The organism is Methylobacterium aquaticum (assembly GCF_016804325.1).
GTDB classification, from domain to species: Bacteria; Pseudomonadota; Alphaproteobacteria; order Rhizobiales; family Beijerinckiaceae; genus Methylobacterium; species Methylobacterium aquaticum_C.
The window spans coordinates 1,370,400-1,420,000 of record NZ_CP043627.1 but is presented as its reverse complement, the minus strand read 5'-3'; the positions used below and the strand labels follow the sequence as shown (position 1 = coordinate 1,420,000).

45 protein-coding genes, 1 tRNA gene, 2 pseudogenes and 1 CRISPR repeat array (2 of these 49 cut by a window edge) are annotated in these 49,601 nt (G+C 70.4%); of the genes and pseudogenes, 18 read left to right on the top strand and 30 right to left on the bottom strand.

Going from position 1 to position 49,601, the window contains the following annotated elements; translation table 11 throughout:
* Positions 1-146, top strand: partial view of an FAD-dependent monooxygenase gene (locus tag F1D61_RS06240; RefSeq protein WP_246775748.1) — the end only. Its footprint begins 841 nt before the window's first position; the window shows 146 of its 987 coding nt (coding positions 842-987); its start codon lies off the left edge, out of view; the stop codon is at positions 144-146.
* A 63-nt stretch (positions 147-209) separates the two neighbouring features.
* On the opposite strand, the gene F1D61_RS06235 is transcribed toward F1D61_RS06240, so the two are convergent.
* Positions 210-1,829: an acyl-CoA synthetase gene (locus tag F1D61_RS06235; RefSeq protein WP_203156956.1), complete on the bottom strand. Its 1,620-nt coding sequence runs from the start codon at positions 1,827-1,829 to the stop codon at positions 210-212.
* A 97-nt stretch (positions 1,830-1,926) separates the two neighbouring features.
* Positions 1,927-2,541 (bottom strand): transposase family protein, encoded by a 615-nt coding sequence (locus F1D61_RS35280; protein ID WP_432443292.1) that lies wholly within the window; start codon positions 2,539-2,541, stop codon positions 1,927-1,929.
* On the opposite strand from F1D61_RS35280, the gene F1D61_RS33960 reads away from it, so the two are divergent.
* Positions 2,497-2,691 (top strand): hypothetical protein, encoded by a 195-nt coding sequence (locus F1D61_RS33960; protein WP_246775747.1) that lies wholly within the window; start codon positions 2,497-2,499, stop codon positions 2,689-2,691. The two genes, F1D61_RS35280 and F1D61_RS33960, sit on opposite strands and share 45 nt — an antisense overlap.
* A gap of 425 nt (positions 2,692-3,116) precedes the next feature.
* On the opposite strand, the gene F1D61_RS06225 is transcribed toward F1D61_RS33960, so the two are convergent.
* Positions 3,117-3,193, bottom strand: a tRNA-Arg gene (locus F1D61_RS06225).
* Positions 3,194-3,460: 267 nt separating this feature from the next.
* Here F1D61_RS06225 and F1D61_RS06220 point away from each other — a divergent pair.
* Positions 3,461-5,734, top strand: coding sequence for a CRISPR-associated endonuclease Cas3'' (locus F1D61_RS06220; protein WP_203156954.1), 2,274 nt, complete (start codon positions 3,461-3,463; stop codon positions 5,732-5,734).
* Positions 5,735-5,979: 245 nt separating this feature from the next.
* A CRISPR array of direct repeats spans positions 5,980-6,793; the repeat unit is 31 nt; unit sequence GTTTCGATCCGCGCCCCCGTGAGAGGGCGAC.
* A gap of 184 nt (positions 6,794-6,977) precedes the next feature.
* On the opposite strand, the gene cas2 is transcribed toward F1D61_RS06220, so the two are convergent.
* The 5 genes and pseudogenes from cas2 to cas5c all read right to left on the bottom strand — a co-directional run bounded on the left by cas2 (position 6,978) and on the right by cas5c (position 11,709).
* On the bottom strand, positions 6,978-7,268 hold the full coding sequence (gene cas2 / locus F1D61_RS06215) for a CRISPR-associated endonuclease Cas2 (protein WP_203156953.1): 291 nt from the start codon (positions 7,266-7,268) through the stop codon (positions 6,978-6,980).
* A 9-nt stretch (positions 7,269-7,277) separates the two neighbouring features.
* Complete coding sequence (cas1c, locus tag F1D61_RS06210; RefSeq protein ID WP_246775746.1) at positions 7,278-8,123, bottom strand: type I-C CRISPR-associated endonuclease Cas1c; 846 nt, start codon at positions 8,121-8,123, stop codon at positions 7,278-7,280.
* Between the two features lie 175 nt (positions 8,124-8,298).
* The gene (cas7c, locus tag F1D61_RS06200) at positions 8,299-9,222 is read right to left on the bottom strand and encodes a type I-C CRISPR-associated protein Cas7/Csd2 (protein ID WP_203156952.1); all 924 of its coding nucleotides are present in this window, start codon (positions 9,220-9,222) and stop codon (positions 8,299-8,301) included.
* Positions 9,212-11,038: pseudogene (gene cas8c / locus F1D61_RS33955) on the bottom strand (type I-C CRISPR-associated protein Cas8c/Csd1). Before cas8c ends, cas7c begins: the two are co-directional and overlap by 11 nt.
* Positions 11,035-11,709 carry a type I-C CRISPR-associated protein Cas5c gene (cas5c, locus tag F1D61_RS06185; protein WP_203156950.1) on the bottom strand — a complete coding sequence of 225 codons (675 nt, stop codon included), beginning with the start codon at positions 11,707-11,709 and terminating at the stop codon, positions 11,035-11,037. Before cas5c ends, cas8c begins: the two are co-directional and overlap by 4 nt.
* 340 nt (positions 11,710-12,049) lie before the next feature.
* On the opposite strand from cas5c, the gene F1D61_RS06180 reads away from it, so the two are divergent.
* The 3 genes from F1D61_RS06180 to F1D61_RS33950 all read left to right on the top strand — a co-directional run bounded on the left by F1D61_RS06180 (position 12,050) and on the right by F1D61_RS33950 (position 14,925).
* Positions 12,050-12,448, top strand: coding sequence for a hypothetical protein (locus tag F1D61_RS06180; protein ID WP_203156949.1), 399 nt, complete (start codon positions 12,050-12,052; stop codon positions 12,446-12,448).
* 159 nt (positions 12,449-12,607) lie between these two features.
* Positions 12,608-13,735, top strand: coding sequence for a polysaccharide deacetylase family protein (locus F1D61_RS06175; RefSeq protein ID WP_203156948.1), 1,128 nt, complete (start codon positions 12,608-12,610; stop codon positions 13,733-13,735).
* Positions 13,736-13,794: 59 nt separating this feature from the next.
* Positions 13,795-14,925 carry a L,D-transpeptidase gene (locus F1D61_RS33950; RefSeq protein ID WP_246775744.1) on the top strand — a complete coding sequence of 377 codons (1,131 nt, stop codon included), beginning with the start codon at positions 13,795-13,797 and terminating at the stop codon, positions 14,923-14,925.
* A 488-nt stretch (positions 14,926-15,413) separates the two neighbouring features.
* Here the strand turns inward: F1D61_RS33950 and F1D61_RS06165 are convergent, their stop codons facing one another.
* Together F1D61_RS06165 and F1D61_RS06160 are read right to left on the bottom strand one after the other, a co-directional pair.
* Positions 15,414-15,866, bottom strand: coding sequence for a helix-turn-helix transcriptional regulator (locus tag F1D61_RS06165; RefSeq protein WP_203156947.1), 453 nt, complete (start codon positions 15,864-15,866; stop codon positions 15,414-15,416).
* Positions 15,863-16,402: a hypothetical protein gene (locus tag F1D61_RS06160; protein WP_203156946.1), complete on the bottom strand. Its 540-nt coding sequence runs from the start codon at positions 16,400-16,402 to the stop codon at positions 15,863-15,865. The genes F1D61_RS06165 and F1D61_RS06160 overlap by 4 nt, the downstream gene beginning before the upstream one ends.
* Before the next feature lie 206 nt (positions 16,403-16,608).
* Here F1D61_RS06160 and F1D61_RS06155 point away from each other — a divergent pair, with 206 nt between their 5' ends.
* Positions 16,609-18,012: an amidase gene (locus F1D61_RS06155; protein ID WP_203156945.1), complete on the top strand. Its 1,404-nt coding sequence runs from the start codon at positions 16,609-16,611 to the stop codon at positions 18,010-18,012.
* A gap of 28 nt (positions 18,013-18,040) precedes the next feature.
* Here F1D61_RS06155 and F1D61_RS06150 read toward each other — a convergent pair whose 3' ends face one another.
* The 9 genes from F1D61_RS06150 to F1D61_RS06110 form a co-directional block, all read right to left on the bottom strand.
* A complete protein-coding gene (locus F1D61_RS06150; RefSeq protein WP_246775743.1) occupies positions 18,041-19,036 on the bottom strand; it encodes a hypothetical protein in 996 nt (331 codons plus the stop codon).
* Positions 19,037-19,237: 201 nt separating this feature from the next.
* Complete coding sequence (locus F1D61_RS06145) at positions 19,238-20,821, bottom strand: GMC family oxidoreductase (RefSeq protein WP_203156943.1); 1,584 nt, start codon at positions 20,819-20,821, stop codon at positions 19,238-19,240.
* On the bottom strand, positions 20,818-21,114 hold the full coding sequence (locus F1D61_RS06140; protein WP_203156942.1) for a putative quinol monooxygenase: 297 nt from the start codon (positions 21,112-21,114) through the stop codon (positions 20,818-20,820). Before F1D61_RS06140 ends, F1D61_RS06145 begins: the two co-directional genes overlap by 4 nt.
* Entirely contained in the window at positions 21,114-22,628 is a 1,515-nt protein-coding gene (locus tag F1D61_RS06135; RefSeq protein WP_203156941.1) for an amidase, read from the bottom strand. The genes F1D61_RS06140 and F1D61_RS06135 overlap by 1 nt, the downstream gene beginning before the upstream one ends.
* A 616-nt stretch (positions 22,629-23,244) precedes the next feature.
* A complete protein-coding gene (locus F1D61_RS06130; protein WP_203156940.1) occupies positions 23,245-23,946 on the bottom strand; it encodes an ABC transporter ATP-binding protein in 702 nt (233 codons plus the stop codon).
* Positions 23,943-24,671 carry an ATP-binding cassette domain-containing protein gene (locus F1D61_RS06125; protein ID WP_203156939.1) on the bottom strand — a complete coding sequence of 243 codons (729 nt, stop codon included), beginning with the start codon at positions 24,669-24,671 and terminating at the stop codon, positions 23,943-23,945. The genes F1D61_RS06130 and F1D61_RS06125 overlap by 4 nt, the downstream gene beginning before the upstream one ends.
* A gap of 49 nt (positions 24,672-24,720) precedes the next feature.
* Entirely contained in the window at positions 24,721-25,767 is a 1,047-nt protein-coding gene (locus tag F1D61_RS06120) for an ABC transporter permease subunit (RefSeq protein WP_203156938.1), read from the bottom strand.
* Positions 25,768-26,634, bottom strand: a complete 867-nt coding sequence (locus tag F1D61_RS06115) for a branched-chain amino acid ABC transporter permease (RefSeq protein ID WP_203156937.1) — start codon at positions 26,632-26,634, stop codon at positions 25,768-25,770.
* A 245-nt stretch (positions 26,635-26,879) separates the two neighbouring features.
* Positions 26,880-28,121 carry an urea ABC transporter substrate-binding protein gene (locus F1D61_RS06110; protein WP_203156936.1) on the bottom strand — a complete coding sequence of 414 codons (1,242 nt, stop codon included), beginning with the start codon at positions 28,119-28,121 and terminating at the stop codon, positions 26,880-26,882.
* A gap of 286 nt (positions 28,122-28,407) precedes the next feature.
* Between F1D61_RS06110 and F1D61_RS06105 the strand changes: the two genes are divergently transcribed.
* The 3 genes from F1D61_RS06105 to F1D61_RS06095 are packed head-to-tail and all read left to right on the top strand — an operon-like array spanning position 28,408 to position 30,984.
* On the top strand, positions 28,408-29,457 hold the full coding sequence (locus tag F1D61_RS06105) for an ABC transporter substrate-binding protein (protein WP_203156935.1): 1,050 nt from the start codon (positions 28,408-28,410) through the stop codon (positions 29,455-29,457).
* A 10-nt stretch (positions 29,458-29,467) separates the two neighbouring features.
* The gene (locus F1D61_RS06100) at positions 29,468-30,223 is read left to right on the top strand and encodes an ABC transporter permease (RefSeq protein ID WP_203156934.1); all 756 of its coding nucleotides are present in this window, start codon (positions 29,468-29,470) and stop codon (positions 30,221-30,223) included.
* Positions 30,211-30,984, top strand: coding sequence for an ABC transporter ATP-binding protein (locus F1D61_RS06095; protein WP_203156933.1), 774 nt, complete (start codon positions 30,211-30,213; stop codon positions 30,982-30,984). The genes F1D61_RS06100 and F1D61_RS06095 overlap by 13 nt, the downstream gene beginning before the upstream one ends.
* 253 nt (positions 30,985-31,237) lie before the next feature.
* Here the strand turns inward: F1D61_RS06095 and F1D61_RS06090 are convergent, their stop codons facing one another.
* On the bottom strand, positions 31,238-32,596 hold the full coding sequence (locus F1D61_RS06090) for a pentapeptide repeat-containing protein (protein WP_203156932.1): 1,359 nt from the start codon (positions 32,594-32,596) through the stop codon (positions 31,238-31,240).
* A 2-nt stretch (positions 32,597-32,598) separates the two neighbouring features.
* Positions 32,599-33,252 (bottom strand): GntR family transcriptional regulator, encoded by a 654-nt coding sequence (locus F1D61_RS06085; protein WP_203156931.1) that lies wholly within the window; start codon positions 33,250-33,252, stop codon positions 32,599-32,601.
* A 113-nt stretch (positions 33,253-33,365) separates the two neighbouring features.
* On the opposite strand from F1D61_RS06085, the gene tcuA reads away from it, so the two are divergent.
* Positions 33,366-34,847 carry an FAD-dependent tricarballylate dehydrogenase TcuA gene (gene tcuA / locus F1D61_RS06080; protein WP_203156930.1) on the top strand — a complete coding sequence of 494 codons (1,482 nt, stop codon included), beginning with the start codon at positions 33,366-33,368 and terminating at the stop codon, positions 34,845-34,847.
* A gap of 27 nt (positions 34,848-34,874) precedes the next feature.
* Here tcuA and F1D61_RS06075 read toward each other — a convergent pair whose 3' ends face one another.
* Positions 34,875-35,765 carry a dihydrodipicolinate synthase family protein gene (locus F1D61_RS06075; RefSeq protein WP_203156929.1) on the bottom strand — a complete coding sequence of 297 codons (891 nt, stop codon included), beginning with the start codon at positions 35,763-35,765 and terminating at the stop codon, positions 34,875-34,877.
* A 24-nt stretch (positions 35,766-35,789) separates the two neighbouring features.
* A complete protein-coding gene (locus tag F1D61_RS06070; protein WP_203156928.1) occupies positions 35,790-36,434 on the bottom strand; it encodes a LysE family translocator in 645 nt (214 codons plus the stop codon).
* A gap of 320 nt (positions 36,435-36,754) precedes the next feature.
* On the opposite strand from F1D61_RS06070, the gene F1D61_RS06065 reads away from it, so the two are divergent.
* The 3 genes from F1D61_RS06065 to F1D61_RS06055 all read left to right on the top strand — a co-directional run bounded on the left by F1D61_RS06065 (position 36,755) and on the right by F1D61_RS06055 (position 40,424).
* A complete protein-coding gene (locus F1D61_RS06065; protein WP_203156927.1) occupies positions 36,755-38,914 on the top strand; it encodes a marine proteobacterial sortase target protein in 2,160 nt (719 codons plus the stop codon).
* A complete protein-coding gene (locus F1D61_RS06060) occupies positions 38,911-39,474 on the top strand; it encodes a class GN sortase (RefSeq protein ID WP_203156926.1) in 564 nt (187 codons plus the stop codon). Before F1D61_RS06065 ends, F1D61_RS06060 begins: the two co-directional genes overlap by 4 nt.
* A 155-nt stretch (positions 39,475-39,629) precedes the next feature.
* Positions 39,630-40,424, top strand: coding sequence for a helix-turn-helix domain-containing protein (locus F1D61_RS06055; RefSeq protein ID WP_203156925.1), 795 nt, complete (start codon positions 39,630-39,632; stop codon positions 40,422-40,424).
* Positions 40,425-40,870: 446 nt separating this feature from the next.
* Here the strand turns inward: F1D61_RS06055 and F1D61_RS06050 are convergent, their stop codons facing one another.
* A complete protein-coding gene (locus tag F1D61_RS06050) occupies positions 40,871-41,161 on the bottom strand; it encodes a hypothetical protein (RefSeq protein ID WP_203156924.1) in 291 nt (96 codons plus the stop codon).
* Here F1D61_RS06050 and F1D61_RS06045 point away from each other — a divergent pair.
* The 3 genes from F1D61_RS06045 (at position 41,160) to F1D61_RS06035 (ending at position 44,186) form a co-directional block, all read left to right on the top strand.
* Positions 41,160-42,278 carry a quaternary amine ABC transporter ATP-binding protein gene (locus F1D61_RS06045; protein ID WP_246775742.1) on the top strand — a complete coding sequence of 373 codons (1,119 nt, stop codon included), beginning with the start codon at positions 41,160-41,162 and terminating at the stop codon, positions 42,276-42,278. The genes F1D61_RS06050 and F1D61_RS06045 overlap by 2 nt on opposite strands.
* 103 nt (positions 42,279-42,381) lie before the next feature.
* A complete protein-coding gene (locus F1D61_RS06040) occupies positions 42,382-43,233 on the top strand; it encodes an ABC transporter permease (protein WP_203156923.1) in 852 nt (283 codons plus the stop codon).
* A gap of 116 nt (positions 43,234-43,349) precedes the next feature.
* Positions 43,350-44,186: a glycine betaine ABC transporter substrate-binding protein gene (locus F1D61_RS06035; RefSeq protein ID WP_203156922.1), complete on the top strand. Its 837-nt coding sequence runs from the start codon at positions 43,350-43,352 to the stop codon at positions 44,184-44,186.
* 259 nt (positions 44,187-44,445) lie between these two features.
* Here F1D61_RS06035 and F1D61_RS06030 read toward each other — a convergent pair whose 3' ends face one another.
* The 4 genes from F1D61_RS06030 to F1D61_RS06015 are packed head-to-tail and all read right to left on the bottom strand — an operon-like array spanning position 44,446 to position 47,540.
* Positions 44,446-45,228: an ABC transporter ATP-binding protein gene (locus F1D61_RS06030; RefSeq protein WP_203156921.1), complete on the bottom strand. Its 783-nt coding sequence runs from the start codon at positions 45,226-45,228 to the stop codon at positions 44,446-44,448.
* A 14-nt stretch (positions 45,229-45,242) separates the two neighbouring features.
* Positions 45,243-45,953 (bottom strand): ABC transporter permease, encoded by a 711-nt coding sequence (locus F1D61_RS06025; protein WP_203156920.1) that lies wholly within the window; start codon positions 45,951-45,953, stop codon positions 45,243-45,245.
* Positions 45,950-46,654, bottom strand: coding sequence for an ABC transporter permease (locus F1D61_RS06020; RefSeq protein WP_203156919.1), 705 nt, complete (start codon positions 46,652-46,654; stop codon positions 45,950-45,952). The genes F1D61_RS06025 and F1D61_RS06020 overlap by 4 nt, the downstream gene beginning before the upstream one ends.
* 31 nt (positions 46,655-46,685) lie before the next feature.
* The gene (locus tag F1D61_RS06015) at positions 46,686-47,540 is read right to left on the bottom strand and encodes a transporter substrate-binding domain-containing protein (protein ID WP_203156918.1); all 855 of its coding nucleotides are present in this window, start codon (positions 47,538-47,540) and stop codon (positions 46,686-46,688) included.
* Positions 47,541-47,865: 325 nt separating this feature from the next.
* Between F1D61_RS06015 and F1D61_RS06010 the strand changes: the two are divergent.
* Positions 47,866-48,365 (top strand): annotated as a pseudogene (locus tag F1D61_RS06010) (GNAT family N-acetyltransferase).
* Positions 48,366-48,371: 6 nt separating this feature from the next.
* Here the strand turns inward: F1D61_RS06010 and F1D61_RS06005 are convergent.
* Both F1D61_RS06005 and F1D61_RS06000 read right to left on the bottom strand, forming a co-directional pair.
* Positions 48,372-49,019 (bottom strand): pyridoxamine 5'-phosphate oxidase family protein, encoded by a 648-nt coding sequence (locus tag F1D61_RS06005; protein WP_203156917.1) that lies wholly within the window; start codon positions 49,017-49,019, stop codon positions 48,372-48,374.
* Positions 49,020-49,562: 543 nt separating this feature from the next.
* On the bottom strand, positions 49,563-49,601 hold the 3' portion of the coding sequence (locus F1D61_RS06000) for a hypothetical protein (protein ID WP_203156916.1). 207 nt of this gene lie beyond the right edge of the window; the window shows 39 of its 246 coding nt (coding positions 208-246); the start codon falls outside the window, past its right edge; it ends in the stop codon at positions 49,563-49,565.

The following is a 49,601-nucleotide window of genomic DNA, read 5'->3' as shown; positions in this document are numbered from 1 at the left end:
GGGTCGCCCATGTCCAGGCCATGACCGATCGCCTGTCGCGTACGGCGACGATGCCGGATTGGGCCCGGAACCTGCTGCTCCCTCTGATCGGGCCGCGCAGCTACCGGGCGACCTATGCGCCGCTCCGGATAGCGGTCACGACCTGACCCGAGACGGCTGACGGGCCGGCCTTGCGTCTCCCCGGGAGGACGTCCGCAGGCCCGGTCCACTCACGCCGCGCCTTGCGCCTCGTCGCCCGGCCAGGCGAGCGTCCCGTACTGCGCCCGTAATTCCCGCTTGAGCAGCTTGCCGGCGGTGTTGCGGGGCAGATCCTCCTGGAACAGGATGCGCTTTGGAACCTTGAACGGCGCCAGCCCGGTGCGGCAATGGGCGATCAGTTCCTCGGCCCCGGCGCTGGTCCCCGGCCGCAGCACGACGATTGCCGTCACCGCCTCGATCCAGCGCGGATGGGGCAGGGCGATCACCGCCACCTCCGACACGCTCGGATGGGTGAACAGCACCTCCTCGACCTCGCGGCTCGCCACGATGGTACCGCCGGTCTTGATCACGTCCTTCACTCGGTCGACCACCGTGATGTAGCCGGCCTCGTCCATGATCCCGACGTCGCCCGAATGGAACCAGCCGCCGCGAAACGCCTCTTCGGTCTCCTCCGGCTTGTCCCAGTACCCGGCCATCAGCTGGGCCGAGCGGTGCACGATCTCGCCGCGCTCGCCCGGGGCCACGTCCTGGAGGGCGTCGTCGACCACCCGGGTCTCGACATTGAACACCGGGCGGCCGCAGGAGGCCGGGCGGGCATCGTGCTCCTCGGGCCGCAGAACCGTGGCGAGCGGGGCGATCTCGCTCTGGCCGTAGCAATTGTAGGGCCTTGCGCCGGGCAGGCGGGTGCGCAACTCCTCCAGCACGGGCACCGGCATGATCGAGGCGCCGTAATACACGTGGCGCAGGGAGGAGAGGTCCCGCCGGGCGAAGTCGGGCGAGCGCAGCAGGCTGATCCAGACCGTCGGCGGCGCGAAGAACGAGGTGAGGCGATGCTCCTCGATCAGGCGCAGGCAGGTCTCCGGGGCAGGGGCCTCGATCAGCACCGTCTCGGCCCCGGCGAGCAGCTGGGGCATGGTGAAGGCGTGCATCTGCGCCGTGTGGTAGAGCGGCAGGGCGGCCAGCGCCCGGTCGCCGGGGCCGAAATCGAGGGCGATGATGCAGCTGAGGTATTCGGCCAGCAGGCACCGGCTCGTCATCATGGCGCCCTTCGGCGCCGCGGTGGTGCCGGAGGTGTAGAGAAGCTGCACCACATCGTCGTCGGCGATCCGGACGTCGACCGGCTCCGGATCGCCGTCGCCTTGCGCGAGACGCAGCACGTCGAAGCCGGTGCCGCCGCCGAACAGGGTGCCGAACCACGGGCCGTTCGCCGCGTCCAGGGTCTCGCGGGCAGTCCCCGCGAGCGCCGGATCGACGATCAGGGCCCGGGCGCCGGACTGCTCGACGATGTAGCGCAACTCGCGCCCGGTCAGCGCGTAGTTGACCGGGACGTGGATCAGCCCGGCGCGGGCGCAGGCGAGCCACAGGATCAGGTAGGCATCCGAGTTGCGCCCCAGCGCCCCGAGCCGGTCGCCCCGGATCAGGCCGGTCTCCAGCAGGCCGCGGGCGACCCGGTCGACGGCGCGGTCGAGGCCGGCGAAGCTCCAGCGCCGGTCGCCGAAGGACAGGGCGTTGCGGTCGCGATAGCGTCGCGCCGTGCGCCGCAGGGCGTCGGAGATCGTGTCGCGCCGTGCGCGCGCGGCCTCGTGCCCCGCATGCGTGTCCCGCCCGGCGAGCGTTTCGTCGGATCCCATGGCGGCTCCTCCCTCAAGGCTCCGTCGTACCCCGACTTTGGTCATGGGGCCGCGTTGCTCGTCGCCTTTTGTATCGGCAAGTCGAGGCGGCCTGCCCTTAGACGAACGGCTTAGGATCTGCCTGAGACCGAATCCGCCCCTCGGCGGCCTGACCCAAGCCAACCAGACTCCGAAAAACCCGGAGCGGTTCAGTTGCCGGGCGGGACGAGCGGTCGAGCCAGCCGGCTACCGTGGGTGCCGTACAATCCGGGAGGAGATCGATGACGCGGCGACGGTCGAGGTCGACGACGATCGTGCCGTAGCGGCGGCCCTTCCTGATCCCCAGTCGTCGATGCCGACCCGGATGGGAGCCGGCGGGTCGGGCATCGGCATGCGGGTGACGAGCCGCAGCACGGTCGCGCGGCTTGCCGGCATATGGAAGTGCGCGATAAGACGCGCGCCGCCCGCACCGCCGCAGGCGAGGCCGGGCCTGTGCCGCGCCGAGCCGCCGCGTGCGCCGGGCGCGCGGTGCGAGGAGGTCCACAGGCGTCTTCGCGAAGGTCCGGCGTCGGCAGGTCGGGTTGAGGCAGTAGAACCGCCGCACCTCGACGCGGAGCTTGGTCTGCGATGTTGACAACGGCAGATCGGAGGGGTGGCGGTGGTAGCGGCTATGGACGGACCGGCTCGCATGCCCGCATTCTGGGCAGCAGCCTGTGGCTGCGTCCAGTCGCACCGGGACGACGAGGTGATCGTCGTGTCGTTCGACGAGATGCGCAACACGGCATTCGGGGATGGCGAAGAGAAGGTTCATGCCTCCCACGATGGGGAGGGCGGATCAGACCATCATCGGCCCGAGGCGATCCACCGCCATCACGCAAAGTGAGCAAGAACTACAAAAACGGGGCAATCCCAGTTCTACTTCGAGCCGCATCAGAGACTCCCATACAGGCTCGAAACCAGGGGAGACCGACATCTGCTGACTGGGACAATGGCTCCGGCCGTCCATTGCCTCTCTCGCGCGTTTTGCGCCCAACATGTTGGGCGTTGGACAGCAGCCAAGCTTGGATGGGCGCGGCGTGGGACACAAGGCACTGAAACGCGCGAGGTCGCCGGAGACAGGGACGTGACAAGGGCCTGTTGCGTCCGAACATCGGCGAAAACGTGGGATGGAAAGTGAACACCAGAACGTGCCCACCCTACCGCCACGAGCCGCCTGCAATGCGCAGGGGTCGAAACTCCCCCTGTAGACCAGCGATATCCCCGGTCCTTAACAGGAGCATACAAAACTTATTAAAGCATTAAGAAGAGTGGCGCACCCGACACGATTCGAACGTGTGACCTTTGCCTTCGGAGGGCAACGCTCTATCCAGCTGAGCTACGGGTGCTGACCGCGAAGCCTCTGTAGCCCGGCTCGGGGCGGAGCGCAACAGGGAAAGGGCCTGCGCGTCCGCTCAAAGGGATCCGAGCCGAGGCTCCGCAGGCAAAGGTCATACGGTCGAAGTGCGTCGGGAGCGCCGGGGAAGGGGAGGGGCCGGCGGTACGGATGGTTTGCGGCGCGGCCGACGCCGTGTGCCGCTGGTGCGCCGGCTGCGCCTGTGCTGGTCTAACGTCGCCGTCGCGGCGGTCCCTGCGACGTGAGGAGCTCAGCGGGCATGAACGGGGTCTATGCTCACTCGGTGCCGGGCCAGGCGACCACGCAGTGGGAACCCCTGGCCGATCATCTCGCCCGGGTCGGCGACACGGCGGCGCGCTTCGCCGACGTCTTCGGCTGGGGTGAGCTGGCGCGACTGGCCGGCACGCTGCACGACGTCGGCAAGGCGTCGGAAGCGTTCCAGTCCTACCTGCGCGGCCTTGCCTCCAGCTGCGATCACTCGACGGCGGGCGCCCGGGTGGCGGTGGCCGAGTATCCCGGTGCGGTCGGGCGGATGCTCGCCACCATCGTCGCCGGCCACCACGCGGGCCTTGACGACGGCGACAAGATCGATGCCCGGCTCGATGCGCGCCAGACCGGGATCCCCGCCTTCGAGGGCTGGCAGAGCCATGCCGCGGCGCTCCCGCCGATGAGGGGGGTGGGACCGACGCGGCGCTTCGCCCGGAGCGGACTGCCGGGCTTCACCGATGCGTTCCTCACGCGGATGCTCTTTTCCTGCCTGGTCGACGCCGACTTCCTGGAGACCGAGCGCTTCTACGCCGGCGCCCGGCCGGTCCCCCGCGGAGGCTACCCCGCGATCGCCGTTCTCCAGGCACGGCTCCGCGCCCATATGGACGGGCTGTCGGCACAGGCCCGCCCCGGCCTGGTCAACTCCGTGCGGGCCGAGGTGCTGGCGGCCGTTCGCGAGCGGGCGGCCATGACACCGGGCCTCTTCACCCTCACGGTGCCGACGGGCGGCGGGAAGACGCTGGCCTCCCTCACCTTCGCCCTCGATCACGCGGCGCGGCACGGCCTGCGCCGGGTCGTCCACGTGGCGCCGTTCACCGCGATCATCGAGCAGACCGCCGCCGTGTTCCGCTCCGCCCTCGGAGAGGAAGCGGGCATCCTCGAGCACCACGCCACCTTCGACTGGCAGGACGCGGCGGACCGGGCCCTGGACGGGGGAATCGGCCTCGATCCGGTCTCGCGTCTGCGCCGTGCGGCCGAGAACTGGGACGCACCCGTGGTCGTCACCACGGCGGTGCAGCTCTTCGAGAGCCTGTTCGCGAACCGCACCTCGCGCTGCCGCAAGCTGCACAACCTCGCCCGGAGCGTCATCGTGCTCGACGAGGCGCAGGCGCTGCCCCTGCCGTTGATCCGGCCGTGCCTGGCCGCGATCGAGGAGTTGAGCCGCAATTACGGCGCCAGCATCGTGCTCTGCACGGCGACGCAGCCCGCCCTGCGCCAGGTCGACGGCTTCAAGGCGGGGCTGCCGGTCGACGACACCCGCGAACTCGCCCCCGATCCGCCTCGGCTCTCCCGTGCGCTGCGACGGGTCGCGGTCGAGCGGCTCGCCGGTCCGACCCCCGACGAGACGGTGGCGCGGCGCTTCGGCGAGGTTCCGCAGATGCTCTGCATCGTCAACAGCCGCCGGCACGCCAAGATCCTGTTCGATCGCATCGCGCACCTGCCGGGCGCCGTCCATCTCAGCACCCTCCTGTGCCCGCGCCATCGCCGGGCCGTGCTCGACGGCGCCCGGGCCGCCTTGCGCGACGGCGGCCCGATGAGGATCGTCAGCACCTCGCTGATCGAGGCGGGCGTCGACATCGACCTGCCGGAGGTCTGGCGCGCCACGGCCGGCCTCGACGCCGTGGCCCAGGCCGCGGGACGGTGCAATCGCGAGGGCATGCGGGACGGCCCCGGCCGGGTGGTCGTGTTCGAGCCGGCCGACGCGCCGCCGCCCCGTGCGCTCGACGCGGTCCGGCGTGCCGCCGAAGCGGTCCTCGGAACGGGACGCGACCCGCTCGCGCCCGATGCCATCCGAGCCTACTTTACGGAACTCTACTGGCGCAAAGGTGAGGACGCCTTCGATGCGCCTCGCCTCGACGGGGAGATCTGGCCGATCCTGCCCGCCATCGCCGAGCGGGCGAAGACGCAGGCCTTCCCGTTCGCCAGCATCGCCCGAGCCTTTCGCGTCATCGACGACACGATGGAGCCGGTCATCGTTCCGTGGCGGTCCGGTCCCGACGACGACCGGGCGGACGTCCTGCTCGACCGGATCGCCGCCATGGACCGTCCCCTCGGCGATGATCTGCGCCGCCTCCAGGCCTACCTCGTTCCCATTCCGCCCAAGCTGCGCGCGCGATGGCTGGCTCTCGGCCGCCTGCGGCCCATCCATGCTGCGCTCGAAGGCACTCTGCTGCGGCTCGACGACTTGGCGTTCTACGATCCGCAGACCGGCCTGAGACTGGAGGACGATGCCGACCGCGCACCGGAAGACAACATCATCGCGTGAAGCCGCACCTGCGTCGGCTGTGCGGGCGGCGATAGTGTTCCGATCCAAGCCTTCGTGGGAGGGCGACATGCTTGGCATGGGCGCGGCCCGACAACCCGGCCGAGTTTCGATCCGCGCCCCCCGTGAGAGGGCGACCGGCGAAACCGAGCGGATGATCGAGCGGGACGGTGTTTCGATCCGCGCCCCCCGTGAGAGGGCGACGTGTCGCCGTTGCGCCGGAGCGAGAAGCTGATCGACATGCCCCCGTTTCGATCCGCGCACCCGTGAGAGGGCGACCAGTGCGACGGCACCGCGGTCGTCGGCCTCGACATGTTTCGATCCGCGCCCCCGTGAGAGGGCGACCATTGGCTGGCGTCCAGGTGATGAGCGGCATCAGTTTCGATCCGCGCCCCCGTGAGAGGGCGACCCCGTCAGCCGGTCGCGGATGCCGCCGTAGGCCGTGTTTCGATCCGCGCCCCCGTGAGAGGGCGACATGTGCTCGCCGTCGCGGCGATGGATGCAGTAGTTTCGATCCGCGCCCCCGTGAGAGGGCGACCAGCCCTCCGCCACCAGTACCTTGCACGTATCCGGGTTTCGATCCGCGCCCCCGTGAGAGGGCGACCAGCTCACCCTGGACGATCGGCGCCACCGTCGTGTTTCGATCCGCGCCCCCGTGAGAGGGCGACAGGTAGGCCTGCGCCGGCCGGCGCCGCCGGAACAGTTTCGATCCGCGCCCCCGTGAGAGGGCGACTATCGGGCGGCCAGAGCAGGGCGGGCACGATCAGGTTTCGATCCGCGCCCCCGTGAGAGGGCGACGACCTGAGCCGGCCGTTCGAGGTCACGTTTTTCGTGTTTCGATCCGCGCCCCCGTGAGAGGGCGACCCATCCGTTCCAAAGTGCCTACGGCCTCTGGGCCGAGTTTCGATCCGCGCCCCCGTGAGAGGGCGACAATCAAGCCGCGGATCGGGGCTGCTCCCGTCCTGGTTTCGATCCGCGCCCCCGTGAGAGGGCGACCTGGCGCCTCTCGGGCGGGTCTCGAACGGCCAGGTGTTTCGATCCGCGCCCCCGTGAGAGGGCGACCCCGGCACTCTAACCACTTGTGCAACAAACGATAGTTGACGCGCGTGCGCGAACGTTCGCGGGCGCAGTCGTTCCGCGATGCGACGGGATTCGGCACGGCATCGAAAAGCGTATCATCGCAACAGGTTGTGCGTGGCGCGAAGGCCTGAAGCGAATGCCGTCCGCTTGGGGTTCGCGCATGCGGCTAGAAGAGCAGCGGTCCGTCCAGATCGAGGATCGGCTTGGCGCCGACGTGCTCGATCCGCCCGCGCGCGTCGGCGCCCAGGCGGTAGAAGCGGAGCGAGTCGTGCTGCGGATCGATCTCGCCGACGAGGCGAGCGCGCAAAGCCGTCCATTGCGCAGGCTCGACCTCGCACTCGAACACCGAGTTCTGCACCCGCTGGCCGTCATCGAGGCAGGCCCGGGCGACGCGGCGCAGGCGGCGCCGTCCGGCTGCGGATTCAGTGTTCACGTCGTAGGCCACGAGCATCAGCATGGTGCCGCCTCACTTCCAGACGAAGGCCGGGTAGCCGTCGAGGTCGCCGCGCAGGTGCCGGGCCAACATCTGCGCCTGGGCATGGCAGACGAGGCCGAGCGGCATCGTCTCGTCGAGGAAGGGGTGGCGCAACTCCTCGCGCTTGCGCTCCTGCCAGGCGACGAGGACGCGCTTGCGGCCTGCCTCGGTGAGCCGCACGCCGCCCGCCTCCTCGACGGTGAAGTCCTCCGCGCCGAGCTGCCGCCGGTTGACGAGGCTGAGGGCGAGCCTGTCGGCCTGGACGGGGCGCAGTTCCTCCATCAGGTCGAGGGCGAGGCTGGCGCGGCCCGGGCGGTCGGCGTGCAGATATCCGACCTGCGGGTCGAGGCCGTGCGCCTCCAGTGCCGACCGGCAATCGTGGCCGAGCAGCGCGTAGAGAAACGACAAGAGGGCGTTGATCCGGTCGAGGGGCGGCCGGCGGGAACGCCCGCCGAACACGAAGGCGGTATCCTCGACGCGGATCAGGTGCCGGAAGACCCCGAAATAATGCGCGGCCGCCTCGCCCTCGAGGCCGCGCAAGCCGTCGACCGCGTCGACGGTGAGGGCACGCCGCGCGATGTCGGTCAGGCGGGCTTCCGCCGCCGACAGGCCCGCGGCGGCCTCCGGGTCCAGACGCTCGCCGTGGTCGCGCAGGGCTCGCCGCAGGACGGCCCGCTGGTTCGCGGTGACGATGCCGCGCACGACGACGGCGGCGCGCGGTGCGTCGTCGGCGACGCGATACTGGGCGCGGCGCAGCAGCACGTTGCCGCTGCGCGGCCCCTCGACCCGGGCGAGGAAGCGGCCGGCCCTCGCCCTCGCCGGCATCGACGCGCTCATGCAGGAGGCGCCCCTCCGCCGTCGCCGCGTCCTCGGCCCAGAGCCGCTCGACGTGGATGAGCGCATTCTGGCGCGGGCAGAACAGGTGGTGCTGGAGCGCCGAGAGCGGGATCAGCCCGTCCTCGGCGTCCCCGGGGGCAGGGGCGACGGCATCGCCGCCGCGCTTAACGCTCGATCACCTCGACCCCTCCGGCAGCCCCTCCCGGTCCACCGTGATGCGGTAATCCGAGAAGCTGCGGGCCGGAGGCCAGTTGTCGGTGGCGTCGGCGCCGATCTCGTGCGCCTCGCCCTTGTGCACCCGCAGGGTCCGCACCCGGTCGAACAGCGCGTGGGCGGGCGCGTTGCCGAGCGCCGTGGCGTGGCGGAAGATCACGAGCTTGCGGGTCGCCATCTCGCCGCGGGCGGCCGAGCGGTCGTGGTCGAACATCTGCCCGAGCGCCTCGAACAGCAGCGCGAGGTCGTCGTCCGAGAAGCCGGTGCCCTTCACCGGGTGCGAGGCGAGCGGCGCCGAGACGAAGCCGTGGGCGCGGTAGAGGCCGTAGGGCACGATGTGCTTGCGGCCCATGGTGCGCCCGCCCTTGGCCTCGGCGTCTTTTTCCGTGGTGGCGGCCAGCCGCGTGATGGCGATCTCGAGCGGCAGGACCGGCTCGACCGAGCGGGCGAAGGCGAGCTGCACCGGCCCGCGCACCTGGCCGGCATTGACGCCGGTGGTCATCACCGCCCCGAAAGCCCGGATGTCCCAGAAATTGGCGCACATCCAGCGCGTCAGCGCCCGCGCCTTGGCCTCCTTCGGCAGTTTCCCCTGGTCCTCGGGCTTGGCCTCCGGCATCACGGCGGTCCAGGCCCGCCGGTGCTCGGTGTTCAGGGTCGCGCCGTCGCGCATGTAGATCTCGTGGCCCGGCGCGTCGGGGCGGGCGAGCGCGACGTAGTTGCGGATCTTGCGCTTGAGGGCGACGTCCGAGACGAGGCCCTGGTTGGTCTCGGGATCGAGCCGCGGCAGGTTGCCGGCGTCCGGGTCCCCGTTGGGGTTGCCGTTCTGCACGTCGAAGAACAGCACGAACTCGTGGCGGCGGGTCACGCCGGCGGCCTCAGACGTCATCCTGGCGGTCCTCGCTCTGGCTGTCCTGGGTGTTCTCCGCCTCGACGGACGCGGCGAGGGCCGGCCGTCCGGCGAACTGCGCCTGGCGCTGGTGGTAGTAGCCGATGGCGAAACGCCCCTGCGCCTCGAGGCGGAGCGTGCGGGGCAGCGCGGAGGGGAGCCGCTCGACGATCTCGCCGATCTCGCGCTCGATCCAGTAATCCTTGCCGTCCTTGCGCAGGCGCCCGACGTGGTTCTGCGCACCCCGCAGGAGCACCGGGAAGACGGTAGCCGGCGTCGCCGAGGCGGCGCCGAAATAGCGGTCGCGGATGGTCGCGTTGATCCCCCGGCCGAGGGCGAGGCGCTGCGCGGCCTCGAGCGCCGCGAACAGGCGCCCGAGCTGGTAGGCGGGGCTGGGATCGTCCTTGTCGAGGCTCACCGGAATGTCTCCTCGGTCTCCGTTGAGGCGCAGGTCGCGCGTCAGGCAGGCGCGGATGGCGGCGGCGTGCCAGCCGGTCGCGGGATCGTCCCCCGCCCGCAGCCGCACCAGGGCGGCGGCGAGCCAGCTGCGCGGGTAACGGGTGCCGTCGAGCACCGCCCGGGCGACCTCGCCGGCGAGCAGGGGCGGGATGTTCTCGAACTTCTCCTGGAGCGCCGTCGTCTAGACGAGCAGGCGCCCGATGGCGGGCGGCCTGCCCCAGGCGCGGGGGTGGGGCTCAAGCGCGAGGTCGGCATGGTGCTGCGCCAGGCGCCGGGCAAAAACCTCGAAGGAATCCTCCAGCCAGAACCGCACCGACAGGCGCGCGGCGTTGGGGGCGAGCCCGAGGATGTGGAAGCGGGTGCCGGGGGCGATTGCGGGCGCCACCGCCTCGACCGGGCGGCCGGCCGCCAGGGTCTCCAGGGCGTCGCGGATCAGCGCGGCCTCGGCGGCGTCCTGGTCGGGGGCCGGGCCCGGGGCGGGATCGAACCAGGACGCGAAGATGTCCTCCGCGGCCGCGGCGGCATCCTCGCCGACCGTGTCCGAGGTGTCGGCCCAGAACACCACCGTGGCGTCGCCCAACGGGCGGCGCAGGCGGTTGCGGCTGGTGCGGTCGAGCATCCGGTTGAGGGCCGCGCCGTAGCGGAAGCCCGCCTCCGCCGAGACCGGCGCGTTGTCGCCCTGCACCTTGCCGTAGGACGTGAAGGCGTCCTTGTTGAAGGAGACGAGCGCGGCGCCGGAGGATTGCGCACCCTCCACGCCCTTGATGGTCGGATGGAGCCGCAAAGCGGCCGCGGACCGGCCGGTGACGAGGCAGACCGAGCCGGTCGCCTCCGCGGGCCCGGCGTCCGTCACGAGGCGCCGGGCCGCGGGCCGCTCGTGAATGAAGCCGTGCTCGCCGGCGAGCCGGAAGACCAGGTTGGCGTCGAGCATGTCGGGCTCGAACGGCGCGGCATCGAAGGCGGCCGGATCCCAGGATTCGAGGAAGCGGGCGAGGGCCAGGAGCCCCGGATCCTCGGCTCCTGCCAGCAGCGCCCGGTGCAGCGCCTTGAAGGCCGCGTGCTCCTCGGCCGTCCGGCGCCCCGCGCCGGCGGTGCGGCCGAGGACGTAGGCGGTCTTGTCCCAGAGCCGGTTCGACAGGATGCCGGCGGTGCGCTTCACCGCAGCCGGAACGTCGAGGAGCCGAGGCTGGCGCTTGCGGCCCACGGTCCCGCGCAGGTCCATGACCTCGGTGACGGCGCCGTCCGGCGTCAGCACGAGGCAGAAGCCGATCTTCTCGCGCGAGAAGCCCGGCGCCTCGGCCTCGCCCCGCGCCGCCATGCGGTCGTAGTAGCGGTCGAGGGCCTGCAGGACGGTCACGTCACCGTTCCTTCGCCGAGGCAGGCCTGCACGTCCAGCACCCCGCCGGCGAGGCGGGCGCGGAAGAACTGCGACACCCGCTCCGGCCCGACGATGTCGTGGAGCATCCAGCCGAGGTCGCGGTCGCGCTGCTCGGCGGGCAGCGTGCTCGCCGGCAACGCGGCGTCATCGACGATCAAGGCGAAATCGGCCGGAAATTCCCGCGTGCCGAGGCACGGCCGGTGGAAGCACTGACCCGCCGCCGCGCGGCGATTGAACATGCTCAGGTACTTGGCCGGCGTGTCGTCGCGGCCGGCCTTGTCGGTGAGCGCGAAATGCGCCTCGATGACGTAGCCGACGTTCGTGAGCAGTGTCGCGGCCCGTTGCTGGCGCTTCTCCTCGACGACGAGGCCGAGCCCCGTCGTCGAACCCGCCTGCATGGCGCGCTCGGCGAGGGCCGACGACATCTTGTCCTCGACTTCGTTCCGCCGCAGCGACTGGAAGCGGATCGGCTTGAGCACGTGGATGCGGTCGACGATCCAGCGCATCTGCGGCTTCCAGAGAATGGCGTCGAGGATGCCGCGGGCGGCGGACGGCGTCATGACGTCGTAGGAGACGCGTTCCACCTTCATTTCCGGTCGCGTGAAGCAGGCGCGATCGCCCCAGACGTGAAGCTTGATGCCGTATCCCACGCACTGGCTCCGATGAACTTAACGACGCGGCCGGATTGTCATGTCCGGCCGCCGATCGAGAATTGATGGCTCATGTTCGGAACTTGATGTCAAGAAGCTGCGGCTGAACGCGGATCCATCTCGCAGGCAAAGTATATCGTCTGCGATTGTGACTGGCTGCGACAATCGCCAATGATAGAGGCAAGCGCGACCGGAGGCTAGCCCTGTGTCGTTCGCGGGAGCGGTGATTGCGAGGCGAGCGCCAACGTCGCGACCCCGACAGGAGGGGCCGCTGTAAAATCTACGACACATCGAGGGCCGCAAGCCGTTGATCTGTCGGTCGCGCGTCGGAACTCGCCCATTGGCGAGCGACGATGAAGAACCGAACACCCGAGACCTGCATTGCGAAGGCCTCGACGGGCGCTCGCAGCTGGTCGTCGCCCAGCACATCGCCGACCACGTTTCGCCGGGCCGCGAAAGCGGAGCCCGGAACGACGGGGCGGATCGAGACAGTTGGAGAAGAGCCGAGCGGCCTCCTGGTAAAGCGGCGGTGACGCCCTGTTTATTGGGAGCCGTCGTGTTTCGGGTCGATCGCCGGAACCATGTCGCCGCCTGCCGCACCGGCGCTCGAAGTGTATCGTCGATCGATGCGGTGATCGCCCTTTCGAAAGCCTGGGTGCTCGCGTCGCCACGGCTCCATCCCGCTCGGTCATCGACGATTTTGCGAAACCCGGAGCGGTTCGGTCGCTATGAACCCTGATTAACCATGCCGGACATCTGAGGGCGGCCCGCGCAGCGCGGGAAGATTCCGTCACCTGGTCCCGAAGCGACTGCGGCAGCACGGCCATGCGTTTACCGCCGACTCAGGTTTGCATGAGAAATTCCCTCGGACAATCGATCGGCGTGGCGGAGTTTGTGCGTGCGTTGCTTCAAGCTCCTGCTGCTGTCCGGAATCCTGTGCCTGCCGCCGGCTCTCGCCGCGGCCCGCGAATGCGGGCCCGAGGCGCTCGGCACCGCGCGGACCCTCGAAGTGCCGTTCACCCAGGGGCCGGTCGGACAGGCGAGCTACGGGCGCACCCTGCCGCTCGAGCGCGGCGAGGTGGTGCTGACCTTCGACGACGGCCCGCTGCCGCGGCGCACCAACGCGGTCCTGGCCGCCCTCCAGGCGGAATGCGTGAAGGCGACCTTCTTCGTCATCGGCAGCATGGTGGCGCAATTCCCCGACACGCTGCGCCGCACCGCCGCCGAGGGCCATACCATCGCGACCCATACCTGGTCGCACCGCTACCTGAACCGGGTCCGCAGCGAGGCGGTGCGGCGCGACCAGATCAATGGCGGGCTCGAAGCCGCCCGCGCCGTCCTGACCGATGCGGACGCGCCGTCCCTGTCGCCGTTCTTCCGCTTTCCCGGCCTCGGGCACAGCGCACCCCTCGACCGTTACGCCGTCGCGCAGAAGCTGGTGCCGTTCAGCATCGACGTCGACGGCGACGACTGGAAGCGCATCACCCCGGCGGCGGTGATGGCGCGGGTGCTCAAGCGCCTCGACGCGGCAGGGCGGGGGATCATCCTGCTCCACGACATCCAGTCCCGGACCGTGGCGATCCTGCCGGAGCTGCTGCGCCAGCTGAAGGCGCGCGGATACCGCGTCGTCCACGTGGTGCCGGCGCAGGGCGACACGCAGGCCGCGCTGGCGGCCCTGGAGGCGCCGCGGGCCCGGCCGATCCGCCTCGCCCTCGACCGGCTCGGCACCCGCATGGCGGCCCTGCGCGTGGCCGCCCGCCCGCCGGCCGCCTTCACCGAGGAGGCGCCGCTCGTCCTGCGGTCCGGGCTGTTCGACGAGGCCCCGGAGACGCCGCCGGCCCGGGAGCAGAGTCGGTCCGGCGGGGAGGTCCGCATCGCGCTGGTCGCCGATGCGGCGGCAGGCGGACCGGCACCGGACGGGCCCGCGCCCCTCGCCGGCTGGAGCGGGTTCGTGGTGATCGGCACCGCCCCGCAGGCCGCGGGCTTCCGCAACCTCGCCGAGGCGGGCGGCCCGCTCGGGCGGTGAGCCCGCACCGTCGAACACGCCTCTCGCCCGTCACGGATCTGTCCGGAAAGCCCCCCACGATGCGACGTCTCGGCCGGCTCCTGCCCGCTCTTCTCCTCTGCAGCGCCGGCGCCGCCCAGGCGATGAGCGCCGACGAGTCGCCGGTGGGCTGGTGGGCGCCGTCCTTGCGCGACTGCGCCGACCCGGCGAGCCCGCGGGTGTTCGAGATCCGGCTCAAGCCCGCCGCCGAGGCGCGGCTCGACGCGCACGACCTGCGCTGCCGGATCGACACGGTCTCCGACACCGCGATCGGCTACCGCCTCCACATGCGCTGCTTCCGCTCGGACGAGGACCTGCGGGCGAATGCCCAGGCGGAACCCCGGCAGATCGTCGTCGATGCGATCGGCCCGGTGACCATGCGGGCGGACGGACGGCGGGTCTATCGCTGCCGCTCCCGCCCGGCCGCCGCCATCGGCGCGCCGCGCCCGGCCATGACCGCGGACGCGCCGCCCGCCGCCGCCCCGACCGTGCCGGCACTGCCGCTGCCGGATGCCCCGATGCGTCTGGCCTCGCTGGCGCCCGAGCCGTCTCCGGCCGCGCCGCTCATCCCCGCGCCGATCCCCGTTGCGCCGGCGCCCGCGGCACCGGCTCCGGCAACCTCCGTCCCCGCACCGGATGCGCCGGTGCGCGTGGCCGCGCTCCCGCCCGAGCCGCTGCCGGGGGTCGACGCGCCGCGCCTCGCTCCCCCGCCCGTGCCCGTGGCCCTGCCGGCGTTGCGGCGCGGCAAGGTGGTCGGCTATCCCGGCGCGCAAGCGGCCGGGACCATCGTGGTCGATACGGCGGCGCGCCTGCTCTACCTCGTGCGCGGCGACGGCACGGCTATCCGCTACCGGGTCGCGGTCGGGCGCCCCGGCACGACCTGGAAGGGCGTCCAGACCGTGACCGCCAAGCAGGAATGGCCGCAATGGACCCCGACGCCGGAGATGCGGCGCAGCCGGCCCGGCCTGCCGCGGACCGTCGCCGGCGGCCCGCGCAACCCGCTCGGGGCCCGCGCCCTCTATCTCGGCTCCACGCTCTACCGCATCCACGGCACCACCGATCCGCGCTCGATCGGCCGGGCGGCCTCGGCCGGCTGCTTCCGGATGCTCAACGAGGACGTGATCGAACTCTACCGCTTCGTGCCCGTCGGCACGAAGGTCCAGGTGATCTGAGAGTCGGTTTGATTGGCTCAAGCACTGATCCCCACACGCGACCTCATCCTGAGGTGTCGGTCGATTGAAAATCGACTGACCTCGAAGGAGGGCTCCAGGGATCACGTAGATTTCTGGAACCCTCCTTCGAGGCTCCTTACAATCGCACCTCAGGATGAGGTCGCGAGAGGGATAGGACAGGTCGTCGCGGCTAGATTTTTGTAAGTCAAACTGGCTCTGAGACTCTGTTTGAGCACGATTTTCTACCCAAGACGTGCGGCAGGCGGGATCATCCCACCCTCTCCGCTTTTGTCAATTCACCCCGCTCAAACAGGCTCTCAGGTGGTGGACGACGAAGCGGAGCGCGAGCCGCCTTGTTCTCAATCATCCGCGGTTCTGGATTCCGGGCTCCGCTTTCGCGGCCCCGGAATGACGAGGCGGATGTACAAAAACGGTGTAGACAATCAAAAACGCCCTGAAGTTCAAAATAGTCCGAGGAGTTGGCAGGATCAACCCGCCGGCCGCAGCACCGATTTCGGCATCACCCCGTAGGCTTTCTTGAAGGCGCGGCTGAAATGCGAGAAGTCGCTGAAGCCGCATTGCATCACGACCTGCCCGACATTCCGGGCCTGACCCTCCACGAGCAGCCGGTGGGCCAGTTCCAGGCGCTGCTGCCAGAGCCAGCGGATCGCCGTGGTGCCGTCGGCCGCGAAGGCGCGGCAGAGGGTGCGCAGCGACACGCCGAGGCTTCCCGCCACCGTGGCGAGGTCGAGGTCGGGATCCTCGATATGGGCGATGAGGAAGGTCTTGGCCTGGCGCACCAGGTCCTCGTCGGTGACCTTGCGCCCCGGCGCCGTCAGGCTCGCCTCCAGCGAGGCGGCGAGCAGTTCGAGGAACGAGTTGCCGAGGCGTTGCGAGCAGGTCTCGCCGAGCGGCGATTCCAGCTCGACGATGTCGGTCATGGTGTGGGCGATGGTCGAGGCGAGGGCTGGCCGGGCCGGACGACCCGGGCCGCCAGATGGGCCAGGTCGGGCAGGCGGGCCGCCATCTGCCGCCGGGCGACCCGGGCGATGATCATCCGGGTGTCCTGCTCGAACTCCCACAGGAAGGGGCGGGCCGAATCGTAGATCACGAGGTCGCCGGTGGCCGGGAGGGCGACGCGGTCGTCCTGGACCAGCCGGCCGGTGCCGGTCTTCATGAGGGCCACGAACACGTCGTCGTCCGGCATCCGCCGCAGGCAGGCGGCGTCGCGCCGGCTCGCCATCGGCGAGAACCGGATGTCGCAGAGATTGACCTTGCCCAGGGCCACCTTGCGCAGCCGCGCCGCGAACGGCCGGTCCTGTCCCCGCCGGGTCGTCTCCGACGGGCTCAAGTGGGCGCAGATCGCGTCGCGCCAGTAGGAGAAGCGGTACGGCTCGGCGAGCACGTTGGTGTCGAAGGTGGTGATCGCGGCGGGCGGGGCGGCCGGCGTGGCCGACGAGGCGGTGAGCGATGCCATGACGGGTCCCTCCGGCGTCTGGCGGGGCGGTTCCGGGCGGTAGGGCCCCCGGTGACGCGCCGTGCGTCCGCACCCGGTCTAGCAATGCCGATGCCAGACCTGGTCGCTCCTGACGGTCATGGGCCAAGCGGCATGGCCGGCCGGGGCCAGACGGGCACGCGGCCGGTGGCGAGGATACGGCCGATGGAACGCCGGGAGGCCACGAGATGTCCGCGACCCTGCACGACGAATCCCTGGTCTCCATCGCCGAGGCGATCCGCCGGCGGCGGTTAAGCGCGGTCGAGGTGACGACGGCGATGCTCGCGCGCATCGCAACCCTCGACGGGGACTATCGCAGCTACACCACGGTGACCGCGGATCACGCGCTTGAGGCCGCCGCGCGGGCGGACCGGGAGACGGCGCGGGGCATCAGCCGCGGCCCGCTCCACGGCGTGCCGCTCGGCATCAAGGACCTGTGCGACACCCGCTTCGCCGCCACCGGCGCCGGCACGGCGATCCATCGCGGCCGGGTGCCGGAATCGGATGCCACGGTGGTGGCGCGGCTCGAGCGGGGCGGGGCGGTGATCCTCGGCAAGCTCGCCATGACCGAGGGCGCCTATACCAGCCATCATCCGGACGATCCGGGCCCGCTCAACCCCTGGGAGCGCGACCACTGGGTCGGCTCGTCCTCGACCGGCTCGGGCGCCGCCACCGCGGCGCGGCTGTGCTACGGCGCGCTCGGGTCCGATACCGGCGGCTCGATCCGCTTTCCCTCCGCGACCTGCGGGCTCACCGGCATCAAGCCGACATGGGGCCGGGTCAGCCGCCACGGGGTGTTTCCGCTCGCCGCCTCCCTCGACCATGTCGGCCCGATGGCACGCAGCGCCGCCGACGCTGCGGCGATCCTCGGCGTCATCGCGGGCGCCGACCCGCACGACCCGACGGCGTCGCAGGCGCCCGTGGAGGATTATCTCGGCGCGACCGGCGGCTCGATCCGCGGCCTCACCGTCGGCATCGACCGGCGCTTCACGACCGAGGGCGTCGACCCGGAGGTGACGGCGGCCCTCGGTGGCATCGAGGCGGCGTTGCGCGGGAGCGGCGCGCGGATCCGCGAGGTCGCGATGCCGCCGACCGACGACCTCGTGCGCGGCTGGATTCCGTTCTGCTCGGTCGAGACCGCGCTCGCCCATCGCGAGACCTATCCGGCGCGGGCCGGGGAATACGGCCCGGACCTCGCCGGGCTGATCGACCAGGGCCGGAGCGTCACCGGCCTCGAGCTCGGCGCGGTCTACCACGAGCGACTGGCCTTCTCGGGCGCCCTGGCGGCTCTGTTCGAGGAGGTCGATTGCCTGCTCGTGCCGACCATGCCGGTTCCGGTGCCGAGCCTCTCCCGGATGGCGGAGTTCGGCCAGGACCCGGAGGTGCTCCTGCGCCTCCTGCGCTTCACCGCGCCGTTCAACTTCTCCGGCAGCCCGACCATCACCCTGCCGGCGGGGATCGATGCGGCCGGCCTGCCCCTGAGCGTCCAGCTCGTCGGGCCGCACCTCTCCGAGGCGATGCTGTGCCGGGCCGGCCACGCGATCCAGCAGGTCACCGATTGGCATGCGCGGCGCCCGGTCGATCTGGCATAGGCGACGAACGGCCGAGGGCGATCGCCGGTCAGAACTCCATCCCGAACTTGACCCGGACGTGATGCCGCTCGAACTGGTTCAGCCCGAGGGCGCGGCCGGCCAGGGCCGGATCGGCGTCGCGGCCCCAGACCTGTCCCGCATACGCCACCGTCAGCCAGATCTTCTCGGTGAACCGGTGATGCAGGGCAGGGCCGACGGTGAGCGCCTCGCTCTCGAGCTGGTTCAGGAAGGTGCCGTCATAGCCGCGCAGGTAGCGGATCTCCGGTCCGAGATAGGTGCTCTCCCCGACCCGGGCCACCAGGGCGTTCGACCACAGGAAGGTCGAGGAGCGGTAGCCGGAACCGCCGCCGCGCCGGCGACCGGCCGCGGGCTCGAAGCTGATGTTGCTGCCGTACCAGAGCCTGTCCGGCACCAGCTGCACGTCGAGCTGGAGCAGGCTCTCGATGTCGAAGATGTCGGCGCCCTGGCCTTCGACCGGCAGGATGCGTGTGAAGCGCGGGCGCACCTCCAGGGCGAGGCCCAGCGGCTGCTCCTTCGACCCTTTCAGGAACTGGTACTTCACCTCCAGCGAGGCGCCGTCGAAGGTCCCGTAGGACTTGTCGTCGAGATCCAGGACGTTGCGTTGCCGCCGCAGCGTGCCGAAGGCGCTGAACTCGATGCTCAGCTTGTCGATGGGGTTGAACTGGTAGGCGAACCGTGTGTCGAGCACGCGGTAGGTCGACGATCCGGGGCCGCCCGTGCGCTTGCCGATGCGGGTGACGGTATCGACCACCGCCTCCTGCTCCCCCTTCTCGCCGGCATCGGCGCCTTCGGTGAAGCCGAACAGGTGCTCGGTATCGACGTCCTTCTCTCCACCGTCCTTCTTGCCGCCGTCCTTCTTGCCGTCATCGGTGCCGGGCTGTTGCGCCCCGTTCCTGTCGGAATGTCGCCCGTCTTTCCGGTTCGCCTCGGGCCGGTCGGCCGGCTCGGCCCGAGCGGGCGCCGAGACGGACAGGACGAGCAGGATGCCCGCGGCTGCCGACACGCGTCGGATCGGCGTGGGGTGTCCGGTCATGATCGCGCGGGGACCTTGTTATGCTGCGCTCGGGTATCCCTGCTTAGAGACGATGCCGGCCGGCCTGCCTGCTGCAAGACTGCAACAGTCCCACGAAGTTCGAGCCGCGGAGGATGACGGCGCGACGCCCGCCCGCGACGGCGGCGCGGTGCGGCCCTCGTAGCGGCGCGGTCAGCCCGCCAGCGCCCGCGCCGCCCGCTCGGCCACCAGGATCACCGTCGCGTTGAGGTTGGCGGAAATCATTGTGGGGAATATCGAGGCATCGGCGACGAACAGGCCGTCGAGGCCGTGGACCGCGAAGCTGTCCGGATCGACGACCGCCGCGGGGTCTCTGCCCATCCGGCAGGTGCTCGACGGGTGGTAGAGCGAGGCGAGGTGGCCGCGGACGTGCCGGGCGATGGCCTCGTCGCTCACGCATTCGGCCGAAGGGCTCAATTCGTGGGCGATGACCTCGGCGAGCGGGCCGGCCGCCGCGATCGCCCGGTTGATCCTCACGCCCTCGACCAGGGTGGCGAGGTCGCGGCCGCCCTCGTCGCTCAGGTAGCGCGGGTCGATCGCCGGCGCCATGATCGGGTCGGCGGAGCGCAGGCGGATCTCGCCGCGGCTCTCCGGCCGTTGCAGGACCGCGAACAGGGTGAAGCCGGATTCCGGATAGAGGAACCGGCCGTAATCGCGGTGCGGTGCGGCGATGCCGTAGAGCTGGAGGTCGGGCTCGAGGTCGGGCCTCGTGGCGACCTGGCCGCCCGCCGATGCCCAGTTGGAGGTCCGCGGGCCGACGCGGTGCGCCTGCCATTCTCGGATGCTCTCGGCCGCGTCCAGGGCGCCGAGGCCGATCGGGCGCGTCGCCGCGAAGGCGAGGGTGATCGCCGGGTGGTCCTGCAGATCCTGGCCGACGCCCGGGAGGTCGTGAACCGGTGCGACGCCGGCTCGCCCGAGCGCATCCGCCGGGCCGATGCCGGAGAGCATCAGGAGATGCGGCGAGGCGATCGCGCCGGCCGCGAGCACGACCTGATCCGCGAAGGCCCGCTCGGGCCGGCCGTTGCGCAGGTACTCGACGCCGACCGCGCGCCCGTTCTCGACCATGATGCGGGTGACGAGCACGCCGGTCTCGATCGTCAGGTTCTGCCGGTCCCGCGCCGGATCGAGATAGGCCCGCTTGGTGCCGAAGCGCTCGCCACCACGGGTGGTCAGCTGGAAGAAGCCGACGCCCTCCTGGCTTCCGCCGTTGAAATCCGGGTTCGCCGGGTGGCCTGCGGCCAGGGCGGCCTCGACCCAGAGCGTCTCGCCCTCGTCGCGATAGGGGCAATCCTCGACCGCGAGCGGACCGCCGGTGCCGTGGAACGGGTGGTTGCCGAAGCGGCGATTGTCCTCGGAGCCGAGAAAATCCGGCAGCACGTCGCGCCAGCCCCAGCCGGGGCAGCCCATGGCCGCCCAGCCGTCATAGTCCGAGGGCAGTCCGCGCAGGTAGATCATGGCGTTGAGCGAGCCCGAGCCGCCCAGCATCCGGCCGCGGGGCCAGAAGATCCGCCGGTGGCGGCAGCCGGCTTGCGGCTCGGTGTGGAAGCCCCAATCGACCTCCGTGTCGAACAGGCTCGGCCAGTCGGACGGGATGATGGCGCCGAGCGGCGGTTCGCCGCCCGCTTCGAGCAGCAGGACCCGGCGGGCCGGATCGGCGCTCAGCCGACCCGCCAGGACGCAGCCGGCGCTGCCGGCGCCGACGATCAGGGTATCGTAGGGGCTCACCTTGCCGATCATCTGGCGGAGATTTCGTCGGCGGTCACCAGGATCACCTCGCCGTCGAGGATCGGTTGCGCGATGGCAAAGAACCGCGCCACCGCCGCCGAGCCGTTGTGCCGGTCCATCGCCGCCGCATCGGTGAACCGCTCGTAGGTGGTGAAGCGGGTCGGGTCGCCCGCATCCTGCGAGACGAAGAAACCGACCGTGTCGGGTTCGTTCGCGGCGACATGCGCCGCCACGTCGAGCAGCGCATCGCGCAAGGTCTCCTCCGCGCCCGGCCGGGCGCGGAGGATGGCGCTGATCGTCTTCATCAGAACGTCTTCCAGTCGCCGGCGCCCTCGAAGGCGGCGGCGGCCTGGTAGATCGCGCTCTCGTTCCAGTCCCGCGCCGTCAGCATCATCCCGACCGGCAGGCCGTCGACGAGGCCGCAGGGGATCGACATCGAGGGATTGCCGGTCACGTCCATCGGCGAGGTCGAGGCGACCATCTCGAAGGCGCGGACGATGACCTCCTCGAGCGGCGCGCCCTTCTCCGGCAGCTTGGTGGCGGTGCAGGGCAGGGTCGGGCAGAGCAGCAGGTCGTAGGTCTTGAAGCACTCCGCAAAGTCTTCTCGCACCTTGCGGGCGAGGTTCTGCGCCTTGGCGTAGTAGCGGCCGCGGTAATGGGTCAGGCCCCATTGGCCGATCAGCATCGAGATCTTCAGCGTCTCCGACAGGTCGTCGGCCTTGGTGCGCCAGGCCGAGTGGGCGTCGAACAGCCCGACATCGTAGGCGCCCTTCCAGTTGAAGCCCATGCCGTTGCCGAGCATCATCTGCTGGGTCAGGCCTTCGAGCGCGATCGGGGCCCAGACCGCGGCTGCCGTCCGGTAGGCCGGCAGCGACACCTCCTCGACCGTGGCGCCAAGGGCCTCGAACCGGGCGGCCGCCGCTCGGACCTTGTCGGCCACTGCCTCCTGCATGCCGGGGGCGGAGAAACCCTCCGTCAGGAGGCCGATCTTCAGGCCCTTGGCGCCCTTCTTCAGCGCTTGCGTGTAGGCGGCGACCTGCGGCGCATATTGCCGGGGATCGAGCCCGTCGGGACCGGCCAGGACCTCGAGCAGCAGGGCGTTGTCGCCGACGCTCGCGGTCATCGGGCCGGTATGGTCGATCGTGGTTTCGATCGGCATCACGCCGGTATAGGGCACGAGGCCGTGGGTCGGCTTCATGCCGACGATCCCGCAATACGAGGCGGGAATGCGGATCGATCCGCCCTGGTCGCCGCCGATCGCCAGATCGACCTCGCCGGCGGCCACCAGCGCGCCGCTGCCCGAGGACGAGCCGCCGGCCGAGTAGCCGATCCGGTGCGGGTTGTGGACCGGTCCCGGATCCGAGGTGTGGCTGCCGCCCGACAGGCAGAAATGCTCGCAGACCGCCTTGCCCAGGATGGTGGCGCCGGCATCGAGCATCCGGGTCACGATGGTGGCGTCCGAGGCCGGCACGAAGCCTTCGAGCGTCGAGGCGCCGTTCATCATCGGTACGCCGGCGAGCGCGACGTTGTCCTTCAGCGCCACGGTCTTGCCGGCGAGCTTGCCGGTGTCGGCGCCCTTCACCTCGCTCTTCCAGTACCAGGCGCCGAGCGGATTCTCCTCGGGCGCCGGGCGGGTGCCCGGGGTGCGGGGATACTTCACCGGCGGGATGTGGTCGGGCAGGGCGTCGACGACGTCGTAGGCGTCGAACGAGCCGTCCATGAGTGCCCGGTAGGCCGCGGCCTCCTCGGGCGACAGGGACATGTGGAGGCTGGCGGCGAGCTCGCGGACCTGGGCGGCACTCGGGCGGGTGATGGCCATGGGGCGTCTCCTTGGGTTTGCATGCGAGAGTGGGAATCGAACCGGCTAGAGAATTTTGCGGTAAAACGAGAACTGATTCATCAAATAAAATTCAAAACAGAACGCTGTTTTGCGCAACAACAGCATACGGCATGAGCATGAAATTGCTGAATCGGCCTTCCTCCCCTCAACCTCATCCTGAGGTGCTGCCGCTTGCGGCAGCCTCGAAGGAGGGCTCCAGAAGCCTGTGCGATCTCTGGCGCCCTCCTTCGAGGTCAGTCGATCTTCGATCGACTAACACCTCAGAGCCTGTTTGAGCAGTATTTCTACCCAATATTTGAGACAGAAGGGATCATCCTACCCGCTAACCTCATCCTGAGGTGCGAACGAAGTGAGCCTCGAAGGAGGGCTCCGGGGTCGCAGAGACTTCTGGAGCCCTCCTTCGAGGTCAGTCGATCTGCGATCGACTAACACCTCAGGATGAGGTGGAATGGTAGGATATCTCCTGATTGTTCTCGATTTTTGTCAAATCACGCTGCTCAAACAGGCTCCCAGGATGAGGGTGTGAGTGGGAAGAGTTGCCATGCTTGTGAAACGTCCTGTCATGCACGGTGTTGCAGCGGGCTCTGATGGAACTCTAAGCCGCCGCCATCCCGATCCGCCCCGCCAGCAGGTCCTCGCGCGAGACCTCGCCGGTGATGCGGCCCTTCTGGATGCCGAGCACCCGGTCGGACAAGGAGGTGATGAAGTCGAGGTTCTGCTCGACGATGATCATCGACAGGTCCCAGCGTTTCTTGAGCGCCAGCAGCGTCTCGATGATCTCCTCGATGATCGAGGGCTGGATGCCCTCCGTCGGTTCGTCGAGGAGGACGAGCTTCGGCCGGGTGCAGAGGCAGCGGGCGAGCGCGAGCAGTTGCTGCTCGCCGCCCGACAAGGCGCCGCCGCGCCGGTCGAGGAGACGCACCAGGCGGGGGAAATCGGCGAGCACGTCGTCGATGATGCGGGGATCCTCCCTGGGCGCGCTGGCGAGCCCCATGCGCAGGTTCTCGCGCACGCTGAGGGTGGAAAAGATCTCGCGGCCCTGAGGCACCAGGCCCATCCCGAGGCGGGCGCGCTGGTGGATGGGAAGCCGCGTCACCTCGGTGCCGGCGAAGCGCACCGCGCCGGCATCGGCGGCCAGGTGCCCCATCAGGGTCCGCATCAGGGTGGTCTTGCCCATGCCGTTATGGCCGAGGATGCCGAGATATTCTCCCGATTCCAGGGTGAAATCCACGCCCATCAGGATCGGCACCCGGCCGTAGCTCGCCCGCAGGCCTTCCACGTCCAGCAATGCGCTCATGCCGCCACCTTCTTGCCGAGATAGACGTCGCGCACCCGCCGGTCGGCGAGCACGGCGTCGATCCCGTCCTCCATCATGATCCGGCCCTGGTGGAACACCGTGACCGTCCGGGCGATCATCTTGATGAATGCCATGTCGTGCTCGACCACGACGATCGCCCGGGTCTTGTTGATCTCGCGGATGATCTCGGCGGTGCGATGCGTCTCCTCGTCGGTCATGCCGGCGGCGGGCTCGTCGAGGAGGATCAGCTCGGGATCGCCCGCCAGCACCGTGCCGATCTCGACCCATTGCCGCTGGCCGTGCGAGAGCTGGCCCACCGTCGCCCCGGCGAGATGCGTCAGCCGGATCTTCTCCAGGATCTCGTCGACGAGCGGCCCGGTGAATTTCGGCGTCGTCTTGCGGCGGGCCGCGAGCCAGATGTTCTCGCGCACCGACACGCCGTTGAAGACGTTCGGCACCTGCGTCTTGATGCCGATGCCGAGCCGGGCGATCTGGTGGCTCTGCAGGCCGGTCAGAGTCTGACCGCGGAACGCGATGGTGCCGGAAGTCGGCGTCAGCTGGCCGGTCAGCATCTTGAAGAAGGTGCTCTTGCCGGCACCGTTCGGGCCGATCAGGCAGCGCAGCTCCATCTCGCCTAAAGTAAAGCTCACGTCGTCGTTGGCGACGACGCCGCCGAAGCGCATCGTCAGGTGCTCGGTCTTCAGGAGGGGGACGAGGGGATCCATCTTATGCGTCTCCCATGTCATTCATCTCTCATGTTATTCGGCTCTCATGTCATTCGGCTCCCGCGATCCGGGCCCGGGACGAGGTCGAAGGGGCGGGGCGCCGCTTGGCGCGTCGGCCGAGGCCGAGGAACGCGGTCTTCAGCGTCGGAACGATGCCCTTCGGCAGCAGCAGCACGAAGCCGACCAGGATCACGCCCAGCACCAGGTTGGAGTTGAAGGCCTGCTGCGAGCCGATCTTGGCGTTGAGGAACTGGATCAGGACGCAGCCCAGTACCGGGCCGATCAGGGTGCCCAGGCCCCCGACCGTGATCCAGATGATGATCTCGGCCGAGAGCGCCAGGGAGAAGATCGTCGGGCCGACGAAGGCGCCCCAGTTGACGTAGAGCGCGCCCGCCAGCCCGGCGACGGCGCCGCCGACCATGAACACGCCGAGCTTGATCAGGCGCGGATCGTAGCCGAGCAAGGCCGCCCGGGTCTCGTTCTCGCGCACCGCCACGGCGATGCGTCCGAAGGGACTGGCGAGCAGCAGGCGCATGAGGAGATAGACGCCGACCAGCGTGAAGCCGGTGACCCACCACGAGGCTTCGGGCGTGAGCACCGCATCCGGCGTGTAGGGGGCGTTGAAGGTCGGCACCGAGGGGATGCCGTTGAAGCCGCCGAGCCGGGCCTGGCCGATCGTGTAGGCGTCGCCCGCCGTCGAGTTGACGACGTTGAACAGGATCAGCGTGACGGTGAGCGTGATGACGCCGAGATAGACCTCGCTGATCCGGCCGTAGAACACGAAGTAGCCGAGCGCCGCCGCGAACAGGGCAGGGAACAGGATCGCCAGCAGGATCGCGTTGGTCGAATCGCCGAAATTGATCGCCGCGATGGCGTAGGTGTAGCCGCCCAGGCCGAAGAACGCGGTCTGGCCGAAGGACAGGATGCCGCCGAAGCCCCAGATGAAGCCGAGGCTGAGCGCCAGCACGCCCATCGCGGCAAACAGCGTCAGCTGCATCAGGGTGAAGAGTTCGAGATAGGTGGGCAGCGCCGCGACCAGAATGACGGCGGCGAGGACCGCCAGGGCCTGGAGCCCGAGCGTGAGGCGAGCGGGCATTCAGAGCGTTCCCTTGAAGAAGCGGCCGGAGATGCCCTGCGGCAGCAGGCGGATCAGCAGGATCGCGGAGAGGAACAGGATCACCTCGCCGTAGACCGGGGTGGTGAAGAAGGCGCCGAGCTGGTTGACGAGGCCGAACAGGCCGGCGGCCGAGAGCGTGCCCGAGATGATCGCCGCGCCCCCGCCCACCACGGTGATGAAGCACTTGGCGACGAAGGCGGTGCCCATCACCGGGGTGATGCCGGAGACCGGCGCCAGGAGCCCGCCGGCGAGCCCGGTGACCGCGGCGCCGATGCCGAAGGTCGCCATGTAGATCTTCGCCGGATTGACCCCGAGGGTCGCTGCCATGCCCGGGTTCAGCATCACCGCCCGGGCGACGAGGCCGAAGCGGGTGAAGCGGAGCACGCCGTAGACGAGCGCCATCACCAGGACGGCCATGCCGAGGAGGAAGACCGTGTACCAGCTCGACCGGTAGGCCCCGACCTGGAACCCGCCGAGCGGCGTCGGCACGCCGTTGATGGTGTTGCCGAAGATCGTCGTGACGAGGCCGATCAGGCACAGGCTCAGGCCCCAGGTCGCCAGCATCGAATCGACGAGGCGCCCGTACAGGAACCGGATCAGGCAGCGCTCGATGACGAGCCCGACCAGCCCGACGAAGAGCGGCGCCACGACCAGCATCGCGATCCAGATGTTGAGTCCGGCATTGGCCGAGATCACCGTGGCATAGGCGCCGAGCATCACGAACTCGCCGTGGGCCAGGTTGATGATCTTCATCATTCCGAAGATGATCGCGAGACCGAGGCAGAGCAGGAACAGGGAGGCGGCCCCGTTCACGACGTCGAGCGCGATGATGAGCGACAGATCCATGGCGTCATCCGGGCGGGGGAGGGGATGGTATCAGGACGAATTCGACAGACCCATGGTCCTGCCATTCTCCGCGTCATCCCGGGGCCGCGGAAGCGGAGCCCGGGATCCAGAACCGCAGGTCGTTCAGGAAGAGGCGGGCAGCCGTCCGCTTGATCCTGAACCGTCCGCGGTTCTGGATTCCGGGCTCCGCTTCCGCGGCCCCGGAATGACGCGGAGGGTGGATCATCTGTCCGCGCGATCGATCCTCAGATCGAAATCTCATACTGCTTGTTGTCGCGCGGGTTCTTCACCAGGTTGCACACCGCCGCCGTATCCTGGGGCTTGGCATCCGGATAGGTCTCGCGCACGTCCCATTTCCGGTCCTTGACCGCCGCCAGATAGGCGTTGCGGGTGACGTGATGGGTGGCGTGGTCGATCGTGACCGTGCCGGTCGGCCCGTCGAAGGAGATCCCGGTTTCCAGCGCCTCGGTCACCGCCATCCGGTCGATGGACTTGGCCTTCTTCACCCCCTCGACCCAGAGATGGAAACCTTCGTAGGTCGCCGCCGCCAATTCGCTGATATACGGGATGTTCGGTGCCTGCTTCTTCAGCTTGGCGACGTAGGCGGTGCTCGCCGGGGTCGTCAGTTCCTCGAAATAGCCGTAGGCGCCGAGGATGCCGTTGCTCTCGGCGGCGTTGAGGGTGGTGGGCTCGTTGACGAGGCCGAAGGTGGTCGAGGCGATCGGGATCTGGTCCTTCATCCCGGCCGAGGTCCATTGCCGGTAGAACGCCGTGTGGTTGCCGCCGACCAGCGCCGAGAGCAGCAGGTCGGGCTTCGCCGCCTGGATCTTCGAGATCGTCGGACCGAAATTGGTCACGTCGAGGGGGAAGAAATCGACCGCGACCGTCTCGCCGCCGTGGTCCTTGACGTATTTCTGCATCCACTTGGCGGTGATCTGGCCGTAATTGTAATCGGCGGCGATGACGTAGACCTTCTTGGCGGGCTTCCCGCCCTTGGTCATCGCGTAGGGCACCAGCTTCTCCACCGTCTGGGCCGGGGTGGTGCCGGTGCAGAAGGTGTTGCGGTCGCAGACCCCGCCCTCGTACAGCACGTTGTAGAAGTACAGCACATTGAAGCGGTTGAAGGTCGGGCGGATCGCCTCGCGCGAGGCCGAGGTGATGCCGCCATGGACCACCGCCACCTTGTCGCGCACCGCGAGCTGCTGGGCGTATTGCGAATACATCTGGATGTTCGACTGGGTGTCGTAATGCACCAGCTGCAACGGCCGGCCCAGCAGGCCGCCGGCCGCGTTCACTTCCTCGATGCCGAGCTTCAGGCTCTCGACCATCGGGGCGCCCGACGCCGCGAGCGGGCCCGACTGGTCGTGCAGCGAGCCGACCAGGATCGGCGTCTCGGCTTTGGCCGAGCGGAGCAGGGCGGGCATCGCCAGGGTCGAGAGCGGGACGGCGGAGGCGGTGCGGAGAAGGTCGCGACGAGAAAGGGCCATCCGGGTCCGGGCTCCTGGCTGGTTGGGCCGACGACCGGAGGTTAGAAGAGGCCGGAGGACCGGCGCTGGCCTGGGCTGACCAAAAAATTGGACTGGCCGTGCCATGGCGCGGACCTGCGACGCCCGGGACCGGGCCGGACGTTCTTCTCCACATTCATCCAAAGATAGAAAATTATTCCGTCATACATCGATGATATGGATGATTTTTCTTAAATCGGCGCCGTTCTTGCACTGCGGCAGGAGGATGCCCTAAGCGGAGACGAATTCTCCCCACCAATGGCCGGCCATGACCATCACGCGACGCAGCATCCTTGGGGCAGCCCCGGTTCTGGCGGCCTGCGCCCTGAGTGGCGGCCGGGCCCTGGCGCAAGGATCATCGGTGCAGGGGCGCAGCGCGCCGCTCCGGGTCGGCGTGATCCCGATCCTCGCCGCGGCGCCGATCTATGTCGCCGAGAAGGAAGGCTGGCTGAAGGAGGCCGGGCTGTCGCTCGCCGTCACGACCTTCGAGTCGGGCCCGAACATGATCCAGGCCCTGGCCTCCGGCACCCTCGACGTCTACGTCGCCGGCGTGGCGCCGCTCGGCGTCGCCCGCTCCAAGGGCATCGACGTGAAGGTGGTAGCCGCCACCTCGGTCGAAGAGAACGTCTTCGTCGCCGGCCCCAAGCTCGCCCGCTTCGCCGAGAAGGGCGTCGCCCCGGCCGACGTCTTCAAGCGCTACCGCGAGGCGAACGGCACCCCGGCCCGGGTCGCCACCCAGCCGCTGGGCTCGGTGCCCAACACCACCCTGCAATACTGGCTGTGGGAGGTGGCGAAGGTCGATCCGAAGGACGCGACGATCGTCTCGATGGGCATCGACGCGACGCAGCAGGCGGTGCTCGCCGGTGCGGTCGAGGGCGGGACCCTGCGCGAGCCCGCGGTCTCGATCGTCACCGGCCGCAACCCGGCGATCCGCCTGATGGCGCTTGGCGGCGAGATGTTCCCCAACCAGCCCGGCACCGTCGTCGCCGTGACCCGCGCGCTCCTCGACAAGGAGCCCGACGCCGTGCAGGCGATCGTGACCGGCATCGTGCGGGCGGTCGACCTGATCGGCCGCGAGCCGGACCGCGTCGCGCCGATCATCGAGGGCGCGCTCGGCAAGGGCCTCGTCGACACCGCCACCATCCGCCGGGCGCTCGCCTCCCCGGCGACGCGCTTCACCGCCGATCCGCGCCCGATCGTCGAGCCGACGGCGGCGATGCAGCGCTACCAGGTCAAGATCGGCGCGCTCGACCGCGAGGTGCCCCTCGACGGGCTGTTCGAGCCGCGCTTCTACGAGCGTGCGGTCGCTGGCAAGTAAAGAACGGCCCATGCGATCCCGCCCCGCGGCGGTCCTGCTCCCGCTCCTGGGGCTCGCCGCCTTCTTCGCCCTGTGGGAGGCCGTGCCCCGGCTCGGCCTCGTCAACCCGGCCTTCCTGCCGCCGCCCTCGGTGCTGCCGGAGGCCTTCCTGCGCGAGCTGCGCTCCGGCCAGTGGCTGGCGGCGGTGACCGGGAGCCTCGGGCATTACCTCGCGGGTCTCGGCCTCGGCGTCGGCCTCGGCATCGCCGCCGGGACGCTCACGGGCATGTCGCGCACCGCCGAAGGCCTGACCGCCTGGGTGGTGCGGGTGCTGCGCCCGGTGCCGGGCCTCGCCTGGGTGCCGTTCGCGATCATCTGGTTCGGGGTCAGCCCGGAGGCGGCCCTGTTCATCGTCGCGATCGGGGTGTTCTGGATCGTCTATTTCGCGGCCCACGGGGCGATCCGCGGCGTCGACCGCGACCTGATCGAGCTCGCCGCCGCCTTCGGCTTCCGCTCGGCGCCCGAGCGCCTGGTCACGGTGGTGTGGCCGGCGGCGATGCCCGGCATCCTCGTCGGCGTGCGCACCGCGATCGGGCAGGCCTGGATGGCGGTGGTGGCCGCCGAGATCTTCGGCGTCGCGGGCCTCGGCCAGCGGATGATGCAGGCCTCGACGCTCCTCGCGACCGACATCGTGGTCGTCTACATGCTCACCATGGCGCTGCTCTACGGCGTGTTCGATGCCGGCTTCACCGCCCTCCAACGCTGGATCCTCAGATGGCGGGCCTGATTTCGATCCAGGGCCTCGCCCTCACCTTCACCCGCGACGGCACCCGCACCACGGTGCTGTCGGATCTCGACCTCGACATCGAGCCCGGCGAGTTCCTGGCGATCGTCGGCGCCTCCGGCGTCGGCAAGTCGACGCTCCTGCGGGTCATCGCCGACCTCGTGTGCCCGAGTGCCGGCACGGTCTCGGTCAGCGAGCCCGAACCCGGCCGCCGGGCGGTGGCCCTGGTGTTCCAGGATTCGCGCCTGCTGCCCTGGCGCCGCGTCCTCGACAACGTCGCCTTCGGCCTCGAGAAGCTGCGCCTGCCCCGGGCCGAGCGGCGCCGGCGGGCGCAAGCCGCCCTCGACCGGGTGGGCCTCGGGGCGCTTGCCGGGCGCTGGCCGTTCCAGCTCTCCGGCGGCCAGCGCCAGCGGGTGTCGCTCGCCCGGGCGCTGGCGGTCGAGCCGCATGTGCTGCTGATGGACGAGCCGTTCTCGGCCCTCGACGCGCTGACCCGCGAGAACCTCCAGGACGAGTTGATCCGGCTCTGCCGTGCCTCGGGCCAGACGGTCCTGTTCGTCACCCACGACATCGAGGAGGCGGTCTACCTCGCCGACCGGGTCGTGGTGCTGGCCGGGGCCCCCGGCCGCATCGTCGCCGCGCACCGCATCGCCGAGGCCCAGCCGCGCGGCCGGGCGTCGCCGGAACTGAAGGCGATGACGCAGGTGATCCGGGAGGAATTGGGGGCGGGGGGAGGCCCTCAGGTTCTGCGGGATGCGTCCTGACGGGAGCCGGCTCTCCCGAGTCGCGGAGCGTGTCCGCTTGATTTGCATGATCCGTTCCCACCCTCAACCTCATCCTGAGGTGTTAGTCGATCGTAGATCGACTGACCTCGAAGGAGGGCTCCAGGAGTCACAGTGGTATCTGGAGCCCTCCTTCGAGGCTCATTTCATTCGCACCTCAGGATGAGGTCGCGGTTGGGGTAGAAGAGTCCCTTGGCAAGCGTGGCATGCTGTTCAGTTGAATTTAGCGCCATTGTCACCGCCGCAACCGGTTCCCCAGTACGAACCCGAACAGCCCCATCAGCACGATCCCGGTCCCGCCCTGCACCCCCACGAGCAGGTTGGTCACCCGGCCGACCGGCTTGATGCCGATCTCGGGCGGGTTCGCCGTCATCATGTTGAGGGCGCTGTAGCTCATCAGATCGAGGAGGTTGTAGGTCGCCGCCGTGCCGCCCTCCGGGATCAGGCCGCCGGTGACGCCGTAGAGCCCGCCGAACACCACGATCAGGATCGCGAAGGCGCGGAACAGCCGCGAGAGGCTCTCGCCGTAATCGCACAGCCACTCGACGAAATGGTCGGCGAGCCAGCGATAGCCGTGGCGGAAGATGCCCTTTCGGTCGCGGTCGGCCCAGGCGGCACGGAACAGCGCACCGGCATGGAGGCGGCCCATGCGGCGGCGGCGGCGATAGGCCCAGCCGGCCTCGTCGTGGCTGCCGATGCTCTGGAAATTCTGTTCCAGCGCGAGATAGCTCGCCTTGGCCGCCTCGTACTCGCCGGCCACCTCCTCGCCCACCGCCTCGCCGATCTGGGCGGCGCGAAAGCGGGTGCCGTTGAGCCAGGCGCCGGCAAAGCGCGTGTGGCGCAGGGCGCAGGAGGAGAGGTCGAGCCGCACAAGGGTCGCGGCGGAGAGGTCGGCGCCCGACAGGTCGGCCCCGTCGAGCTTGGCGCCGGTCAGCACTGCGCTGCGCAGGCGCGAGCCGGTGAGCCGCGCCTTGGTCAGGCTCGCGCCCTCGAAATCGGCGTGGGTCAGGTTGGTGTCCGTCAGGTTCACCTCGTCGAGGCGCGCCCCGCGGAACCTGGTGTAGTCGGCATCGGCCCCGGTGAAGTCGGCGCCCCACAGGTCGGCGCCGGAGAAATCCGCGCCGTCCAGCAGGCTGCGGGGCAGGCGGGCGAAGCGTAAGGACGCATCGCGAAAGCTCGCATCCTCCAGCATCGCCTCGGTGAAATCGGCCTGGCCGCCGGCCACCCCGGTGAAGCGGGCGCCGCTGAGATCGGCCCTGCCGAAATCCGCCTCCTCGATCAGCGCGCCGGAAAAATCCGCCGAGCGGGCCAGCGCGCCCGGGAGCCGGGCCCGCTTCAGGGTGGCGCCGGTGAGGTCGGCCTGTTCGAGGTCGCTGCCCGGGATCTCGGCGCCGGCGAGGTTCAGCCCCCGGCGCTCCGCGTCCCACCAGCCCGAACCGTCGGCGAGCGGCGCGAGACGGTCGCGGCTCAGGTTCGCGTCGCGCAGGTCGAGGGGCCGGCCGTCCCGGCACAGGGGGCGGCCGTCCTGCGCCGCGATCTCGGCAAGCAGCGCGTCGGTGCGCGGGTCGAGTTGGGGAATCGGCCGGGTCTCCACCCTCACATCTCCTGGTGCAGGCGGATCCGCGCCTTGAACGCCGCCCGGATATGGGTCCGCGCCGCCGCCTCGGCACCGTCGCCGTCATGGGCGCGGATCCGGGCGACGATCGCCGCATGCTCGTCGATCGCCGCCGCGGCCCGCTCTCCTTGCGCAAGGGTCGTGCCGGAGAGGAGCACGAGCGAGAGCCGCATCGTCTCCAGCGTTCCCTGCAGGAAGCGGTTATGGGCGCAGGCGTGGATCTGGCGGTGGAACAGGCGGTTGGTGCGCGCCAGCGCCGCCGCATCGCCGATCAGGCCCCGGTCGCGCTCGACCATCTCCTCCAGGATCTCGACCTCGATCGCGCTGGCATGGACGGCGGCGAGCCGCGCCGCCGTGCCCTCCAGCACCTCGCGCAGGTCGTAGAGCTCGGTCACCTGTGCGTAGTCGAGCCGCGCCACGCTGGCGCCGCGATGCGGCTCGTGCCGCACCAGTCCCTGCGCCTCCAGCCGGGCCAGGGCCTCGCGCACCGGCGTGCGGCTGATCGCGAAGCGCTCGGCCAGCTCCGCCTCGCGCAGGCGGCTGCCGGGGGGCAATTCGCCCTCCTCGATGGCGCCGAGCAGGCGGTCATAGGCGCTCTGGCCCCCGCGCGGCTCACCCGATCCCCGCTCCGTCATCCCACCCCGTCCTCGAACCTCGCCCGGGATGTGCGCGAGGGCGCGCGCCGCGACAAGCCGGCATTGTTGCATACAGCCGCATACAATGGCATATCGGGTGGCGGAGGAACGCCATGAAAACCGAGTGGGACATCGTCGTCGTCGGCTCCGGCAATGCCGCGATGAGCGCGGCCATCGCCGGGCGCGAGCAGGGCCGCAGCGTCCTGGTGATCGAGAAGGCCGGGCGGGATCTCGCCGGCGGCAACACCGCCTACACGGCGGGCGCGATGCGCTTCGTCTATGACGGCGCCGAGGACCTGCTGCCGCTGCTGGAGGACCCGCACGACCCGCGTCTCCCGAACACCGATTTCGGCGCCTATCCGGCCGAGCGTTTCGCCGCCGACCTCCTGGGCTTCAACGACGGCCGGCCCCTGAGCCGCGAGCAGCAGGCGCTGATCGCCGAGAGCTACGACGCCGTGCGATGGCTCGCCTCGCGGGGGGTGAAGTTCGAGCCGATCTATTCCCGCCAATCCTTCGAGAAGGACGGGCGCCACGTCTTCTGGGGCGGGCTGACGCTGGCGACCCGCGGCGAGGGCCACGGCCTCGCCGAGGCCGAGCGCGCCGCCTTCGAGGCGCTCGGCGGCGAGATCCGCTACGGCTGCGCCGCCGAGGAATTGATCGTCGAGGGCGGCCGGGTCCGCGGCCTGCGCACGAGCACGGGCGAGATCCGGGCGCGGGCGGTGGTGCTCGGCTGCGGCGGCTTCGAGGCCAATGCGGCGATGCGCGAGGAATTCATCGGGCCGGGCTGGGCGGAGGCCAAGGTGCGCGGCACGCCGCACAACCAGGGCGACGGGCTCGCCATGGCGTTCCGCCTCGGCGCCCGTCGCCACGGATTCTACGGCGGCTGCCACGCCACGCCGATGGACCGGTTCACCCCGCCCTACGGCAATCTCGATCTGCCGCATCTCGAGCGCAAGCATTACCGCAAGATCTGCTACTTTCTGGGCGTGATGCTGAATGCCCGCGGCGAGCGCTTCGTCGACGAGGGCAGGGATTTTCGCAACTACACCTACGCCCAGTTCGGCCGCGCCATCATGGAGCAGCCCGGCCACGTCGCCTGGCAGATCTTCGACGCGGCGGTCGATCCGCTGCTCTACAGCGAGTACCGGTTCCACGATGCGCATTTCATCGAGGCCGACACGCTGGATGCCCTGATCGACCGCCTCGACGGCCTCACCGATAAGGCCCAGGCGCGGGCGACGATCGCGGCCTTCAACCAGGCGGTGGACGAGAGCGTGCCCTTCGACCCGACGGTGAAGGACGGGCGCGGCACGAAGGGCCTCGCGCTCCCGAAATCGAACTGGGCGCGGCGGATCGAGGCCGGCCCGTTCAAGGCCTATCCGGTCACCGGCGGCATCACCTTCACCTATGGCGGCGTCGAGGTCGACGGGGACGGGGCGGTCCTGCACGAGAGCGGCGCACCGATCCCCGGCCTCTATGCCTGCGGCGAGATGGTCGGCGGCGTGTTCTTCAACGGCTATCCGGGCGGCTCGGGCCTCACCTCCGGCGTGGTGTTCGGGCGCCGGGCCGGGAACGGGGCGGCGCGGGCCGGCTGAACCCGCGCCGGCCGGACATCGGTGCCTCTACCGGAGGTCGAGCGCCCGGATCACCTCCGCCACCCGCCCCCGCGCCTCCTCGCCGAGCGGCAGGATCGGCCGCGGCGGCACGGCCCGGGTCAGGCCGAGGAGATCGGCGCAGGCATACATGACCCGCAGGCTCGAAGACTGCCGGAACAGCGCCCAGAGCGGTTCGAGCCGGGCATCGAGCCGGCGCGCCTCGGCGGCGTCCCCCCGCTGCACGGCCCGGACGATCGCCACGGCGGCCTCCGGGAACATCCCGGCGACGACGCTGTACCAGGCCTCCGCGCCGGCGAGCATCGCCTCGGTGGCGAGCCAGTCGCCGCTATAGCCCAGCGAGAAGCCCGGCGGCACCGCCGCCCGCAACGCCGCGAGGTGGCCCGCCACCGCCTCCGGTTCCTGCCCCGGGCTCTTCACCGCGACGATGCCGGGCACCCGGCTCAGGCGGCCGATCAGCTCCGGGCCGAACCGGAAATGGGTGGTCGAGGGATTGTCGTAGAGGCAGAGCGGCAATCCGCTCTCCTGCGCCACCGTGACGACATGGGCGAACACCTCGTCGTCGGTGAGCGGCGTGTAGGACACCGCCGCGAGGAGCCCGGCCGCGGCACCGGCCGCCCTCGCGTCCTGGGCCAGCCGCACCGCCTCGTCGGTCCGCAGCGCACCGATGCCGGCCATCACCGGCACCCGGCCGCCCGCCTCGTCGAGGGCCGCCTCAAGCGCCCGGCGGCGCTCCTCGCGGGTGAGGTAGGGATAGGAGCCGGTGCTGCCGAGGACGCCGATCGAATCGACGCCGGCCGCGCATAACCGGGCGACGAGCCGGCGCAGGGCCGGGCCGTCGACGTGGCCCCCGGCATCGGCGGGCGTGATCGGAAAGGCGGAGAGTCCGGTGAAATGCATCGGTGTCGTCCTTGGTCGTGAGCGTCAGGCGGCGGGCCGCCGCGCGAGGGCGAGGCCGGCCCCGAGGGCGATCATCGCGGCACCCGAGGCCTCGCGCAGGCGGCGGACTAGCCCGGGGCGGGCGGCGGCGCCCTTGCGCAGGCGGCTCGCCGCGACGGCGACGGCGAGGTCGGCGAGCGTGTTGAGGCCGACCGAGACGGCGCCGAGCACCACGAACTGAAGCGCGACGCCCCCGGCCGCCGGATCGACGAACTGGGGCACGAAGGCGAGGAAGAACGCCGCGGTCTTCGGGTTCAGGGCCTCGACCAGCACGCCGTCGCGGAAGGCCCGCGCGGCCCCGCCCGAGGGCGCATCGCCCGGGGGGACGGCCACCCCGTCGCGGCGGGCGGCGCGCAAGGTGCGCCAGCCGATCCAGACCAGATAGGCCGCACCCAGCAGCTTCAGCACCGTGAACAGCTCCGCGCTGGCGAGCACGAGGGCGGACACCCCGAGACCGCCCGCCAGGACGTGGACCATGCCGCCGAGGCCCGTGCCGAAGCTCGATGCCACGCCCTCGGCGCGGCCCCCGGCGAGGCTCCGGGCGGCGACGTAGAACAGCCCGGGACCGGGCGTGACGGCGAGCACCAGGGACGCCGCGCAGAACAGGGCGAGGGAGGTCGGATCGGGCATGGGCCACTCGGGGCGATGGGGGCGCCGGCCGGTACCGGGCAAGCGGGGCCATTAGCGGGTCTCCGGCCCATCGCCCACGGCCAGTTCCGCCCCTTCGCGCCGGTCCAGTTGGCGGCGAGCGCTCGACGCCGGCGGCGGACGAACCAGGACGAACCCGGACGGGCCGGCACCGCCACGCCGCGCTCGGGGCTGCGTCCCCCACGTCGGTGCGCACGCGGCCGGAAGGTTGGCGAAGCGTCCCGTGGCGGCAAGGCCCGGCCCGCGCGAGCCTCGGGGTCGGCCGGGTCCCGAACCGGCGGCGCCAACGAGGACGACATCCGATGCTCCGACGCTCCATCTCCGGCCCCCGCTCGATGCCCGAGCCGCTGCCCCGCAACCTCCTCCTCGGCCCGCTCGTCGCAGCCCTGCTCACCGTCCTCGGCGGACCGCCGGCCCGTGCGGAGGAGGGAGGCGGCGGCACCCTGATCCTGCGCCATGGCGGGTCGGCGCCGGTCGAGGCGCCGCGCCTTGCCGCCGATGCGGCCATCGCGGTGAGCGGTCCGACCGCGCGGGCCACGATCACCCAGGCGTTTCGCAACACCACCACGGAATGGGTCGAGGGCACCTACCTGTTCCCCCTGCCGGAGGATGCCGCCGTCGACGCGATGCGGCTCGTGGTCGGCGACAGGGTGATCGTCGCGGACATCCGCGAGCGACAGGCGGCGCGGCGCGACTACGAGGCCGCCCGGGACGAGGGCAAGGCGGCGGCCCTGATCGAGCAGCAGCGGCCGAACCTGTTCACCAACGCGGTCGCCAATATCGGCCCCGGCGAGACCGTAATCGTGCAGATCCAGTACCAGCAGACCGTGCGCCGCTCCGGCGACACCTATTCCCTACGCCTGCCGACCGTCGCCGCCCCGCGCTACAACCCCGCCCCGCCGGCTCTGCTGCCCGCCGCCGATCGTCCCGGCGAGCCCGATCCCGTGCCCGACCGGAACGCCATCTTTGGCCCGGTGCTCGATCCGTCGCGCCACGCTCCGGTCAACCCGCTGACCCTCGCGATCGACCTCAAGGCCGGCTTCCCCCTCGGCAGCGTGGCGAGCGCCACCCACGCGATCACCGTCGAGGCACCCTCCGAAGACGAGCGCCGCATCGCCCTGCGCGACGGCGCCACCGCCGCCGACCGGGATTTCGAGCTGACCTGGACGCCCGCCCCCGGGGCCGCCCCCGCACTCGGCCTGTTCCGCGAGCGCAAGGCCGGCACGCAGACCGTGCTCGCCGTCGTGACCCCGCCCGCCGCCGCGCTCCCGGCCGCCCCGGCGCCGCGGGACGTGATCTTCGTCATCGACAATTCGGGCTCAATGGGCGGCACCTCGATCCGCCAGGCCAAGGCGAGCCTGCTCGTCGGCCTCGACCGGCTGCGCCCGGGCGACCGCTTCAACGTGGTCCGCTTCGACGACACGATGGAGACGGTCTTCCCGGATGTGGTGGCCGCCGATGCGGACCATCTCGCGCAGGCGAAGCGCTTCGTCGCCGGGCTCGAGGCGCGGGGCGGCACCGAGATGCTGGCACCGCTCCGGGCCGCGCTCGAGGACGCCCATCCCGAGGAAACCGGGCGGGTGCGCCAGGTGGTGTTCCTCACCGACGGGGCGATCGGCGACGAGGCGCGGATCTTCCAGGCCGTCGCCGAGGAGCGCGGGCGCACCCGGCTGTTCATGGTCGGGATCGGCTCGGCCCCGAACGGCCACCTGATGCGCCACGCCGCCGAGCTCGGCCGGGGCACCTTCACGCAGATCGCCTCGGTGGCCGAGGTCGCCGACCGGATGCGCGACCTGCTGGTCAAGCTCGAGAGCCCGGTCGTCACCGATCTCGCCGCGACCTTCTCGGAGGAAGCCGAGGTGACGCCCGCGCAGCTGCCGGACCTCTATCGCGGCGAGCCGGTGACGATCGCGGCGCGGATGCGGCCTGCCGAGGGGAGGCCCACTCTGGGGACGCTCACCCTCACCGGCCGGATCGGCGATACGCCCTGGCGCACCGTGCTGGACCTCGACCGGGCGCAGGAGGGGGCCGGCATCGGCAAGGTCTGGGCCCGGGCCCGGATCGGCGAGGCGGAGACCGCACGGATCACCGGGCGGATGACCCCGGAGGCGTCCGATGCGGCGATCCTGCGGCTCGCCCTCGATCACGGCCTGACGACGCGCCTGACCTCGCTCGTCGCGATCGACGCCACCCCGCGCCGGCCGCGCGGCGCCCGCCTCGCGCGCGCCGACCTGCCGCTCAACCTGCCGGCCGGCTGGGATTTCGAGGCCCTGTTCGGCCAGGACGTCCCGCACGACCCGGATCCGATCCTGCACCGGAGGGCCGAGCTGATCCCGGCCGCCGCCCGCGGCATCGCCCTGCCGCAGACCGCGACGGATCACGAGGTCCGGCTGATGCTCGGCGCCGTCCTCCTCGCCCTCGCCCTGCTGCTGCGGATCGGCGGCCGGAGGGTGGCGCGGTGAGGGCGCTCCCGGCCCTCCTGGCCGCCGCCGGCCTCGTCCTCGCGGCGGAGGGCGCCTGGATCCCCGCCAAGGCGGCCCTGGCGCAGGCCCTGCTCGCCCGCGCCTTCGCCCGCAGCCTCGCGGAAGGCGGGCCGGTCCGGCCCTGGCCCTGGGCCGACACCGCCCCGGTCGCCCGCATCGGTTTCCCGAGCCTCGGCGAATCCTACCTGGTGCTCGCCGGGGCGAGCGGGCAGGCCCTGGCCTTCGGGCCGGGACATGTCGAGGGCACGAAGGAGGCCGGCGAGCCGCCGGGGCTTGCGGTCTACGCCGCCCACCGCGACACCCAGTTCCGCAGCCTCGGCCGCCTCGCCCCCGGCGATCCGGTCGAGGTGCAACGGCGGGACGGGCGGATCGTCGCCTTCCGGGTCACCGGGTCCCGGGTCGTGCGCTTTGACCGGTCCGGTCTCGATCCGGACGCGCCGGGGCGGCGCCTCGCGCTGGTCACCTGCTGGCCGCTCGACGCCGTCATGCCGGGCCCCGAACGCCTGGTGGTCGAGGCGACGGAGAGTACCGAACCTTGACGGCGGGGAAGGCGTGCGGTTTCGTGCGGGTTCGTCCGGAACCCGCCCGCATCCCGGGGAGGGGGCGAACGGGTTCGGCAGGAGCCCGCAAGGGTTCGGCAGGAGCCCGCAAGGGTTCGGAAGGAACCCGCCCGGGTTCGGAAGGAACCCGCAGGATGCCGCCCCTCGACGCCGCTCCCGATACCGGCGAGGCCGATCTCCCCGAAGGGCAGAGCCGGGCGGTGGCGGATGCGGTGCGCGAGGCCCTGGCCCGCCGCCGGATGTCGCGCCAGGCCCTGGCGGATGCGGCGCGGATCAGCCTCTCGACCCTGGAGAAGGCCCTGTCCGGCCGCCGGCCGTTCACGCTCGCCACGACGATCCGCCTGGAGGAGGCGCTGGCGACGCCGCTTCGGCAGGCGCCGCCGCGCCGGGAGGCGGCGCCCCGCCCGGCGCCCGAGGCCTTCGGCTCCTATACCCGCGCGGCGGTGGCCTTCCTCGAAGGGCGCTACCTCACGCTCCGGCCGTCCTTCGGGCAGGAGGGCGCGATCTTCGCCTACCGGACCGAGATCGCCTGGGACGCGGACCGCGACCGCCTGGTCTTTCGCGAGGCCGAGCGGATCGACGCGCCCTTCGCCCAGACCGGCACCGTCTCGGTGCCCAACCAGTCGGGCCACGTCTACCTCGTCACCGAGTTTCAGGGGCAGTACCGGCTGGCGATGCTCGGCCGGCCGACCATCCAGGGCGAGATGTTCGGCATCCTGACGACCCTCGTCTCGGGCAGGGGCGCGCAGCTCACGCCCGCCGCGACGCCGCTCGCCCTGGTGCCGGAACGCAGCGTGCCGGACGGCGCGCCATACGGCCGGATCGCCGCCGGCACGCCCTGCGAGCCGGAATATCGCCGGATCCTCGACCGGGTGCGGGACGACGGCTTCGCGGTGTTTCCCGGCTGCGTCCCGGCCGCAGGGAGCTGAGGCCGCCCATTCCGTGGGTTCCGTCTCGCGGACTGTCCGATCGGCCTCCACAGATCTCGAACACACCGCGTCATTCCGGGGCCGCGAAAGCGGAGCCCGGAATGACGAGGAGGGCGTGAAGATTGTCGAGAAAGTCGACCAGGCTCGGAGGTGCAAAGGTGCGATATCGCCTGCTATCTCACACGCGATCGGCGAGAATGGTCGGACCGGCCCCCGCCGGCCTGACTCAGTGCCTGTTTGACTTGCGAAAATTTAGCTGCAACGAACTTTATCATCCCTCTTGCGACCTCATCCTGAGGTGCGACTGAAAGGAGCCTCGAAGGAGGGCTCCAGAAGTCTTCGCGATCCCTGGAGCCCTCCTTCGAGGTCAGCCGATTTTCAATCGACTGACACCTCAGGATGAGGTCGTGTGTGGGAGTAAGTGCTTGAGTCAATCAAACAGGCTCTCAGGGGCATCGTGCAGAGGCCGGATGCGGAGCCTTGATTGCGCTGCACATCATGTGCTCATCCTGTGCGGATTCTTCCCGCAACATGACGAAACCCGCGGCAATGCTGCGCTGCACCAACTGATTCTTCCAGGGGAAACTCGCCTGTGTCGCCTTCGCGGCAAAAAATGTCGCAGCCGGACAAGCTGCGGGGCCTGCGCCAGCTAATTTTTCATAATACAAGGTAAAGGCCTTCGGTTCTTTCCAGTATCGATCGGCGAAGCACGCTGCTCCAAAGGGGTCATGAGCCATGAGCCACATCGTTTTGGAGGGAGTCAGCAAGATCTTCGGCCATAAGCAGGCCGAGGCGGTCGGTCTCATCGCGCAGGGCAAGCGCAAGGCCGAGATCGCGGCGGCCTGCGGTGCGGTGGTCGGCCTGTGCGACATCTCTTTCGACATCGTCGAGGGCGAGATCCTGACCTTGATGGGCCTGTCGGGCTCGGGCAAGTCGACGCTCCTGCGCTGCATGAACCGGCTGGTGGAGCCGAGCTGCGGCAGCATCCGCGTCGGCGACGTGGACGTGACGAAGCTCGGCCGCAAGGACCTGCTGGCGTTCCGGCAGAAGACCTTCGGCATGGTGTTCCAGCACTTCGCGCTGCTGCCGAACCGGACGATCCTGTCCAACGTGTCGTTCGGCCTCGAACTGAAGAACGTGCCGGTGGCGCGCCGGACCGAGGCCGCCATGCAGGCGATCGAGCTCGTCGGCCTCAAGGGCTGGCACGCCAAGTATCCGCATGAATTGTCCGGCGGCATGCAGCAGCGGGCCGGGCTGGCGCGGGCGCTGGCGGCGGATGCCGACATCCTGCTGATGGACGAGGCGTTCAGCGCCCTCGACCCGCTGATCCGCCGCGACATGCAATCCGAGCTGCGCGACCTCCAGCGCAAGCTGAAGAAGACCATCGTCTTCGTCTCCCACGATCTCGACGAGGCGGTGGCGCTCGGCGGCCGCATCGTCCTGATGAAGGACGGCGAGGTCGTGCAGATCGGCCAGCCCGAGGACATCGTGGCGCGCCCGGCGACCGAGTACGTCGCCCGGTTCGTCGAGCATATCGACCTCGTGGCGGTGATGCGGGCGGGGCACGTGGCGGATCGGGCCGCGCCGGTGCTCGCGCCCACCCTCACCGTCGCCGAGGCGCGGGAGCGGGTGGCGGGGAGGGCGGCGACGCCTGGCTCGTGGCCGACGGCGACCGCCGCTTCGTCGGCCGCCTGCGCGCCGGCGCGCTCGCCGGCGCCCGCCCGGGCGAGACCGTCGCCGGCCTCCTCGACCGGGGCGCCGAGGCCGTCGGAGCGGACCTTCGCCTCGACGGGCTCCTGGCCCGGGTCGCGGCCGAGGGCTGCGTCGCCGTGGTCGATCCGGACGGGCGCCTGATCGGCGGCATCACCAGCCGGGACGTGGTGCGGGCGCTCGCCGCCCGCCCCGACCTGCACCCCACCGAAATCCCGACAATCCCCAAGCCGGCAGGAGCGGAGCGATGGACTGGAGCGTCCCAAAATTCCCCCTCGACACGCTCAGCGACCGAGGCCTCGACTGGCTCACCGACCATGGCGCTTGGCTGACCCGCGCGGTCAGCCGCACGGTCTCCGACTGGATCGACGTGCTGACCACGGCGCTCGTCGCGGTTCCGCCCTGGCTCTTCATCGCGCTGGCCGCCTTCGGCACCTACAAGATCGGCGGGCGCCGCGTCGGGCTGCTGACCTTGTTCGGCCTCCTGTTCCTGTGGGACCTGCGGCTGTGGCAGGCGACGGTCGAGACCCTGGTCCTCGTCATCCTGTCGACCGTCACCGCCCTGGTGATCGGCATTCCGGTCGGGATCTGGTTCGCCCTGAGCCAGCGCGCCTGGCGGACCTTCTCGCCGATCCTCGACATGATGCAGACGCTGCCGAGCTTCGTGTACCTGATCCCGGCGCTTCCCTTCTTCGGCCTCGGTGCCGTGTCGGCGTGCTTTGCCACCATCGTGTTCTCGGTGCCGCCGGTGATCCGTCTGACGGCGCTCGGCATCCGCAACGTGCCCTCCGAACTCGTCGAGGCGTCCGACGCCTTCGGCGGCTCGACCACCCAGAAGCTGTTCAAGGTGCAGCTGCCGCTCGCGCTGCCGACCATCATGGCCGGCGTCAACCAGACGATGATGCTCGCCCTCTCGATGGTGGTCATCGCCGCGATGATCGGGGCCGGCGGCCTCGGCCGGGCGGTGTGGCAATCGATCCAGCGGCTCGAGGCTGGAGCCGGGTTCGAGGCCGGCATCGGCATCGTGATCCTGGCGGTCATCCTCGACCGCTCGACTCAGGCGCTCGCCGCCCGTGCCCGGCCGCACGGCACCGCCTGAAACCCCACGAGCCGCCCGCTCCGGCGGGCGGATCCCTGACTGGTTCCCGGCGCCCCTGGGCGTCGCGGCAGAGTGAAGCCCCTTTCCGTTCCACCAGCCTTCGGATCGATCTGACCATGCGCGCGACAGCCCTCGGCGTCATCCTCTGCCTCGCCTTCGCCCAGAACCCGGCCGAGGCGGCCGGCAAGCAGGTGCGGATCGCCTATGTCGAGTGGAGCGACGCGGTCGTGGCGACCAACATCCTCAAGCAGGTGCTGGAGGAGAAGGGTTACGAGGTGAAGGCGATCCCGCTCGCCGCGGCGGCGATGTGGCAGGCGGTGGCGACGGGCGACGCCGATGCGAGCGTCGCCGCCTGGCTGCCGCTGACCCAGGCCGCCTATTACGAGAAGCTGAAGAACCGCCTCGAGCTGATCGGACCGAACGTCACCGGCGCCAAGATCGGCTGGGCCGTGCCGGCCTACTCGAAGCTCAACTCGATCGAGGACCTGAAGACCAAGTCCGCGGAGGTCGAGGGCAAGGTGATCGGCATCGATCCCGGCGCCGGCGTGATGAAGACCTCGGAGGCGGCGATCAAGGCCTACGGCCTCCCGGTCAAGCTCGTCGATGGCAGCGACGCGACGATGACCAGCGCGCTCAAGGACGCGATCCGCCAGAAGAAGGACGTCGTCGTCACCGCCTGGACGCCGCACTGGATGTTCGCGCGCTACGAGCTGAAGTACCTCGCCGACCCGAAGAAGGCCTTCGGCGACGACGAGACCGTGAACACCCTCGCCCGCAAGGGTTTGAAAGAGGACATGCCGGAGGTCTACGGCATCCTCAAGAAGTTCAAGCTCAACATCAAGGACGAGGAAGCCATGATGGCGGAGAACGAGGAGAGGGGCGTCAAGCCCGCCGAGACCGCCGCCAAGTGGATCAAGGCCAACCGGGCGACGGTGGATGGCTGGGTGAAGTAATACCGAGGATCGTCGGAAACAACCCTGGGTTCCGCCCTCGAATTGCCGTCGAGCCCCTGGCTCGGCCTCGAAAACCCGAGATGGGTCGACGGCCCGATGCGTCGGCATCCTGGGCCGTCGAGACAGGCCCGGGATGAGGGCGGCGCCGGCCCGTGATGCGGAAAGCCGGCGCCGCCCGTCGCGACGCTCTCCCGGCCTTTCATCTTGCCGCAATTCCCACGACGAACCGGCATCCGCTTCGTCGGAGAATGTGCGAGCCTCACTCCCCCCGCGCCAGGAACTGCCGGAACCGCTCCGATGTCGGCGCGGAGAATACCTGCTCGGACGGGCCGTCCTCCAGGATCCTGCCCTCGTGCAGGAAGACCACCCGGTGGGCGACGTCGCGGGCGAACGCCATCTCGTGGGTGACGACGAGCATGGTGCGGCCCTCCTCGGCGAGCGCCCGCATCACCCGCAGCACCTCGGCGACGCGCTCGGGGTCGAGGGCGGAGGTCGGCTCGTCGAAGAGCAGGACGCGGGGATGCATCGCGAGCGCCCGGGCGATGGCGGCGCGCTGCTGCTGGCCGCCGGAGAGATGGGCCGGGTAATGGTCGCGCTTGTCGGCGATGCCGACCTTGGCGAGCAGCCCCTCGGCCTCGGCGATGCAGTCGGCTTTCTGGCGCCCCAGCACGTGGACCGGCGCCTCGATCACGTTCTCCAGCACCGTGCGGTGGGACCAGAGGTTGAAGCTCTGGAACACCATGCCGACCCGGGCGCGGATGCGGTCGACCTGCCTCGTATCCGCCGGCACCCGGCCGCCCCGGCGCGGGCGCCAGGCCACCGCCTCGTCGCCGACCACGACCTCCCCGGCCTCCGGCACCTCCAGCAGGTTGATGCAGCGCAGCAGCGTCGACTTGCCGGAGCCGGACGAGCCGAGGATCGCTACCACCTCGCCCTCGCGGGCCGAGAGCGAGACGCCGCGCAGGACCTCCAGCTGTCCGAAATGCTTGTGCAGGTCGCGGACCGCGACGGCCTCGGGGCGGGTGGGCGAGGGGGCCAGCATGGCGGGTTCCAGGATCAGGCGGGGCGGGCCACCGGGCGCGGGCGCAGGTCCGGCGACAGCCGGGCCTCGGCGAGCCGCAGAAGCCCGATGATCATGAAGGTGAGGGCGAGGTAGAAGGCGCCGGCGCAGACGAAGACCTCCAGCGCCCGGAAGCTCTGGGCGATCAGCTTCTGGGCGATGCCGGTGATCTCCATCAGCGTGATGGTGGAGGCCAGCGAGGTCGCCTTGACAACCGAGATCACCTCGTTGCCGTAGGCCGGCAGGGCCTGGCGGGTGGCGAGCGGCAGGGTGACCCGGCGAAACAGCAGGAGACGCGGCATGCCGCAGGCCCGGCCTGCCACGAGCGCCCCGTAGGGCACCGACAGGACGGCACCCCGGAAGATCTCGGCCGTGTAGGCGCCCGTATTCAGCGCCAGAGCCAGCAGCGCGCACCAGTACGGCTCGCGGAAGAAGGTCCACAGGCCCCAGGCCTGGAGGGTCGGGCGGAACTGGCCGAGCCCGTAATAGATCAGGAAGATCTGCACGAGCAGCGGCGTGCCGCGGAACACGAAGATGTAGAGGCGGGCGAGCCAGTCCGCCGGCGCGACGCTCGAGAGCCGGCCCCAGGCCGCAAGAGCGGCCAGCCCACCGCCGAGCGCGACCGAGCCGGCGGTGAGGCTCAGGGTGAGGGGCACGCCGCCGAGCAGGGAGCGGATGGTGGAGTCGAGGAACGCGACGTCGATCATCGGGTCCCCCGGCGGGCATGGGCCTCGGCCCGCGAAAAACCCCAGGTCGAGAGCGAGGTGATGGCGAGGTAGAGGGCGCCGGCCGCAAGGTAGAAGGTGAAGGGCTGGCGGGTGGAGCCGGCGCCGACCTGGGCCTGGCGCAGCAGCTCGACGAGGCCCGTCACCGAAACCAGCGCCGAATCCTTGAGCAGGATCTGCCAGACGTTGCCGAGGCCGGGGAGGGCGTCGCGGGCGACCAGCGGTGCCACGACCCGGCGCAGGATCAGCCCGCGATGCATGCCCACCGCCCGGGCGGCCTCGATCTGCCCGCGGTCGAGGGCGAGGTAGGCGCCGCGAAACACCTCGGCCTGATAGGCGCCCGAGATGATCCCGAGCGCCGCGACGCCGACCGCGAAGGCCGGCACCCCGACGAAGCCGGTGACGCCGAACAACCCTGCGATGCTGCCGAGCGCCGCGCTGCCGCCAAAGTACAGGAGGTAGATCACCAGCAGGTCGGGCACGCCGCGGAGCAGCGTGGTGTAGCCGTCGGCGGCAAGCCGCAGGGGCAGGAGGCCGGAGAGCTTGGCGCTGGCCGCCAGGCCCCCGAGCACGGCCCCGAGGAGGAAGCCGCACAGGGCCAGCGCCAGCGTAGTGCCGGCGGCGAGCAGCAGCGCGCCGCCCCAGCCGCCGGGGCCGAAGCCGAGAAGGGTGAAGGCACTCACGCGGATCCGGCCCCCTTTCGCTCGTTTGCCATCAGCCCTGCGGGGTCAGGTCGGCCTTGAACCACTTGAGCGACAGCTTCTTCAGGGTGCCGTCGGCGATCACCGCGTCGATGCCCTCGTCGAGCCGCGCCTTCAGCTTGGTCTCGCCCTTGCGCAGGCCCATCGCCACGCCGCGGCCGAGGATGCCGCCGCGGAAGCGGGGACCGGCCAGCTTCACCGTATCGGCGAATTCCGGCTTCTCGGCGGTGGCCCGCAAGGGGGCGTCGTTGGCGAAGATCGCGTCGAGGCGGCCGGCGGCGAGGTCGAGGTCGTGCTGCTCGGTGGTCTTGTACTCGCGCACCTCGACGGTGCCCTTGAGGTACTTGTCCATGAAGGCGGCGTGGATGGTCGAGACCTGGACGCCGACGGTCTTGCCCTTGAGGAGCGGCTTGATCGCGTCGAGGGCCTTCGTCGCCTCGGCCTCGTCCATCAGGCTGAACTTCTGGCCGTCGAGGGGGAGCTTGGCCAGCGGGCCGTTGCGGTCGACCGCGAAGCCCGAGGAATCGCCGCTATAGGGCTTGGTGAAGTCCACCACCTTCAGCCGCGCGTCGGTGATGGTCATGCCCGACATGATGGCGTCGAACTTCTTGGCGTTGAGGCCCGGCACGACGCCGTCCCAGTCCTGGGCCACGAACTCGCATTTCAGCTTGGCGCGGGCGCAGATCTCGCGGCCGAGCTCGATCTCGTAGCCGTCGAGGGTGCCGTCGGGCTTGGTGAAGTTGTAGGGCGCGTAGGCGCCCTCGGTGGCGATCCTCACCGTCGCCGGTACCGCGTCGTCGGCCCGGGCCGCCCCGGCGGAGCCGAGGGCGAGGGTCAGGGCGAGGGCGAAAGCAGACCTGATCGTCATTGTGGCGTCATTCCCGGACCTTTGAGGCGTTCCACGCTCAGCTAACCCGCAAGACCGACCTCAAGGCAAGCGCCCGCGGCCTGAGACCGAGCGCCCGCGGCCTGAGATGAGGGGCCTGCATGCGCCGATGATGCGAGGGGCGTGCCACCGGCGGTTTGCACTCACAGCCCGGCGCTGCTATGGCGCCCGCAGCGGGCGATCTTTGCCCGGCGCGGGCGAGGCGCCCGCCGGGAGACGAGCGATGGCCCCGAGGGCAGAGGCGCGACGACGGATCGGCTGATCGATCCGCCCATCCCATCCGACGCCCTGCCCCGAGTGTGCCCCCGTGACCACGCTTCCCCTCGTCATCCGGCCCGAGACCCCGCGCGACCACGACGCCATCGAGCGCCTGCACGAGCGCGCCTTCGGCCCGGGCGCTATGCCCGCACCGCCTTCCGGCTGCGCGAGGGCGTCGCCCATCTGTCCGACCTCTCGTTCACGGCGCTCGTCGGCACGCTGCTCGTCGGCTCGATCCGGGTTTCGCCGGCCCGGGCGGGCGCGAGCCCGCTCCTGGTGCTCGGCCCCCTGACGGTCGATCCGGCCTTCGGCAGCCGCGGCATCGGCGGTGCCTTGATGCGCGCCTCCCTCGACGCCGCCCGGGCCGGAGGCCACGGCCTCGTCATCCTGGTCGGCGATGCGCCCTACTACGCCCGGTTCGGTTTCCGGGTGCTGCCCCCGCGCAAGCTGACCCTGCCGGGCCCGGTCGATCCGGGGCGGTTCCTCGCGCTCGAACTGCGCGAGGGAGCTTTGGCCGAGGCCGGAGGCAGCGTCGTCGGCGGGGCGTGAGGCCGATCAGGCCGGGTCGGCCTCGCCGCGATAGGCGTCGAGCGGGATCGTCCCGCCCTTGCGGGCCACCTCCCGGTCGTCGCCTTCCGGCAGGGCGCCCGCGAAGATGTCGATGCGCTTCCAGGCCGGAAAGGGCTGCTGGCCCGATGCATCGGGCAGGTGCGGCGAGAGCGTTGCGCCGCCGCTCTGGTGGATGTAGCGGCCGCAATTCACGAAGATCTGCTCGGCCGTCACCCGGACGACGTGGTCCGCCCCCGGATAGAGGCCGAGCAGGGCCGGATCGTCGGCGAGCGCCGCCCTGCCGTGGACCCGCAGCCGGTTCGGATGCTCGAAATCGATGAAGAGCAGTCCGATGCGCGGGTTCTCGCCGAGATTGCCGAGCGACAGGAACATGCCGTTTCCGTCGTAGCTCGGGAAGATCAGCTCGTTCGGTCCGGTGACCCGGATGAAGCCGGGCGCGCCGCCCTTGTACGACACGGTGGGCTGCCCGCTTCCATCCACGGTGCTGACGAAGACCATCGTGGCCGCCTGGATGAGGTCGCGATCCGGCGGCTCGAAGCTGGCACGGGCGTGCGCCTCCAGCCGGTCGGCGAGGGCGCGCGTGCCGTGCTCGTCCTGCAGGCGGCGGTGGCTCGCGCTGAAGAAGGCGCTCATGGTTCCTCCCCGGTTGCCGGCCCGCCTCCAGGCCGAACGGGGGTGGGGAGATGGGCCGGGCGTGGTCGTGCTCGACCGTTGCGGTCGTCCTAAGCAGATTTCGCAAAAGTGGCTGCCGGTTTTGCTGCAAAAATCTGCGACAAAACGACAACCTCGGCGGACGAAGTGGTTTGGCCTGCCAACGCAAGTGTGCTGAGCACGCCGGCGGGGGAGACCTGCACCCGGGCTTGAGGGGGGGAAGGCTGCCGGGGGAATCTCACTCGGAATCAGGAAGGGGCTCCTCTCTCCAGTGGAATAGAATATGTCATAAATATTTGATTATGATCAGAGCTTGCCAAGCATGTGGTGCACGAAATAAATCATGTAAATACCATAAATTCCGCTAGCATATCGCTCTCAATATTCGAATTATTATCAGTTTTTGCGAATACGGGGTCTATCCTGCGTTCCGATCGGCTTGCGCGGGCGTGATGTAGCCGAGAACCGAATGGAGGCGCTGTCGATTGTCGTCGTCGATGGTTAGCGAGCAGATCGTGTCGGGCCTCATTCTGGGTCGCCCATCGTCGCTGGTGGACGCGTTCG

What these genes read in the sequence shown, in the direction of transcription:
- F1D61_RS06030 (WP_203156921.1), bottom strand. Translation starts at nt 45,228, where the DNA reads ATGCTGGCCCCCTCGCCCACCCGCCCCGAGGCCGTCGCGGTCCGCGAC.
- F1D61_RS06035 (WP_203156922.1), top strand. Translation starts at nt 43,350, where the DNA reads ATGCGCGCGACAGCCCTCGGCGTCATCCTCTGCCTCGCCTTCGCCCAG.
- F1D61_RS06085 (WP_203156931.1), bottom strand. Translation starts at nt 33,252, where the DNA reads ATGACGGAGCGGGGATCGGGTGAGCCGCGCGGGGGCCAGAGCGCCTAT.
- F1D61_RS06055 (WP_203156925.1), top strand. Translation starts at nt 39,630, where the DNA reads ATGCCGCCCCTCGACGCCGCTCCCGATACCGGCGAGGCCGATCTCCCC.
- F1D61_RS06045 (WP_246775742.1), top strand. Translation starts at nt 41,160, where the DNA reads ATGAGCCACATCGTTTTGGAGGGAGTCAGCAAGATCTTCGGCCATAAG.
- cas1c (WP_246775746.1), bottom strand. Translation starts at nt 8,123, where the DNA reads ATGAGCGCGTCGATGCCGGCGAGGGCGAGGGCCGGCCGCTTCCTCGCC.
- F1D61_RS06125 (WP_203156939.1), bottom strand. Translation starts at nt 24,671, where the DNA reads ATGGATCCCCTCGTCCCCCTCCTGAAGACCGAGCACCTGACGATGCGC.
- F1D61_RS06015 (WP_203156918.1), bottom strand. Translation starts at nt 47,540, where the DNA reads ATGACGATCAGGTCTGCTTTCGCCCTCGCCCTGACCCTCGCCCTCGGC.
- F1D61_RS06140 (WP_203156942.1), bottom strand. Translation starts at nt 21,114, where the DNA reads ATGAAGACGATCAGCGCCATCCTCCGCGCCCGGCCGGGCGCGGAGGAG.
- F1D61_RS06040 (WP_203156923.1), top strand. Translation starts at nt 42,382, where the DNA reads ATGGACTGGAGCGTCCCAAAATTCCCCCTCGACACGCTCAGCGACCGA.
- F1D61_RS06235 (WP_203156956.1), bottom strand. Translation starts at nt 1,829, where the DNA reads ATGGGATCCGACGAAACGCTCGCCGGGCGGGACACGCATGCGGGGCAC.
- F1D61_RS06135 (WP_203156941.1), bottom strand. Translation starts at nt 22,628, where the DNA reads ATGGCCATCACCCGCCCGAGTGCCGCCCAGGTCCGCGAGCTCGCCGCC.
- cas7c (WP_203156952.1), bottom strand. Translation starts at nt 9,222, where the DNA reads ATGACGTCTGAGGCCGCCGGCGTGACCCGCCGCCACGAGTTCGTGCTG.
- F1D61_RS06065 (WP_203156927.1), top strand. Translation starts at nt 36,755, where the DNA reads ATGCTCCGACGCTCCATCTCCGGCCCCCGCTCGATGCCCGAGCCGCTG.
- F1D61_RS06130 (WP_203156940.1), bottom strand. Translation starts at nt 23,946, where the DNA reads ATGAGCGCATTGCTGGACGTGGAAGGCCTGCGGGCGAGCTACGGCCGG.
- F1D61_RS33950 (WP_246775744.1), top strand. Translation starts at nt 13,795, where the DNA reads ATGCGACGTCTCGGCCGGCTCCTGCCCGCTCTTCTCCTCTGCAGCGCC.
- F1D61_RS06095 (WP_203156933.1), top strand. Translation starts at nt 30,211, where the DNA reads ATGGCGGGCCTGATTTCGATCCAGGGCCTCGCCCTCACCTTCACCCGC.
- F1D61_RS06105 (WP_203156935.1), top strand. Translation starts at nt 28,408, where the DNA reads ATGACCATCACGCGACGCAGCATCCTTGGGGCAGCCCCGGTTCTGGCG.
- cas2 (WP_203156953.1), bottom strand. Translation starts at nt 7,268, where the DNA reads ATGCTGATGCTCGTGGCCTACGACGTGAACACTGAATCCGCAGCCGGA.
- F1D61_RS06050 (WP_203156924.1), bottom strand. Translation starts at nt 41,161, where the DNA reads ATGGCTCATGACCCCTTTGGAGCAGCGTGCTTCGCCGATCGATACTGG.
- F1D61_RS06220 (WP_203156954.1), top strand. Translation starts at nt 3,461, where the DNA reads ATGAACGGGGTCTATGCTCACTCGGTGCCGGGCCAGGCGACCACGCAG.
- F1D61_RS06100 (WP_203156934.1), top strand. Translation starts at nt 29,468, where the DNA reads ATGCGATCCCGCCCCGCGGCGGTCCTGCTCCCGCTCCTGGGGCTCGCC.
- F1D61_RS06110 (WP_203156936.1), bottom strand. Translation starts at nt 28,121, where the DNA reads ATGGCCCTTTCTCGTCGCGACCTTCTCCGCACCGCCTCCGCCGTCCCG.
- F1D61_RS06160 (WP_203156946.1), bottom strand. Translation starts at nt 16,402, where the DNA reads ATGGCATCGCTCACCGCCTCGTCGGCCACGCCGGCCGCCCCGCCCGCC.
- F1D61_RS33960 (WP_246775747.1), top strand. Translation starts at nt 2,497, where the DNA reads ATGCCCGCATTCTGGGCAGCAGCCTGTGGCTGCGTCCAGTCGCACCGG.
- F1D61_RS06155 (WP_203156945.1), top strand. Translation starts at nt 16,609, where the DNA reads ATGTCCGCGACCCTGCACGACGAATCCCTGGTCTCCATCGCCGAGGCG.
- F1D61_RS06070 (WP_203156928.1), bottom strand. Translation starts at nt 36,434, where the DNA reads ATGCCCGATCCGACCTCCCTCGCCCTGTTCTGCGCGGCGTCCCTGGTG.
- tcuA (WP_203156930.1), top strand. Translation starts at nt 33,366, where the DNA reads ATGAAAACCGAGTGGGACATCGTCGTCGTCGGCTCCGGCAATGCCGCG.
- F1D61_RS06005 (WP_203156917.1), bottom strand. Translation starts at nt 49,019, where the DNA reads ATGAGCGCCTTCTTCAGCGCGAGCCACCGCCGCCTGCAGGACGAGCAC.
- F1D61_RS06145 (WP_203156943.1), bottom strand. Translation starts at nt 20,821, where the DNA reads ATGATCGGCAAGGTGAGCCCCTACGATACCCTGATCGTCGGCGCCGGC.
- F1D61_RS06120 (WP_203156938.1), bottom strand. Translation starts at nt 25,767, where the DNA reads ATGCCCGCTCGCCTCACGCTCGGGCTCCAGGCCCTGGCGGTCCTCGCC.
- F1D61_RS06115 (WP_203156937.1), bottom strand. Translation starts at nt 26,634, where the DNA reads ATGGATCTGTCGCTCATCATCGCGCTCGACGTCGTGAACGGGGCCGCC.
- F1D61_RS06075 (WP_203156929.1), bottom strand. Translation starts at nt 35,765, where the DNA reads ATGCATTTCACCGGACTCTCCGCCTTTCCGATCACGCCCGCCGATGCC.
- F1D61_RS06025 (WP_203156920.1), bottom strand. Translation starts at nt 45,953, where the DNA reads ATGATCGACGTCGCGTTCCTCGACTCCACCATCCGCTCCCTGCTCGGC.
- F1D61_RS06165 (WP_203156947.1), bottom strand. Translation starts at nt 15,866, where the DNA reads ATGACCGACATCGTCGAGCTGGAATCGCCGCTCGGCGAGACCTGCTCG.